Source organism: Fulvivirga lutea (genome assembly GCF_017068455.1).
Classification (GTDB): Bacteria; Bacteroidota; Bacteroidia; order Cytophagales; family Cyclobacteriaceae; genus Fulvivirga; species Fulvivirga lutea.
Genome location: NZ_CP070608.1, coordinates 713,185 through 770,855, shown reverse-complemented (window position 1 = coordinate 770,855; position 57,671 = coordinate 713,185). Strand labels below are relative to the sequence as shown.

The 57,671-nt window shown below is 37.5% G+C and carries 53 protein-coding genes (1 of these 53 running past the window's edge); 29 read left to right on the top strand and 24 right to left on the bottom strand.

The features are described 5' to 3' along the window. A protein-coding gene (locus tag JR347_RS03665; protein ID WP_205723833.1) for a toxin-antitoxin system YwqK family antitoxin crosses the window boundary here: on the bottom strand, window positions 1-441 show its 5' portion. Its footprint begins 138 nt before the window's first position; the window shows 441 of its 579 coding nt (coding positions 1-441); the start codon lies at window positions 439-441; its stop codon lies off the left edge, out of view. Between the two features lie 140 nt (window positions 442-581). Between JR347_RS03665 and JR347_RS03660 the strand changes: the two genes are divergently transcribed. The 3 genes from JR347_RS03660 to JR347_RS03650 are packed head-to-tail and all read left to right on the top strand — an operon-like array spanning window position 582 to window position 3,244. Next, window positions 582-1,958, top strand: coding sequence for a TIGR00341 family protein (locus tag JR347_RS03660; protein WP_205722696.1), 1,377 nt, complete (start codon window positions 582-584; stop codon window positions 1,956-1,958). A gap of 4 nt (window positions 1,959-1,962) precedes the next feature. Continuing rightward, entirely contained in the window at window positions 1,963-2,766 is an 804-nt protein-coding gene (locus JR347_RS03655) for a helix-turn-helix domain-containing protein (protein WP_205722695.1), read from the top strand. A 55-nt stretch (window positions 2,767-2,821) separates the two neighbouring features. After that, window positions 2,822-3,244, top strand: coding sequence for a DUF6265 family protein (locus JR347_RS03650; protein WP_205722694.1), 423 nt, complete (start codon window positions 2,822-2,824; stop codon window positions 3,242-3,244). A gap of 27 nt (window positions 3,245-3,271) precedes the next feature. Here JR347_RS03650 and JR347_RS03645 read toward each other — a convergent pair whose 3' ends face one another. The 3 genes from JR347_RS03645 to JR347_RS03635 are packed head-to-tail and all read right to left on the bottom strand — an operon-like array spanning window position 3,272 to window position 4,834. After that, window positions 3,272-3,955: an energy transducer TonB gene (locus tag JR347_RS03645; protein WP_205722693.1), complete on the bottom strand. Its 684-nt coding sequence runs from the start codon at window positions 3,953-3,955 to the stop codon at window positions 3,272-3,274. After that, window positions 3,942-4,232 carry a hypothetical protein gene (locus JR347_RS03640; RefSeq protein ID WP_205722692.1) on the bottom strand — a complete coding sequence of 97 codons (291 nt, stop codon included), beginning with the start codon at window positions 4,230-4,232 and terminating at the stop codon, window positions 3,942-3,944. The genes JR347_RS03645 and JR347_RS03640 overlap by 14 nt, the downstream gene beginning before the upstream one ends. Then, window positions 4,232-4,834 (bottom strand): RNA polymerase sigma factor, encoded by a 603-nt coding sequence (locus tag JR347_RS03635; RefSeq protein WP_205722691.1) that lies wholly within the window; start codon window positions 4,832-4,834, stop codon window positions 4,232-4,234. Before JR347_RS03635 ends, JR347_RS03640 begins: the two co-directional genes overlap by 1 nt. Before the next feature lie 129 nt (window positions 4,835-4,963). On the opposite strand from JR347_RS03635, the gene JR347_RS03630 reads away from it, so the two are divergent. Next, the gene (locus tag JR347_RS03630) at window positions 4,964-7,411 is read left to right on the top strand and encodes a zinc-dependent metalloprotease (protein WP_205722690.1); all 2,448 of its coding nucleotides are present in this window, start codon (window positions 4,964-4,966) and stop codon (window positions 7,409-7,411) included. A gap of 71 nt (window positions 7,412-7,482) precedes the next feature. Continuing rightward, window positions 7,483-9,837 carry an ABC transporter permease gene (locus JR347_RS03625; RefSeq protein ID WP_205722689.1) on the top strand — a complete coding sequence of 785 codons (2,355 nt, stop codon included), beginning with the start codon at window positions 7,483-7,485 and terminating at the stop codon, window positions 9,835-9,837. A 7-nt stretch (window positions 9,838-9,844) separates the two neighbouring features. On the opposite strand, the gene JR347_RS03620 is transcribed toward JR347_RS03625, so the two are convergent. Beyond that, complete coding sequence (locus JR347_RS03620; protein WP_205722688.1) at window positions 9,845-10,414, bottom strand: hypothetical protein; 570 nt, start codon at window positions 10,412-10,414, stop codon at window positions 9,845-9,847. Window positions 10,415-10,505: 91 nt separating this feature from the next. On the opposite strand from JR347_RS03620, the gene JR347_RS03615 reads away from it, so the two are divergent. Continuing rightward, entirely contained in the window at window positions 10,506-11,531 is a 1,026-nt protein-coding gene (locus tag JR347_RS03615; protein WP_205722687.1) for an RluA family pseudouridine synthase, read from the top strand. On the opposite strand, the gene JR347_RS03610 is transcribed toward JR347_RS03615, so the two are convergent. The 4 genes from JR347_RS03610 to JR347_RS03595 all read right to left on the bottom strand — a co-directional run bounded on the left by JR347_RS03610 (window position 11,528) and on the right by JR347_RS03595 (window position 13,494). Continuing rightward, complete coding sequence (locus JR347_RS03610) at window positions 11,528-11,737, bottom strand: hypothetical protein (protein WP_205722686.1); 210 nt, start codon at window positions 11,735-11,737, stop codon at window positions 11,528-11,530. The genes JR347_RS03615 and JR347_RS03610 overlap by 4 nt on opposite strands. A gap of 105 nt (window positions 11,738-11,842) precedes the next feature. Next, window positions 11,843-12,037 carry a hypothetical protein gene (locus JR347_RS03605; protein ID WP_205722685.1) on the bottom strand — a complete coding sequence of 65 codons (195 nt, stop codon included), beginning with the start codon at window positions 12,035-12,037 and terminating at the stop codon, window positions 11,843-11,845. 171 nt (window positions 12,038-12,208) lie between these two features. Then, a complete protein-coding gene (locus tag JR347_RS03600; protein WP_205722684.1) occupies window positions 12,209-12,655 on the bottom strand; it encodes a response regulator in 447 nt (148 codons plus the stop codon). Window positions 12,656-12,837: 182 nt separating this feature from the next. After that, on the bottom strand, window positions 12,838-13,494 hold the full coding sequence (locus JR347_RS03595; protein ID WP_205722683.1) for a response regulator transcription factor: 657 nt from the start codon (window positions 13,492-13,494) through the stop codon (window positions 12,838-12,840). 172 nt (window positions 13,495-13,666) lie between these two features. On the opposite strand from JR347_RS03595, the gene JR347_RS03590 reads away from it, so the two are divergent. Together JR347_RS03590 and JR347_RS03585 are read left to right on the top strand one after the other, a co-directional pair. Then, entirely contained in the window at window positions 13,667-14,599 is a 933-nt protein-coding gene (locus tag JR347_RS03590; RefSeq protein WP_205722682.1) for a hydrogen peroxide-inducible genes activator, read from the top strand. A 1-nt stretch (window position 14,600) separates the two neighbouring features. Then, the gene (locus JR347_RS03585; protein WP_205722681.1) at window positions 14,601-15,725 is read left to right on the top strand and encodes a trans-sulfuration enzyme family protein; all 1,125 of its coding nucleotides are present in this window, start codon (window positions 14,601-14,603) and stop codon (window positions 15,723-15,725) included. 94 nt (window positions 15,726-15,819) lie between these two features. On the opposite strand, the gene JR347_RS03580 is transcribed toward JR347_RS03585, so the two are convergent. Then, window positions 15,820-16,260 (bottom strand): hypothetical protein, encoded by a 441-nt coding sequence (locus JR347_RS03580; protein ID WP_205722680.1) that lies wholly within the window; start codon window positions 16,258-16,260, stop codon window positions 15,820-15,822. 101 nt (window positions 16,261-16,361) lie between these two features. Here JR347_RS03580 and JR347_RS03575 point away from each other — a divergent pair, with 101 nt between their 5' ends. Further along, window positions 16,362-16,916, top strand: coding sequence for a 2'-5' RNA ligase family protein (locus tag JR347_RS03575; protein WP_205722679.1), 555 nt, complete (start codon window positions 16,362-16,364; stop codon window positions 16,914-16,916). On the opposite strand, the gene JR347_RS03570 is transcribed toward JR347_RS03575, so the two are convergent. Then, on the bottom strand, window positions 16,910-17,401 hold the full coding sequence (locus JR347_RS03570; protein WP_205722678.1) for a DUF6702 family protein: 492 nt from the start codon (window positions 17,399-17,401) through the stop codon (window positions 16,910-16,912). The two genes, JR347_RS03575 and JR347_RS03570, sit on opposite strands and share 7 nt — an antisense overlap. 64 nt (window positions 17,402-17,465) lie before the next feature. Between JR347_RS03570 and JR347_RS03565 the strand changes: the two genes are divergently transcribed. From JR347_RS03565 to JR347_RS03540, 6 genes are all read left to right on the top strand, one after another. After that, window positions 17,466-18,047, top strand: coding sequence for a HupE/UreJ family protein (locus JR347_RS03565; protein ID WP_205722677.1), 582 nt, complete (start codon window positions 17,466-17,468; stop codon window positions 18,045-18,047). After that, complete coding sequence (locus tag JR347_RS03560; protein ID WP_235689749.1) at window positions 18,044-20,281, top strand: M1 family metallopeptidase; 2,238 nt, start codon at window positions 18,044-18,046, stop codon at window positions 20,279-20,281. The genes JR347_RS03565 and JR347_RS03560 overlap by 4 nt, the downstream gene beginning before the upstream one ends. After that, a complete protein-coding gene (locus JR347_RS03555) occupies window positions 20,271-22,421 on the top strand; it encodes a M1 family metallopeptidase (RefSeq protein WP_235689748.1) in 2,151 nt (716 codons plus the stop codon). The genes JR347_RS03560 and JR347_RS03555 overlap by 11 nt, the downstream gene beginning before the upstream one ends. Before the next feature lie 80 nt (window positions 22,422-22,501). After that, window positions 22,502-22,765 carry a helix-turn-helix transcriptional regulator gene (locus JR347_RS03550; protein WP_235689747.1) on the top strand — a complete coding sequence of 88 codons (264 nt, stop codon included), beginning with the start codon at window positions 22,502-22,504 and terminating at the stop codon, window positions 22,763-22,765. Further along, window positions 22,762-23,091, top strand: coding sequence for a HipA N-terminal domain-containing protein (locus tag JR347_RS03545; protein WP_205722676.1), 330 nt, complete (start codon window positions 22,762-22,764; stop codon window positions 23,089-23,091). The genes JR347_RS03550 and JR347_RS03545 overlap by 4 nt, the downstream gene beginning before the upstream one ends. Next, the gene (locus JR347_RS03540) at window positions 23,088-24,065 is read left to right on the top strand and encodes a HipA domain-containing protein (protein WP_205722675.1); all 978 of its coding nucleotides are present in this window, start codon (window positions 23,088-23,090) and stop codon (window positions 24,063-24,065) included. The genes JR347_RS03545 and JR347_RS03540 overlap by 4 nt, the downstream gene beginning before the upstream one ends. Before the next feature lie 122 nt (window positions 24,066-24,187). On the opposite strand, the gene JR347_RS03535 is transcribed toward JR347_RS03540, so the two are convergent. Beyond that, on the bottom strand, window positions 24,188-25,147 hold the full coding sequence (locus tag JR347_RS03535) for a threonine ammonia-lyase (RefSeq protein ID WP_205722674.1): 960 nt from the start codon (window positions 25,145-25,147) through the stop codon (window positions 24,188-24,190). A gap of 92 nt (window positions 25,148-25,239) precedes the next feature. Here JR347_RS03535 and JR347_RS03530 point away from each other — a divergent pair, with 92 nt between their 5' ends. Next, on the top strand, window positions 25,240-26,580 hold the full coding sequence (locus tag JR347_RS03530; RefSeq protein WP_205722673.1) for a M28 family metallopeptidase: 1,341 nt from the start codon (window positions 25,240-25,242) through the stop codon (window positions 26,578-26,580). On the opposite strand, the gene JR347_RS03525 is transcribed toward JR347_RS03530, so the two are convergent. The 5 genes from JR347_RS03525 to JR347_RS03505 are packed head-to-tail and all read right to left on the bottom strand — an operon-like array spanning window position 26,581 to window position 34,984. Continuing rightward, window positions 26,581-28,323: a tetratricopeptide repeat protein gene (locus JR347_RS03525; protein WP_205722672.1), complete on the bottom strand. Its 1,743-nt coding sequence runs from the start codon at window positions 28,321-28,323 to the stop codon at window positions 26,581-26,583. It lies immediately after the preceding gene. 51 nt (window positions 28,324-28,374) lie between these two features. Further along, window positions 28,375-31,164 carry a DNA polymerase I gene (polA, locus tag JR347_RS03520; RefSeq protein WP_205722671.1) on the bottom strand — a complete coding sequence of 930 codons (2,790 nt, stop codon included), beginning with the start codon at window positions 31,162-31,164 and terminating at the stop codon, window positions 28,375-28,377. A gap of 47 nt (window positions 31,165-31,211) precedes the next feature. After that, complete coding sequence (locus JR347_RS03515; RefSeq protein ID WP_205722670.1) at window positions 31,212-31,670, bottom strand: DinB family protein; 459 nt, start codon at window positions 31,668-31,670, stop codon at window positions 31,212-31,214. Between the two features lie 48 nt (window positions 31,671-31,718). After that, the gene (locus JR347_RS03510; RefSeq protein WP_205722669.1) at window positions 31,719-33,221 is read right to left on the bottom strand and encodes a cryptochrome/photolyase family protein; all 1,503 of its coding nucleotides are present in this window, start codon (window positions 33,219-33,221) and stop codon (window positions 31,719-31,721) included. Between the two features lie 29 nt (window positions 33,222-33,250). Then, window positions 33,251-34,984, bottom strand: coding sequence for a M14 family metallopeptidase (locus JR347_RS03505; RefSeq protein ID WP_205722668.1), 1,734 nt, complete (start codon window positions 34,982-34,984; stop codon window positions 33,251-33,253). Between the two features lie 36 nt (window positions 34,985-35,020). Between JR347_RS03505 and JR347_RS03500 the strand changes: the two genes are divergently transcribed. Further along, the gene (locus tag JR347_RS03500; RefSeq protein WP_205722667.1) at window positions 35,021-35,602 is read left to right on the top strand and encodes a nitroreductase family protein; all 582 of its coding nucleotides are present in this window, start codon (window positions 35,021-35,023) and stop codon (window positions 35,600-35,602) included. A 45-nt stretch (window positions 35,603-35,647) separates the two neighbouring features. Here the strand turns inward: JR347_RS03500 and JR347_RS03495 are convergent, their stop codons facing one another. The 3 genes from JR347_RS03495 to JR347_RS03485 all read right to left on the bottom strand — a co-directional run bounded on the left by JR347_RS03495 (window position 35,648) and on the right by JR347_RS03485 (window position 41,088). Further along, window positions 35,648-38,902, bottom strand: a complete 3,255-nt coding sequence (locus JR347_RS03495) for a WD40/YVTN/BNR-like repeat-containing protein (protein WP_205722666.1) — start codon at window positions 38,900-38,902, stop codon at window positions 35,648-35,650. Between the two features lie 412 nt (window positions 38,903-39,314). Continuing rightward, complete coding sequence (locus JR347_RS03490) at window positions 39,315-40,016, bottom strand: methyltransferase domain-containing protein (RefSeq protein ID WP_235689746.1); 702 nt, start codon at window positions 40,014-40,016, stop codon at window positions 39,315-39,317. Next, window positions 40,009-41,088: a type III polyketide synthase gene (locus tag JR347_RS03485; RefSeq protein ID WP_205722665.1), complete on the bottom strand. Its 1,080-nt coding sequence runs from the start codon at window positions 41,086-41,088 to the stop codon at window positions 40,009-40,011. Before JR347_RS03485 ends, JR347_RS03490 begins: the two co-directional genes overlap by 8 nt. Window positions 41,089-41,124: 36 nt before the next feature. On the opposite strand from JR347_RS03485, the gene JR347_RS03480 reads away from it, so the two are divergent. Continuing rightward, window positions 41,125-41,994, top strand: a complete 870-nt coding sequence (locus JR347_RS03480) for a UbiA family prenyltransferase (protein WP_317192611.1) — start codon at window positions 41,125-41,127, stop codon at window positions 41,992-41,994. Here JR347_RS03480 and JR347_RS03475 read toward each other — a convergent pair. Next, a complete protein-coding gene (locus JR347_RS03475; RefSeq protein ID WP_205722664.1) occupies window positions 41,991-43,112 on the bottom strand; it encodes an NAD(P)/FAD-dependent oxidoreductase in 1,122 nt (373 codons plus the stop codon). The two genes, JR347_RS03480 and JR347_RS03475, sit on opposite strands and share 4 nt — an antisense overlap. Before the next feature lie 76 nt (window positions 43,113-43,188). Here JR347_RS03475 and JR347_RS03470 point away from each other — a divergent pair, with 76 nt between their 5' ends. Continuing rightward, a complete protein-coding gene (locus JR347_RS03470) occupies window positions 43,189-43,656 on the top strand; it encodes a hypothetical protein (protein WP_205722663.1) in 468 nt (155 codons plus the stop codon). Here JR347_RS03470 and JR347_RS03465 read toward each other — a convergent pair. Together JR347_RS03465 and JR347_RS03460 are read right to left on the bottom strand one after the other, a co-directional pair. Beyond that, window positions 43,653-44,930: an aspartyl protease family protein gene (locus JR347_RS03465; protein ID WP_205722662.1), complete on the bottom strand. Its 1,278-nt coding sequence runs from the start codon at window positions 44,928-44,930 to the stop codon at window positions 43,653-43,655. The two genes, JR347_RS03470 and JR347_RS03465, sit on opposite strands and share 4 nt — an antisense overlap. A gap of 63 nt (window positions 44,931-44,993) precedes the next feature. Then, entirely contained in the window at window positions 44,994-45,569 is a 576-nt protein-coding gene (locus JR347_RS03460; protein WP_205722661.1) for an LOG family protein, read from the bottom strand. Between the two features lie 41 nt (window positions 45,570-45,610). Here JR347_RS03460 and JR347_RS03455 point away from each other — a divergent pair, with 41 nt between their 5' ends. Continuing rightward, window positions 45,611-45,997: a RidA family protein gene (locus JR347_RS03455; protein ID WP_205722660.1), complete on the top strand. Its 387-nt coding sequence runs from the start codon at window positions 45,611-45,613 to the stop codon at window positions 45,995-45,997. 159 nt (window positions 45,998-46,156) lie between these two features. Then, on the top strand, window positions 46,157-47,434 hold the full coding sequence (locus tag JR347_RS03450; protein ID WP_205722659.1) for a toxin-antitoxin system YwqK family antitoxin: 1,278 nt from the start codon (window positions 46,157-46,159) through the stop codon (window positions 47,432-47,434). 4 nt (window positions 47,435-47,438) lie between these two features. Here JR347_RS03450 and JR347_RS03445 read toward each other — a convergent pair whose 3' ends face one another. Beyond that, window positions 47,439-48,116: a ComF family protein gene (locus JR347_RS03445; protein ID WP_205722658.1), complete on the bottom strand. Its 678-nt coding sequence runs from the start codon at window positions 48,114-48,116 to the stop codon at window positions 47,439-47,441. Window positions 48,117-48,157: 41 nt separating this feature from the next. Here JR347_RS03445 and JR347_RS03440 point away from each other — a divergent pair, with 41 nt between their 5' ends. The 8 genes from JR347_RS03440 to JR347_RS03405 all read left to right on the top strand — a co-directional run bounded on the left by JR347_RS03440 (window position 48,158) and on the right by JR347_RS03405 (window position 57,594). Beyond that, entirely contained in the window at window positions 48,158-48,499 is a 342-nt protein-coding gene (locus JR347_RS03440) for a carboxymuconolactone decarboxylase family protein (RefSeq protein WP_205722657.1), read from the top strand. Then, the gene (locus JR347_RS03435) at window positions 48,496-48,852 is read left to right on the top strand and encodes a hypothetical protein (RefSeq protein ID WP_205722656.1); all 357 of its coding nucleotides are present in this window, start codon (window positions 48,496-48,498) and stop codon (window positions 48,850-48,852) included. Before JR347_RS03440 ends, JR347_RS03435 begins: the two co-directional genes overlap by 4 nt. Window positions 48,853-48,916: 64 nt before the next feature. After that, entirely contained in the window at window positions 48,917-52,285 is a 3,369-nt protein-coding gene (locus JR347_RS03430) for a DUF4175 family protein (RefSeq protein ID WP_235689745.1), read from the top strand. Then, a complete protein-coding gene (locus JR347_RS03425; RefSeq protein WP_205722655.1) occupies window positions 52,282-52,683 on the top strand; it encodes an ATP-binding protein in 402 nt (133 codons plus the stop codon). Before JR347_RS03430 ends, JR347_RS03425 begins: the two co-directional genes overlap by 4 nt. Beyond that, window positions 52,684-53,112, top strand: coding sequence for an rRNA maturation RNase YbeY (gene ybeY / locus JR347_RS03420; RefSeq protein ID WP_205722654.1), 429 nt, complete (start codon window positions 52,684-52,686; stop codon window positions 53,110-53,112). Window positions 53,113-53,178: 66 nt separating this feature from the next. Continuing rightward, entirely contained in the window at window positions 53,179-55,041 is a 1,863-nt protein-coding gene (gene mnmG / locus JR347_RS03415; protein ID WP_205722653.1) for a tRNA uridine-5-carboxymethylaminomethyl(34) synthesis enzyme MnmG, read from the top strand. 1 nt (window position 55,042) lies between these two features. Beyond that, complete coding sequence (locus JR347_RS03410) at window positions 55,043-55,918, top strand: class I SAM-dependent methyltransferase (RefSeq protein WP_205722652.1); 876 nt, start codon at window positions 55,043-55,045, stop codon at window positions 55,916-55,918. Further along, a complete protein-coding gene (locus JR347_RS03405; RefSeq protein WP_205722651.1) occupies window positions 55,915-57,594 on the top strand; it encodes an Ig-like domain-containing protein in 1,680 nt (559 codons plus the stop codon). Before JR347_RS03410 ends, JR347_RS03405 begins: the two co-directional genes overlap by 4 nt. The last annotated feature ends 77 nt before the right edge of the window (window positions 57,595-57,671 follow it).

Genomic DNA, 57,671 nt, shown 5'->3' with positions numbered 1-57,671 from the left:
CATTTTAGAAATTCCTTCCAATTTTCCATTTACATAGTTTTTTTCCTCTTTCACTCGCGCTCTATTATATTTTATCCATTCACCATGAAGCTGGCCACTATGATAGTTTGCTGCAATAGTTAACTGACCGCGATCATCAATTTCTGTGTAGCTACCTTGTTTTATGCCAGCAACATAACCTGTAACAGATTTGACCAGCCCGTTCGGGTGAAATTCCGTCCATGTACCAGTACGTTCACCAAGAAGATAATCACCTGTATTTACAATTCCATCAGGATCAGTATAAGTAACTTTTACCAAGTCTGGGTTGCTTTCATACGGTTCTTTGGTAGCATTTGCAGGTAATTCAGCAAGACCCATGGCAGAGACATCGCTCATTTCTTGGGGTTGATTACAAGCAATAAAATAAAAAGCAAATACAACTAAACTTAATCTCTTCATAACTCTAGCAATTAATTTTGTCTAAAATTTTGTTCGCCTGCAAAACTAATGATTTTGTATTATTCCATTTTTTAGGAATTCGTGACTTTTCTACATTCTAACGTCTGAATTATATATTTTTAATCGTCAAACTATAGAGCATGTCAAATTCAGGCGTACGTTTATTAGTATCTCTTAAAAATTATTTAAAAGAGTTATTTAATCTCAGTGAAGGGAAGGAACGTGATGAAATTACCATTCAGGAGATAAAGAAGGGAGTTGAATTTAAAGGCACCAACCTCTGGATTTTAATCTTCGCTATATTCATTGCATCGATTGGCCTCAACGTGAACTCAGCAGCCGTTGTTATAGGCGCCATGCTTATTTCCCCCTTAATGGGCCCAATCATGGGTGTTGGCATGGGCGCAGCAATTAACGATTTTGAGTTGATTAAAAAGGCTTTTAAAAACCTTGGGGTTGCGGTACTAATAAGTGTGCTTACATCAGCACTTTACTTTTTCATTACGCCATTGCATGAGGCACAGTCAGAATTACTGGCTAGAACTCAACCGACTTTGTGGGATGTGTTAATTGCTCTGTTCGGTGGACTTTCAGGTATTGTGGCCGGCTCAAGGAGAGAAAAATCGAATGCCATACCGGGTGTGGCTATAGCAACGGCACTTATGCCGCCATTGTGTACCGCAGGTTACGGACTAGCCAATGGCAACTGGTACTACTTTGCCGGAGCATTTTATCTTTTCTTTATTAATAGTGTATTCATAAGCGTTTCAACATTTGTGATAGTGCGTTTCTTAAAGTACCCTAGAAAACACTATGAAAGCGAGGTAACTGAAAGACGTGTTAAAACGCTCATCTGGATATTCGTTTTTATTACTGCGGTACCGAGTATTTATTTGGCTTACAACTTGGTGAGAAAAACCATCTTTGAGCAGAATGCCAGAAATTTTGTGAATACTGAATTTCATTTTGATGATACTCAGGTAATTAGCGAAAACTTCTCTTTTGATAATAATAAGGCAACTATAGATGTTACGCTTTATGGAAGGCCACTTTCTGAAGAAGAGATTGCCGATATAGAAAAAGATTTAGCTCATTTTAACCTGGCTGGTGCAGAGCTCAAAATAAGGCAGGGCTACAAAGAAGAAACCGATGCTGTGGAAAAAGCAGAATTTGAAAAAATGAGCGAAGCCCTTAAAGTTGATTTATTGAAGGATATCTATGAAAAGAATGAAGAGATCATTAAATCAAAGGATGACAAAATTATTATTCTTGAAAATCAAATTCGTAAGTTTCAATCGAAAGTCTACCCAGTGGCTGATATTAAAGCAGAACTAGAAATTCAATACCCCACATTAGAGAATATTTCTATGGGTGACATGATTAACAACGACCAGGATACTCTTTGTTATGCCGTTCTGGATTTTAAAAAAATACCGTATCGAAGTGACCAGAAAAAAATAAGGGACTGGCTAAATGTTAGAACAAAGGCCGATAGCCTTATTGTAGTGATTCAATAGCTCAATGATATTTAAGGAGTACACACCCCATTCTTCCCTAAAAAAATATGTAGCAAATTTTTGGGTAGTTATTGGTGATGGCCAAGATTCATTCGAGCAGAAAGTTGTGCCTGATGGCTACCCTGAGTTGATCTTTCATTTTGGTGATAACTATGAAATAAAACTGTTTGAAAAGTGGGAATTGCAAGATAAATGGCTTTTTTCAGGGCAGATAAGTAATCATTTCTATTTACGAAATCAGGGTGTAATTAATATGCTGGGCATTAAGCTTCAGCCATGGACACCCAAGCTACTCTTCGGATTAAATATGAGTGATTTTACCGACCGTGTTGTACCTGCTTCTGAAGTTAACTCCATCCAATTAAATGCTTTAAAAGATGTAATACAGGCTCTTTCAACAAGCCATTTTGATCATAAAAAGCTGGAACAATTCTTCATGCAGCTAACTACTAATTTCAAAGAAGATGGGCTATTTATTAACTCCGTTCAGAAAATTATAGATTCAAGAGGTCAGATTAAAATTGAAGAGCTCATTGAACAATCGGCTATGAGTAGAAGAAGCTTAGAGCGAAAATTCATCGATGTGATTGGTCTTCCTCCTAAGTACTTTGCTCGAATTATTCGTTTTAATAATATTTTTAAGCTGATGCAAGAAGGTGACTCTTCTTGGTGTCAGGTAGCCGTTAATTCAGGGTATTATGATCAAGCCCATTTTATTAAAGAATTTAGAAAATTTACAGGAGAGAAGCCTTCCTCTTATGGATTTGATGATAATACCTTAGCGAATTTCTTTTTGAAACGAAATTGACGCATTTATACAATCTTAGGTGATAGCTGCAATTCATATTTGTAATAAAAAGATTATGAAACTAATACTTGTTATTGCGCTGATATTTATGGCGTTTGGCTGTCAGGCTCAAAAAGAATTTAGCTGGCTCGAAGGCCAGTGGGTGAATCAAAAAAACGGTTCAATCGAAGAGTGGGTGCTAGAACCAGCTGAATTAAGAGGGAAGGTTTATAGTGTTCAAAACGGTGATACCACTGTATTGGAAAAGTTGGCCATCAAAAAAATAAAGGATGATTGGTTTTATGTGGCAGATGTATCTCACAACTCCGAACCAACCCATTTTAAAATGACCCTCATTGAACCCGGCCATTTTATTTGCCAAAACCCAGAGCATGATTTTCCAAAGCAAATTGAATACATACTAAAGAATGAATCATTGTCCGTGATCATCTCTGATGGTGAGAAAAAGATTCCTTTTGAGTTTAAAAGAAAAAAATAGGGCTTGAAATCAAGCCCTATTTTTTAGTCAATCTAGCCTAAACTCTATTGGCAAAATAGTTTTTACCTTAACTGGTACTCCCCGTTGTTTTCCCGGGTTCCACTTTGGAGCTTTTTCCAACAACCTCAATACCTCTTCATCACAGCCAGCTCCAATCCCTTTTAGAATTTGTATATCTATCAAATTACCCTTTTCATCTACTACAAACTGAGCGCTTATTTTACCGGAAATTCCCATTCTTCTTGCCAAAGCAGGGTATTTTAAATGTTTGCTTATAAACTGATAAAATGCTTCATACCCTCCTTTGGGTTTAGGCATTTCTTCCACCCAATCAAAAGGAACCTCAGGCAAATCATCTTCAGGTATATCTTCTAAATACCGAGGTTCACCTAACAAATCAGTAGGACTTTCATCCTTTTTTGGCTCTAATAAAGGCTCAAAATCTTTAGGATCTGGAGGTGCAGCCTTAACCCTAGTGGGATCTGGCATCTTCAATTTAGGTTTTGGAGGTTCTGGTATTTTATGTTCTGTAATAGGAGGTAAATAAATGTCAACTTTATCTACCTCCAATTCAGGTACGTGCACAATTTTCTCTTCCACCTCATATTCAAAGGCGGCAACACAGAGCGTCAGGGCTATTAACAAGCCCATGTTGAAGAAAAGGCCTTGCTTGTTACGCAGTTCCTTTTCAGGGTTTTTACGTTTTTCCATAGTTATAGGTGTTTAATAATTCATCATTAAAAACACCCGGCCGGGACAATGCCTGAGCTTGTTTCTCAGGCTCTTTATTTTGTTCTTCGATTTTGCTTAACGCGTAATAAGCAAAAACACTCAATGCGGTGAAGAACAGTAACAAGAAAATAAATTTTATCAATCTCTTTAATCTGCTGGATTTATGACGCTCCATCAGACTCGCATAGTCTTTATACCCTTCAATTCTTCTTGAAGTCATGCGTTGTCGTCTCAATCTGATATCATGTCTGCCCATCAGTCGTTATACTTAATTTTAAAACGCTCTTTTAGCTTATCAATGGCTCGGTATAGCCTCATCTTAGCTCCACTTTCACCAATATTCAAGATATAACTTATTTCTTTAAAGTTCTTTTCTTCAAAAAACCGTAATTCCAATACCTCCACAGCCTCAGTTGGCAACTCCTTTAACACTTCCATCAATTCAGCCAATTTTTCTTCATCAAAAGCTGCTTCCTCCTCTGGCTGAATAAACTCAAATAGTTGTTCTTGCTCCAGACTAAATACTTTTTTGCGCTTTTGTTTATTATAATATTTATTCACTTCATTATGAGCTATACGGTATAGCCAGGCAGAAAATGGCACGCCTCTATACTCATACCTTTTCAAACTTTGCATGGCTTTCAAAAATGTCTGAGATGTTAAATCATCAGAAATTGCCTCATCATCGGTTCTTCGTAGAATGAAGTTAAATATCCGTTCAAAGTATCGATTATAAACCTCGCCAAAGGCCTCAGCATCTCTTTTAGCTCGGGCAATCAAATCTTGCTCATTCGCTAATTCCTGCTCAGACATGTAATTGGCATCGCTCACAGTTCCTAAGGTGATGGTCTTATCCATATAATCCTCCACATTCAAAAGGTCACAATTAATTTACATTTTTATATTCCCATTTCCGATCATCAAATATGTTATTGGCAGCTAAATGATTTGTAGTATTTTTAAATCCATCAATTCAATAATCAAAAAATGAAGAAAATTTATCTCTTACTATTCCTATTCCTAGGATGCGCAGCTTACTCAAATTCCATAAACAAGGCCAATAAAAACTCGGATGGTATCTCTTCCAAAACGGAGGGAATGAAGAAGTATGAAGGCTTTTTTAACTACTATTATGATTCAAGAACGGATAAAGTATTTCTTGAAATTGATAAGCTGGATCAGGAGTTTTTATATGTGCAATCTTTGGCAGCCGGCATTGGTTCGAATGATATTGGGTTAGATCGTAACCAGATGGGTAGAGAGCGAGTGGTAAAATTCATTCGTAGGGGGCCTAAAATTTTAATGCTACAACCCAACTATAGCTACTTAGCCAAAAGTGAAAATGAAGACGAACGTAAGTCTGTGGAAGATGCATTTGCCCAATCTGTGTTGTGGGGCTTTAAGGTAGAAGCTGAAGATAAAAACAAAGTGTTAATTGACCTATCCGATTTTCTACTGGATGACGCGCACAATGTTTCTGGGAGATTGAAATCTAATGGCGAGGGCAGTTATTCAGTAAACAGCTCTATGTCCGCCATGTATTTAGAGCGCACTAAAAATTTCCCAAAAAACTCTGAATTTGAGGTTACGCTAACTTTTACAGGTAAAGCAACAGGTAAACATTTGCCTACCGTTGCCCCCACTAATTCTAATATTACTGTAAGGCAGCATCATTCTTTTGTTGAACTACCAGATGATGGTTTTGAAACAAGGAAATTTGACCCTAGATCTGGTTTCTGGGAGCTCTCCTATTTTGATTATGCTACTCCAATAAGTGAAGATATTCACCAGAGATTGATTACTCGTCACCGTTTGAAAAAGAAAAACCCTGAGGCTGAAGTAAGCGAGGCAGTTGAACCTATTATATATTATATGGATAGAGGTACACCAGAACCTGTTAGATCTGCATTAATGGAAGGAGCAGCATGGTGGAATCAGGCTTTTGAAGCAGCCGGTTACAAAGACGCCTTTCAGGTAAAGTTGCTACCGAAAGATGCAGACCCAATGGATGTGCGTTACAACATGATCAACTGGGTGCATCGTTCAACAAGAGGTTGGTCGTATGGTGGCGGAGTTACAGATCCAAGGACTGGAGAAATTATTAAGGGCCATGTTTTACTTGGTTCATTACGCGTTAGGCAAGATTATTTAATTGCTGAAGGCTTACTTGCACCTTATTTGGAAGGCCAGCCTGTTTCTGATGAAATGGAGAAAATGGCTTTGGCACGATTAAGACAGCTTGCGGCTCATGAAGTAGGTCATACATTAGGCATTTCACATAGCTATACTTCAAGTACGGAAGGCCGAGCATCCGTGATGGATTATCCACATCCATTAATCAAAATAAAGGATGGAAAGATCGACTTATCCGAGGCTTATGATGATGGAATAGGGGCATGGGATAAAGTTTCTATCGCCTATGGTTATCAGGATTTTCCGAAAGGTGCTGATGTAGATGCCGAATTAGAAAAAATTATTCAGCAGTCATTTAAAGATGGATTGACATTTCTCACTGATCAGGATGCGCGACCACACGGAAGTGCTCACCCTTTTGCTCACCTTTGGGACAATGGGAAATCACTAGAAGAAGAGCTTTTACACCTATTAAATGTTAGAAAAATCGCTATTTCAAACTTTGGAGAAAACAACATTAAAATGGGTGAGCCCTTTGCTAGCCTGGAAGAAGTGTTGGTTCCGATTTATTACTTACATAGATACCAGGTTGAGGCTGCGGTTAAACTTATTGGCGGCTTAAACTATCGATATGCCATGAGAGGCGATGGTCAATTCACTACTGAATTCGTTCCCGCTGAAAAGCAAAAAGCAGCATTGGATGCATTGTTGAAATCAACAAGCTCGGAAGTACTCACACTGCCTGAATCAATAATTAAAATGATACCTCCACGACCAAATGGTTATTACAGAAGCAGAGAGTTGGTGGACTTAAGAACTGAATTGACTTTCGACCCTATAGCTGCCGCAGAAACTTCAGCTTCTATGACATTTAACTTGATTTTTAATACAGCAAGGGCGCAAAGGTTAGTGGAATATCATTCACGAGATAAATCACAACCATCATTAGAATTCGTGCTTAATGAAGTAATTTCTAAAACCTGGAAAACAAAAAATACCAATGCGCTTGATGGCGAGGTAAGCCGTGCGGTTGAGCAGGTATTATTAACTAAGTTATTTGAATTGCATGCGCATAAAAGCGCAAGTGAACAGGTTAAGGCAATCGTTGGACAAGCATTGTTCGAACTTAATAAGTATTTGACGGCTAATGCAGATACTCAATCATTTGAGCAAAAGGCACATTTTTACAGAGGGTCTACACGAATTAAGCAATTCTGGGAAGACCCTAAAAAGTATGAAACTGAAGGTGAATTAACTCCTCCGGATGGTTCTCCAATAGGTATGGATATGATGTGCAGATAAAATTAATTCGTAACACATACAACCTTTAGTTGTGTTTGACGGTCTTTAGAACCTAACCAGTTAAAAAGGTCATGTTCAAACACAACTTACTTCTCACATTACGTTCGTTTAAACGCTTCAAAAGCTCATTTTTAATTAACCTGATAGGCCTAACCGCAGGGTTAGTTTGTACACTCCTCATCTACCTTTGGGTGATCGATGAGCTGCAAATGGATCAGTTTCATGCCAAGAATGAACGTTTATTTCGCGTTATGGAGCATCAGCAATATGCTGATCATGTGATGACAACCTGGTCCACCCCGGGGTTACTGGCAGAAACGCTAAAGGAGGAAATACCTGAAATTGAGCATGCTGCAACTACAACCTGGATAACCAGCAATACTCTTTCTATTGGCGAACATAGTGTGAAGGCTGATGGCTTTTATGTTGGCCCAGAGTTTTTTAACCTTTTTTCCTATGGCCTAAAACATGGTGATGCCGATCAGGTACTTATGGACAAAAAGAACATCGTAATTTCTGAGTCGTTGGCTGAACAATTATTTGAGACTGCTGAGAATGTTGTTGGTAGAGTAGTAGAATTCGAACATGAAGAAGAGTTTGTAGTTTCAGGTGTTTATGAGGGAACTCCAAGGCATAGCTCCTATCAGTTCGATTTTGTACTATCCTTTGAAAAGTTTAAAGATGATAATAATTGGGTAACGCAATGGGGCAATAATGGGCCAAGTACTTTTGTTACACTAGTGGAGGGTGCTAATGCTGAGGATGTTTCACAAAAAATTGCCGGTTTTGTAAAGGAAAGAAATGAAAGCTCAAATGTTACTCTCTTCTTGCACCAATACTCAGACCTCTATTTAAATGGGCGTTATAAAAATGCACAGCCCGATGGCGGGAGAATAGAATATGTAAGGCTATTCTCACTTGTTGCCGTTTTCATTTTGGTTATCGCCTGCATCAATTTTATGAATTTATCAACAGCCCGGGCTTCGCGCAGAATGAAGGAAGTAGGTATAAAAAAAGCAGTTGGGGCAAAAAAAGGTGGACTTGTAATGCAATATTTATCAGAGTCTATTTTAATTACCTTTTTCTCTCTGGCCTTATCTATCTTTCTAATATGGCTATTACTTCCTCAATTCAATGAAATTACAGGCAAGCAGATTGTATTAGAATTTGATGCGAAACTGTTAGCATCACTATTTGCAGTTTTATTTTTTACTGGGGTTTTGGCAGGCAGCTATCCTGCACTTTATCTGAGTGGATTTAATACAGTTCGTATTCTAAAAGGTGAACTGAAAGGTTCCTTGGGTGAGTTGTGGGCACGTAAAGGACTGGTTGTCTTTCAATTTACATTATCTGTGATCTTAATTGTTTCTGTAATAGTTATCTACAAGCAAATTCAATTTGTTCAGAATAAAAGCCTTGGTTACAATAACGACAACATCATTTACTTTGGAATTGAAGGAAAAGTGGCCGACAATAAAGAAACCTTTATTAGTGAATTGAAAAAAGTACCCGGTGTGGTGAATGCATCGCCCATAGGCCATAGTATGATCGGCAGACAGAATAATACAAGTGGCCTTGATTGGGAAGGAAAAAATCCTGACGACTTGATTCTATTTGAGAATATGAGAGTTGGCTATGATTTTATTGAAACTATGCAGATGGAAATGTTAGAAGGAAGGTCTTTTTCTAAAGATTTTGGAGCAGATAGTACGAAAATCATTTTTAACGAGAAGGCAATTGAAATTATGGGTTTTGAGAATCCGATAGGTCAAACAATAAAATTATGGGGAGATAACACCATGGAGATTATTGGAGTGGTTAAAGATTTTCATTACCAATCGTTACATAGCGAAGTAGAACCTGCCTTTTTTATGTTAAATCCTGAAAACACATGGAACATTATGGCCAGAATTGAGTCTGGAAAAGAAAGTGAAACACTTGAAGCTATTAATGACTTTTATGCGGCATATAATCCTGGTTTTACATTTGATTACCAGTTTTTGGATGAACGATTTCAAAGGCAATATGCCGCAGAACAAAGAGTGGCAACCTTATCACAGTATTTTGCTGTGTTGGCCATTTTGATCTCTTGCTTGGGGTTGTTTGGTTTAGCTGCCTTTACTGCCGAACGCAGAATCAAAGAAATTGGAATTCGAAAGGCATTGGGTTCCAGTGCTACAAACATTATTCTGTTACTCTCAGGCGATTTTACAAAGCTCGTTTTACTAGCGATTGCTATAGCATTACCAATCAGTTATTACCTAATAGGAATGTGGCTAGAGCGTTTTGCTTTTAGAATAGAACTAAGCTACTGGCTATTTATACTTGCCGCGTTCGTTTCTATCATTATCGCATGGATTGCTGTGGGTTCTCAAGCTGTTAAAGCGGCTAATGTTAATCCAGCCAAATGTTTAAGGAGTGAGTAGCCTTTTGCTATTTATCAATTATGTATGAAAGCTCATAAATCGAACGAAGTTTAACTATTGTTGTATCTGACCCAGGTCTTTCTTGAAACCCTGCCTCAGCATTTAGATCATATGTAACAGTTCTGTTTATGGTATCCATTAGAATATCAAGATAACCCATTTTACCCAATGAGGCACTTATAAAGTATGGTGTTTGAACAATTCCTCCAAGACCAAAGCGACACTTCGGTTCAAAGTAGCTAGGGTCATCTATACAATTCCCATTTAGCTCAGAATTTTCTAAAGTAAAATAGTATCGTCCGTTTAAGATTGCATTTTCAGTAGCTCCGTTATGCAGCCAATTATGAATTTGAAGCTCGAATGCTTCACCATTTTCGTTGTTTGCATTTATAAATAATACATTGCCATCAGTAATTGTACTGTTTCTAAGTCCTGCAATTACATTGTCTACATATATAATTTCCTTATCGTCAACTGAAACAGTCAATCCTGATTCTTCTTGAATTATTACTTCTTCATCGTCACTAGAGCAATTTGTTAAAGACAATGCTAATGTTATTAATAAAATTTGTTTCATGATCAATTATTAAATGAGCTCAATTAACACAGTTACGGTTTTCAAAATTTGTCGACAATAATACGTTAATTTTTAATCGTACTTTTGCTTCATGGAAAATCAGGCATTTGAAGAGGAAAATGACGACCTCTTTGAACATCATCGTATTGTAGCAGATCCCGGACAAGCACCATTGAGAATAGATAAATTCTTAATGGATCGCATCGCCAATTCAACGCGCAGCAAAATACAATCAGGTATTGCAGATGGTTTTGTAGAGGTGAATGGAGAAAAAGTAAAATCTAATTACAAGGTAAAGCCTGCCGATGTAATTACGGTTTCAATGCCTGAGCCGCCACGCGATACGGATGTTGTGCCGGAAAATATACCACTTAATATTGTTTACGAAGATGAGCACTTACTAGTAGTGAATAAGGAAGCGGGAATGGTTGTACATCCAGCTTATCAAAACTGGTCGGGCACATTGGTAAATGCTTTAACGTATCATTTTCAAAACCTTCCTGAAATGCAAGGCAATGAAGGTCGCCCCGGCTTGGTACATCGAATAGACAAAGATACTTCTGGGCTTTTGGTAATAGCTAAAACCGAAACAGCTATGAACGGTCTTGCCAAACAGTTTTTTGATCACAGTATTGAAAGAACTTATTATGCTTTAGTGTGGGGGGTTCCTAAAGAAGAAAAAGGCACCATTGATATAAATCTGGGCAGAAGTTTAAAAGACAGGCGAGTAACAGTTGCTTATGAAGATCCGGAAATTGGTAGGCATGCCATTACACATTATGAAATACTCAAAGATTTGAGATATGTATCTCTCATAAAATGCAATTTAGAAACGGGTAGAACTCACCAGATAAGAGCTCACATGAAGCATTTAGGGCATCCTTTATTTAATGATGCCACTTACGGTGGTGATAAATTGTTGAAGGGAACACAGTTTTCAAAATATAAAAGCTTTGTGGATAACTGTTTTAAAATTATTCCCAGACAAGCACTGCACGCTAAATCATTAGGTTTTATTCACCCTGTTACTAAAAAAACCATGCAATTCGATAGTGAATTACCTCAGGATTTTACCGAAGTAATCGAAAAGTGGGAGCATTATGTGCAATACAACTAAGCTCTTCGTAAGGATGCCTCAGCAGCATGCTTTTGTAATGCTTTTTGTATTTGACGCATCGCCTTTTCTTTGAGCTTCTGCCGTGTTGCATTTTTGAAGCTATCAAAGAACAGGTTATTAATGAATCGAATAACCTTATCGGCATTTTTATCATCCATTTCTTGGAGCGAATGAATGATTGCTTGTTTTTTTGTCTGGTCTTTCATTGAGGTAGTGGTTAATTCCTAATGTAAGTTAGAAACATCAACTTCACATATCAACCCCTGAAAATCAGTAGTTTAACTACGTAAAAATACGTGATAAACAAACTGCTAAACTGCCCTTGGGGCAGAACCGAGCGCGTCTTGAATTTCCTTGAGACCTTTTCTTTTGAATTCCAAATAATCCCGGTCTTGATCAGGTGAGTAAATCAAATCCCGAATAAAACCAATGACTTTTTCCATTTCAGCCTCGTTCATCGAATTAATCGACTGAACAATAGCCTGTTTTTTTGTAGTGGTTTCCATATTATTAGGTTGTAGTGGTTACACTAATAAAACGAAATTGACGCATTAAAGTTCGAATGTTAAGTAAGGGTAACGATTTGTTGATTTTGAAGTTACCTTAGGTATCGGCTCCTGGTTTAATTTAAACACAGGATAACACTACAACTTTTACTAAGATTTTGTATGGATCAATTAACCTCTTGCCAAAACGGGTTTATTAGTTTTTATCGCAAGATGGTAAGGCAGCCGATTATCGGCTTTAGGAATATTATTGCCCAACGCCCTATTAACAGCATAGACCAACGAATTATCTAAATAAGGGCGCATCAAAAATGCTTTGGCATTCAAACTACGAGCCTGGCAAGCAAATTGATAATTCAAGTTGTCGTTAAGAATAATGATTGGAATATTTTTTGTGCAGCAGTCATTTCTGAGCATTTGACTTAACGAAACGCCATCGAGAATTGGTAAATTAATGTCTGTTATGATTAAATCTGGGCAATCGTACTTTGATGCAGCCAAACCTTCCAAACCATCAGCAGCATAAAGTAATTCAAAATTGTAGTTCGATAGGATTTTATGAATTCCTTGTCTTGTTTTCTCGTTCTGATGAATGACTAATACTCGCTGCTTTTCCATAATTAATTTCAGTTAGGAAAAGCAAGATATTTAACTAAGCAATTGTCTTGAGGTAAATTGGAAAAGGGATGTAATTCAAATAAAAGCGTTAGTGCCTGATTGTCAATTGGTTAAATGAAATCAGCCAAAAAATGATTAGGTGTTTTTACCTAACATTTTGAAGAAAAACCCCTAATGATAAATTATTTAATTAGACCTATTTGAAAAGCATATTTGACCATGCCTACGGTATTTCGGGCACCTATTTTTTCCATTATTCGGGCCCGGTGGTTTTGAATGGTTTTCTCACTTAATGATAGTTTATCACCGATCTCTTTCATAGTGAGTTCCTTACAAATCATATGTAGCACTTCTTTTTCTCTGTCAGTTAGTGATGAGTTTCCTTCAAATGCCGGTCTGCTCATTTTTTTACCATGCTCCATTACACCTTTTCTAAGGGCTTCCACTACCAACTCGTTTTGATAGAAGTCTTTTGCAATAACAGATTCCAGAGCTAATTTTACTTCTTCAGGCTCAGCATTCTTTTGAAGAAACGCATGGGCACCTGACTCCATCAAATAAAGAATATGCTGATAATCATTATGCATAGAAAGGATGACAATTTTAACAGTTGGATATTTAGCAATGATTTTCTCCGTTGCCTCCACACCATCCATCACAGGCATATCCAAGTCCATTAGTATGGCATCAGGCGGTTGTTGTTTTACTAGTTCCAACATCTCTTTACCGTTGGATGCCTCCTTAACTTCTTTAACCGATCGGAATGATTTAACAAGCCTTGCCATACCCTTCCTGAATAAGGTTTGATCATCGGCAATATATATGGTCCACTTAGACATAAATTATTAACGAATATACACCGCTAAGCCTCTTGAACACAATAAAAACGGCTAAAACAACCTAAGTTGTTGTCAACTAAGTCCCGTGCCCTCCTAATTGCCTCATTGTGTTTTGATTATGGATATTATTAATTAATAGAAACTATTTATAGGTGTTTCATAAATTAGAGGTATGACGCTCATACAATTTGAATACATTATTGCGGTGGATAATCATAGGCATTTCGGCAAAGCAGCCGAAGCATGTTTTGTGACGCAGCCAACACTTAGTATGCAAATACAAAAGTTAGAAGATCAGCTGGGGGTGTTAATTTTTGATAGAAGCAAACAACCCGTGATGCCCACAGATATTGGCAAACGAATTATTGCACAGGCCAGAACTGTCATTAGTGACGCTAAAAGGGTTTCTGAAATAGTTTCTGATGAAAAAGGAGATGTTGCCGGTGAATTAACTATCGGTATCATACCCACTTTGGGACCGTACCTCTTGCCTTTGTTCATCAATAACTTTATTAAAAAATACTCAAATGTAAAATTGAAGGTGTATGAGTTAGTGACTGAAGAAGTAATTAAGCGACTGAAGAACGAAACTCTTGATTTGGGTATTATCGTAACCCCTTATAACGATCCGGGATTAGTGGAAAAGCCACTTTTTTATGAAGAATTTTATGGCTATGTTTCTCACAGAAGTGCCCTATATGATAAAAAGGAGCTACACGTTGATGATATTTCAGATGACGATATTTGGCTTTTAAATGAAGGTCATTGTTTTAGGGAGCAAGTATTGAATCTTTGCCATACTTATAAAGATCGTGATAGCCAATTTAAATACGAAAGTGGTTCTCTGGAGGCGTTAAAAAAGATTGTAGATAAACATGGCGGTATGACTTTGCTACCTCAATTGGCTACATTGGATTTAACATCTAATGAAAAAAATTCTCTACGACCTTTTATTGACCCTAAACCAGTAAGGGAAGTAAGCATTGTAATGCATCGTAGTTATCTGAAAAGAAAGCTTGTAGAAACATTGCATAAAGAAATTCTGGACTCTATACCAGATTATGTTAACGTGAAAAAGAATGGCAACGTAATTAAGTGGAAATAAAATGAATATACTTACAAAGTGCGTACATGGAGAAGAGGTTAATATTGAAAAAAACGGTGGGGTTTTAACTCCTATTTATACCTCAACCGCCTATGACTATCTTGATTCTGGTCCGTTAAATTATCCGCGATATTTCAATACAATTAACCAGAAAGAAGTAGCCGACAAGATAAAGATTCTTGAAAAAGGTGAGTTTGGCCTCGTATTCTCCTCCGGAATGGCCGCCATCACTACCACTCTAATGGCACTTTTAAAACATGGAGACCACGCAATTTTTCAGGGAGATATTTATGGTGGAACTCATTATGCGGTTTCCCAAGAATTAAAAAAGTTTGGCATTGAAGTTAGCTTTACTGATGATATTACAGACGACTCATTTAGAAAGCTTTTAAAGGAAAATACTAAGGCCGTATATATCGAAACGCCTTCCAACCCGTTGTTGAAGATCGTTAATCTCAAAGAAATTGTGGCTATGTGTAAAAGCCGTGATCTCATCTCCATTATAGATAACACGTTTGCATCTCCCATTAATCAAACACCAATATTTTGGGGGATAGATGTTGTTACGCATAGTGGCACTAAATACCTTGGTGGACACAGTGATATAACGTGTGGAGCAGTTGTGACAAGTAATGAATTAGGAGATAAGATCTACAAAACGGCTGTTAATTTAGGGGGCAGTCTAGATCCTCAAACTTGTTATTTGTTGGATAGAAGTTTAAAAACACTGGCTTTGAGAGTAAGACAACAAAATAGCACCGCTCAAGAAATTGCTGAATTTTTAAAAGACTCGGGTAAAGTGAATGGGGTATACTACCCTGGATTAAAGGATCATCCGGGTCATGAAGTAGCAAATGAACAAATGAATGGTTTCGGAGGCATGCTGTCTTTTGAAGTTAAAGGAGATGCTGACGAGTTCGTTAAAAAACTGCAGCTAATTAAGCCCGCCATTAGTTTGGGAGGGGTAGAAACTACTATTTCATCTCCAGTAAAAACCTCACATTCTAAACTTACTGATGAAGAAAGAAAAAAGGCGGGAATAAAGGATTCACTTCTACGCCTCTCTGTGGGTATTGAAGATAGTACCGATCTTATTGCTGATCTTAAAAAGGCCCTTAAGAGTTGATTAAATATTGAGATAAACAAAAAAGGCATAGTAATCTTGGTTAACTAAAAATTACCATGCCCTCTTGTTTTAACTTATCCTGTTGTTTGATGAATTAACCGGCTCTGTATGTTGTAACTGACGTGCAACTTCCACCAAATGCGCGCTCATCAACGGTGATTGTTAATATATTTCCGCTTATGGCATATGGAACTGCAAGTGTCGTTGTTACACCATCTTCTACAATAGTGACTGTAATAATATTGCCATTAATTGTATATGTTCCTGTTGATGTTTCAGTTACACCGCCTTCAATGTCTGTAAATGTTATTGTACCGTTTGCCAATCTAATTGTGTAACATTCTGTGGCTGTACATGTAAGTACATCAGTGTCATTATCAGCGGGGTCTTCGCATGTTTCAACTGAACCTGTTTCGGTCCATAGCGTGCCTTCTAATGGGGTAGATCCTCCATCATCGTCATCATCACTACAGCCAGTAAAAGCTAGTAATGAAACGAGAAGTGTTGCATTCAAGAAATAATAAAGTGTTTTCATAGTACTATAGTTTAGAGTGAATTAGAATATATAAGTTAATCACATTTATTTCTTAATGCACTGTATTTTTTACTTATTTTGAGTGCGTAGAACTACCTATTTTGACTGAAAAACAACTTTACTTTATTGCCCTAGTACCTCCTGAACCGATATACTCGGAAGTGAGTGAATTAAAAAACCTACTGGCAAGGGAATATGGGAGCAAAGCTGGTTTAAGGTCGCCACCACACATTACTCTGCACATGCCATTTAAAAATAAGGTAGAGAAAGAGCTTGATTTAAAACGATGTATTTCAGACCTCGCTAAAAATGCAGCTCCATTTACTTTAAGCCTAAATGGTTTTGGTCATTTTAGTGAAAGAGTTATTTACATTAATGTTGATGGCCAAGATGAGTTGACTTCATTATTTTACTCTATAGCCGATGTAATGAAAAAACAATTTAATGTATTTAACTCCGATTATAAGAACAGAGGATTTAACCCCCACATGACCATTGCATTTAGAGATTTAAAAAAACACGCATTTCAAAAAGCCTGGCCGGAGTTCGAGCATAAACCATTCAACGAGCAGTTTATGGTGAGTTCTTTGTGTTTATTAAAACATAATGGCAAAAGCTGGGATGAGTTTTATACCGCTAAATTTAATAGTTATTGAAGTTCAATTTTGCCTTGAGGTTTATCAGCATTCATACGAATGGCTTTAGTATCGTTACCTATTGTGAAGTGTAGCATATTACTTTGATCAGTAAACGAATCCAATAAAATGGTATTTTTCATTTCCATTGTTATGATTTGCTTAACATTCAACAGCTGATAATACAGATTCATCGTTTCCAGATTGTGTTCAAAGCCTATGTATTCCATCTTTATATGCTCACCGTTAATATAAATAGATACGAACTGACTTAAATAATTAGCCAACAGGCTATCAACATTATATTTCTGATTTGTCAAAGTAATATCGAAATAAGGGTCATTCAATGTATTAACGAAATGACTATTCAAGTCATCGAGAAATATTTTGGTAACACATTCTATAGCGTTTCTCTCTCTGTCCCATTCAGCATTGGTAATACTTAAATGAATCGGATGAGCGTAGCTCATCGAATAAATAACCACAGAAAGTAAAAAAGCGGACATTTATATAAATAGACTTCTTCTGTTTGTAAATAACTCCTATAATCGCAAGTTAATAAAATTTAATATGGAGGAGTTTTTATTGTATATGACCCTTGGGCGAGAACACATATTAGATTGGAACGGGATCGATCATGTCCTGTTTATTATTGCCATTTCAGGGTTATTTAGTTTTATAGAATGGAAGAAAGTAGTTTTTCTGGTGACCGCCTTTACCCTTGGCCACTCAGTAAGCCTTGCGTTAGCTTCATTTGAAATTATATCATTCCCTACTGAAATAATAGAGTTTCTGATTCCCTTAACTATTCTAATAACGGCACTATTGAACTTGTTCAAAAAAGATGTGTTAAATCAGCAGGTGAAATGGAGCAGTTATGCTCTTACCTTATTTTTCGGATTAATACATGGAATGGGTTTTTCAAACTATTTAAAACAGTTATTAGGATCAGGCAATAACATTGTGGTTCAGCTATTTGGTTTCAATCTTGGCTTGGAGCTTGGTCAGCTTTTAATTGTTTTATGTGTATTAGGAGGAAGCTTTATTTTTACTGAAATTTTCTCTGTAAATAGACGTGATTGGAGGCTGGTGCTCTCTTCTGCCATAGCTGGAATTTCCCTTTTACTAACTGTTGAAGCTATTTATTGGTGATTCATTTTAACAAAACTATATTAACCTGCTTTCTTGTTACTACATACTTTTGCACCGTTGGTCAAAGTTCCAATTGGCAGGGTAAGTTTGAGCAATTAGGCAAAGAATTACCTACACCAAATGAATACCGCCTCGGCTCTGGAGCGCCTGGCCCAAAATATTGGCAGCAAAAAGCCAACTATGATATTCATGTAACTCTGGACGATATAAATCAAACCATTACCGGTGAAGAAACAATTACTTATTTCAATAATTCACCAAATGCACTTAGCTACTTATGGTTGCAGCTAGACCAGAATATTTTAGATGAAGATTCTGCTACCCCTAAAGTTGCTTTAGATGGGCTGCATAATAGTCAAGATACCAAGTCTGCAGCCAAAAACTTTAATCTGCATAATTTCAAAGGGGGTTTAAATATCGAACACGTTTTAGACGAAGACAACTCTGCATTAAAATACGTTATCAATCAAACGATGATGCGAATTGACCTCCCAACGCCATTGACATCTGGTGAGTCTGTTAAAGTTAAAATAAAGTGGAACTATCACATGGCTGATAGAATGAAGCTGGCCGGTAGAAATGGTTATGAGTATTTTCCTGAAGATGATAACTACATTTATGCCGTTGCACAGTTCTACCCTAGAATGGCAGTATATGATGATGTAAATGGGTGGCAAAACAAGCAATACTTGGGTGCCGGTGAGTTTGCACTAACTTTTGGGGATTTTAATGTGAATATAACGGTACCGTCCGATCACATTATTGCTGCCACCGGTGAACTCCAAAACCCGGAAAAAGTATTGAGTGCCGAGCAATTAGAGCGTTATGTGGCCTCCAAGAAAAGCTTTGATAAGCCCGTTTTTATAGTCACTAAAGATGAGGCAGTTAAAAACGAAAAAAGTAAGTCCAACAGGCAAGTTACCTGGACCTTCTCCGCTAAAAATGTTCGCGATTTTGCCTTTGCCTCATCAAGAAAGTTCATTTGGGATGCACAAGCAGTAAAGTTGGACTCCAATACCCCATTAGCGATGTCTTTTTATCCAAAAGAATCGTATACCCTTTGGAGCAAGGTATCCACAGCAACGATAAGAACCACTTTAGAAACCTATTCAAAATATACCTTCGACTATCCTTATCCAGTTGCTAACTCAGTAAATAGTGCTGATATTGGCATGGAGTATCCAATGATTTGCTTCAACTATGGGCGTACTCAGCCTGATGGCAGTTATTCCGACTGGGTAAAATTCAAAACCATTAATGTTATCATCCATGAAATTGGGCACAACTATTTTCCCATGATCGTGAATTCGGATGAAAGACAATGGGCATGGATGGACGAAGGGATTAACACCTTTCTTCAAAACCGAACCCGATTAGAAAACTATGACTATTTCCCTAATATGGGTGGTACCGCAATCGAGATTGTGGATTACATGAAGAGAGATCCCAATTTGTTGCGCCCAATTATGACCAACCCCGAGCAAATGGTGAGTCGTGGATATAATGCCTACTATCTACCTTCAGCAGCACTAAACGTGCTAAGAGAAACCGTTATGGGGCCAGAGCTTTTTGATGAAGCCTTTAAAGAATACGCTAAAAGGTGGGCGTTTAAACATCCAAAACCAGCAGATTTTTTCAGAACGATGGAAGATGCCTCAGCGGTAGATTTAGATTGGTTTTGGAGGGGCTGGTTTTTCAGTACCGAACATGTAGATATTTCGATAGATGATGTGAAGTGGTACCGAACACCTTCATCAACAGTTGATGTTGAGAACAAAACGAAGAAGTCAAAAAAAGGCGATTTACAACGCTCAGAAAACAATAAATTATTAGCAATAAATGACGAGCCTCTGCCATTTAATATCAAGCCTACACCTCGTTTTCATTACAATGAGTTTCAAAGCAGAATAGACGATGCCGCCATAATTGAGAATTTAGAAAGCAAAAACTTCTATGAAATTACATTCACCAACCAAGGTGGACTGATATCGCCCATCGTTATTGAATTTATTTTTGATGACGATACAAAAGAGCAACAAACTATTCCTGCTGAAATATGGCGATTAGATGAAAACACTGTGAAGAAGGTATTCGTCTTTGATAAAAAAGTGGTGAATGTAGTTCTGGATCCCTATTTCGAAACAGCAGATACAGATATGACCAACAATCTGTACCCTAGAAAAAAAGCAGAAAGTGAGTTTGATAAGTTTTTGGAGAAGCAAAGTGAGCAATAATATATCTGCCATAAAAACAACCCTCAGCTGGACTACGATACTACTCATGCTTCCATGCATGTATGCACATGCCCAATGGCAAGGCAAATTTGAGCAAATGGATGACCTGCTACCCACTCCCAATTCCTATCGTTCAGCCGATGGGTCGCCAGGTCCGGAATACTGGCAACAAAAAGCTGATTATACTATTAGAGTAACTCTTGACGATAAAAATCAAAAAATTATTGGTGAGGAAACCATCACGTATTTTAACAATTCACCCACATCCCTCAACTATCTCTGGTTACAACTTGATCAAAATGTTAGAGCCGAGAATAACATCAACCAACTAACTCGTCAGGCTACCTTAGAAAGGGGAATGACAACCTTTGAAGCGGTAACAGAACTTGGCGGCTTTGAATACGAAGGCGGGTATAACATTAAATCTGTGACCGATGCAAGTGGCAACCCAATGAAGTATCTTATCAATAGAACAATGATGAAGCTGCCATTGGATCACCCACTAAAAAGTGGCGATTCCATCAGCTTTAACATCAGTTGGGAATATAATATTTATGATCGATTGATGATACGAGGGCGTGGTGGTTACGAGTATTTTCCTGATGATGATAATTACATCTATACCATCGCCCAGTGGTATCCCAGAATGTGTGCCTATGATGATGCGGTGGGGTGGCAAAATAAACAGTTTATAGAAAATGGTGAGTTTGCCCTTGAGTTTGGTGATTTTGATGTACAAATAACGGTGCCATCAGATCATATTGTGGCTGCCACTGGCCTTCTACAAAATAGTAATGCCGTATTAAGTACAACACAACAAGAGCGACTGCAAAAGGCGTTGTCATCGTATGATAAAGCTCAACTAATTGTGACAGAAAAGGAGGCTAACGAAAATGAAAAGTCGAAAGCCACCACCACAAAAACCTGGCATTTTCAAGCAGAAGATGTGCGTGATTTTGCCTTTGCAAGCAGTAGAAAATTTATTTGGGATGCTCAAATGGTAGACTTGGGAGATAATCAGGTTATGGCCATGTCATACTATCCCAAAGAAGCTAACCCGTTGTGGGAAGATCATTCAACAAAAGCCATTAAAAACACACTCCAATTGTTTTCGGAAAAACTATTCACTTATCCATACCCCGTAGCGATAAGTGTAAGCTCGGCCGATCATGGAATGGAATACCCAATGATCTCCTTTAACGGAGGTAGGCCTTCTAAAAAAGGTAGATATTCTAATGAAGAGAAAAATACACTGGTAGATGTGGTGATCCATGAAATAGGACATAATTACTTTCCTATGATTGTGAATTCGGATGAAAAACTTTATGAGTGGATGGATGAAGGTATTACTACATTCTTCGAATTGTTAACCAAGCAAAAATATTATCCTAAAGACCCGCATTGGGGTGATGCCAAATCTATGTCTTTTTACATGGCCGTGAATGAATTTAGAGAAAGGCCGCCCATGACTAACCCAGAAAACTTAACCCTATCAAGTGTGTCGAGTTATGGTCAACCAAGTGCGGCATTGGAGGTATTACGAAATGTGGTCATGGACCCTGACCTTTTCGATTTTGCAATTAAAGAATACGCCAACCGATGGAAGTTTAAGCGACCAAAGCCCGCTGATTTTTTTAGGACCATGGAAGATGCTTCGGCAGTGGACCTGGATTGGTTTTGGAGAGGCTGGTTTTACAGCAGTGATGCAGTGGACATCAGTATAGAAGATGTGGAGTGGTATCGTTTAGAGAGTTCAGAGTTCGCAAAGTCCAGTAATTTGAATAAGCATCAGCTCCCACAATTACCGCAGCAATGGGTGATAAAAGACACCCCTAAATCTGCCTATAAAGAATTTGAAAATAGGGTAGACGACAAAGCGATCAGAAATACTTTGGCTCAAAAACATCTGTATGAAATTACTTTTATTAATGTTGGTGGTTTGGTTTCTCCGATAGTTTTAGAAATCACCTATACTGATAATGAAAAAGAGCTAATTACCATCCCTGCAGAAATTTGGCGATTCAATGAGTATGCAGTGCGAAAAGCTTTTATTCTGGATAAGGAGATTAAAAAACTGCAACTGGACCCCAAGCAACAGACAGGTGATTCTTTTAAAGAGAATAATGTTTATCCGCGTTAACCAGCATAATATTGCCGTTTTTTAGTAAATCAATTAGCCCATGCCTAATAGATAGTTAATTCGGCAAAGTGTTGCCGAATATGTTTGATTCCTTAATTATTATCGCTTACTTTGTTAAAATCGGCAAAATATTGCTGGGTATGGATATTAAGAAAATAGGAGAAACAGTTAAAGAACGAAGAAAATTTCTAAAGATCACACAAGAAGATCTAGCGGAAATCTCCGGGATTTCAGAGCGGACCTTACGAGATATTGAAAAGGGATCAGCTAACCCCGAGTTAGCTAGCCTAATGAAGCTGTGTGAAGTACTAGGATTGGAGCTTTCGATTGACGTAATCAAATGAACAAAAGAGCGGAGGTATATAACAACAACTTACTGGCAGGCTTGCTTGAAAAGACCGAACAAGGAGAGTATACCTTCACATATGATCAGCATTATCTAAACAATCCTGAAACATCAGCCATAAGTCTGACAATGCCTAAAACAGAACAGACTTATCAGTCATCCGTACTATTTCCTTTCTTCTATGGACTGCTTTCAGAAGGAGTGAATAGGCAAACACAATGCAGGTTGCTAAAAATTGACGAAAAAGACCACTTCAGCCTGTTATTAAAAACGGCCAAAACTGATACTATTGGGTCTATCACAATAAATGAAATAACAAAATGATTTGTCAGGGCTGCTTAAAGGAAAGTGAAAAAGGATACTGTCCAAAATGCCGGAAGGAGCTATTTGAAGGGAAGAAAGTAAGCACAGAACTATCCTTTAATTCTCCTTATGACGAAGATTCCGATGCATTTCTTGATCATACCAAAAAAATATCGATATCCGGTGTACAAGTGAAGTATTCGCTTAGACTTGAAAATAATGACTTGAAGCTTACAGAGAGAGGAGGCCAGTATATTCTCAAGCCCATACCTACTGGAACATTTAAATATTTGGATCAGGCTCCTGCTAATGAGCACTTGACCATGCAAATCGCTAAACAAGTATTCAAACTTTCAGTACCTCCAAACGCATTAATCTTCTTCAAAGACGGAAGTCCGGCCTATCTGGTACGAAGGTTCGATCAAACTGAGAGTGGAAAAATACAACAGGAAGATTTTGCTCAAATAGCTCAAATGACCTCTGAAACACATGGAGAGAACTATAAGTACGACTTATCCTATGAAGAAATCGCGGAACTGATAAAAAAATATATTCCCACACAGCGAATTGAAAATGAAAAATTCTTTCGGCTGATTCTATTCAACTATGTGTTCTCTAATGGAGATGCGCATTTGAAGAACTTTTCTGCTATACAATCAGCGCAAGGTGATTATGTACTCACACCTGCCTACGATCTGCTTTGTACCCGAATCCATTCTCCAAGTGAATCCGACATGGCGCTTACATTGTTTAAGGATGGCTTTTCAAAAGCCTATGAATCCTACGGCTTTTACACCTACCAAGACTTTTATGAGTTCGGTCAACTGATAGGCATCCAAAAGTCTCGCATTAAAAAAATCATTGCTGAGTTCACCGAACCTCATGAGTTAGTATATTTTCTTATCGGCCGATCATTTTTGAAGGATCAGTTAAAAACCACTTACACTACTTGTTATGAGGATAAAGTGGCAAGGTTAGGAATGATGCGATCATAAGCACTATTTCTTGTCGTCTTAGATATTATCATTCTGATTGCCAACTCGTGTGACTTGTCTATTCCCCAAATTGTCTTAGCACAAACGGGCTATTCTTTTAGAGAGAATAATGTTTATCCGCGTTAATCGAACTTAATCTTTCCAAGGTCTACATTGCCTCCGCTCAGCACAATTCCAACATTCTTGTTTTCGAAAACAGATTTGTTTTTTAATACTACTGCAAGCGGAACGGCACATGAAGGCTCAATGATTATTTTCATCCTTTCCCAAACTAATCTTAATGCAACCATAATTTCTGCATCATTAACCAGGTAAATATCGTGAACATACTTTTTAATCACTTCGAAGTTTTTATCTCCTAAGTTGGTTAGAAGGCCGTCTGCAATGGTTTTTGGCGGGCCATCATTTTTAACCAATTGGCCCGATTTAAAAGATCGGTATGCATCATCTGCTGCCTCAGGTTCGCCACCTATCACCTTAGTATTCGGACTTAGGTAATGACTCACCAAGGCCGCACCACTAATTAAACCACCTCCGCCAATAGGTGTGAGAATGTAATCAAAATCTTTTTCTGCGTCTTCTATGAGCTCCTTCGTGGCAGTACCTTGTCCAATAATAATTCTCTCATCGTTATACGGATGGATTAATAAGGCACCATTTTCCTGAATCACAGCGTTCAGCGTGTCCTCTCTCGCGTCAATGGTGGGTTCGCATTCTATCACTTCTGCTCCATACCCTTTTACCGCATCCTTTTTAACTTTTGGAGCGTTGGAAGGCATTACAATCCATGCTTTTATTCCTGCTACTTTTGCCGCTAAAGCCACTGCTTGTGCATGGTTCCCTGAACTATGAGTAGCTACTCCTTTTTGTTTGTCAGCATCACTCAAACCAAGAATTGCGTTCATTCCACCCCGAGCTTTAAAAGCACCTACTTTTTGAAAGTTTTCGCATTTAAAAGATATGGAGCAACCCGCCATCTCATTTATGGTGGCATTCGTAAGTATTGGTGTTCGATGAATGTGATTTCTTATTCTATCGTGAGCTTCCTCGAAGTCCTTAAGGGTTGATGTATTAAAATCCATGTTTCTAATCTTATCTTATTACATTTAAAAGTAAGGTTAGAATGGCAACTTTTAATAGCTGTTGGTGTTAAAACTTCACAAAAGTAAAACCGATGAAAAAAATACTTGTTCTCCTGTTTCTAAGTTCTTCACTTTTTGCTCAGCAAACCGACTCCCGGATCTATGATATCATAGAAGCTGTTTCTGTTGAACGAATCGAGCACGACATACGAAAATTAGTGTCTTTTGGTACTCGCCACTCCTTATCAGATACCGTTTCTGATATTCGGGGAATAGGTGCAGCCAGGAGGTGGATAAAAAGTGAGTTTGCTAAAATTTCTAAGGATTGTAATAAGTGCCTTGAAGTAAGCTATTTGAGAAATATTGTAAAGGGTGATCCTGATACAAGAATTCCAAAAGACACAGAAATTGTTAGTGTAATGACCGTGCAGCGGGGCACCAAATATCCGAACAGGTATATTATCATGTCTGGTGATATAGATAGCAGAGTAAGTGATCCGTTGGACGGCACATCAGATTCTCCGGGTGCTAACGATAATGCCAGTGGTATGGCTGGTACGATTGAAGCTGCCAGAGTGCTATCAAAGTACAAATTTGAATCAAGCATCATCTATGTAGGCTTATCAGGAGAAGAGCAAGGGCTGCTTGGTGGGAAATACATGGCAGAAGTGGCAAAAGAAAAAGGTTGGGAAATCATTGGGGTGCTCAATAATGATATGATCAGCAATATCGAGGGTGTGAATGGTGTGATAGACAATAGAAGTTTTAGAATATTTTCAGAGCCAACTCCTGTAACAGAAACTGAAGAGCAGCGAAAAAGACGTAGGTTCTATGGGGGAGAAGTAGATGGAATATCAAGACAGCTCGCGAGGTACATTCACAAAACCACGCAAATGTATATGCCTGAAATGAATCCAACCATGATTTATAGATTAGACCGTTTTGGCAGGGGAGGACATCACAGACCTTTTAATGATGCCGGATTTGCCGGAGTAAGAATTATGGAAACCAATGAAAACTACACTCGCCAGCATCAGGATTTAAGAACAGAGGATGGAATTAAGTATGGCGATGTTATTGAAGGTGTGAATTTTGACTATGCAAAAAAGCTCACTGCCGTAAACGCCATTAATCTGGCATCATTAGCCTGGGCACCACCACAGCCAGAAAATGTAGAAATAGCCGGTGCTGTTGAGCCAAGTACGTCTTTGAGATGGAAAAAGTTGAATGATGATGGCATAGCAGGTTATAAAATTTATTGGCGTGAGACTACCGCACCACAATGGCAGTACTCAAAGTTTGTTGGTAATGTTTCAGAGTATCTTTTGGAAAGTATAGTCATTGACAATTACCTTTTTGGGGTAGCTGCCGTTGGCAAGAATGGTCATGAAAGTGTAGTGGTATTTCCTCAAGGGGTGTACAAAAGGGAATAGCTATTTCTTCTCCTCCTCCAGCTTTCTATTCATTTCTCGCACCATTTGATCTAATGCTGCTGCTTCAATTTTAAGATTTTCGATAATCGAGCTCACATTTTCGTTGTCCTTATTAAAAAGATCAACCAGCCCAAGAATTCTAGCCAAAGGCCCGCGCACTTGGTGAGAGTTGTAAGTAATGTAATCGACAATCTTATGCTTTTGATTCTCTATTTTTTGTGTCCTGCGTGCTACCTTCTCTTCCAATGATTCATTTATTTGGCTGATCTCTTCATTGGCCGCTTCCAGTCTTCTAGTTTTTTCATCTAACTCTTGGGCTTGCCTTTGTATTTCTGAATGCAGCTTTTTCAAGAGCTCCAGAGATTTTTGCTGTTTGCGGTAGTTATAAAACAGTATTCCCAAAATAATAATCAGAGATATTACACCAATAATTGCTGAAAAGAGAAGCAGTCTCGACCTATCTAATTCATTCTGTTGGTTAAGACTTTCAACTTTCCTTTCTAATTCCGCTTGTTTTTGTAATGCTCTGTACTCATATTCAGCCTCTACACGAGCCAGCTCCTGTAATCTACGTGTATCAAATATTGAATCGCTCAGTTCCTGATATTTTAACAAATAGCTATTTGCGGTTGCATAGTCTTTCAGTTGTGTATAAGCATCTGCCAGTGACTTTGATATTTTTCTTATTTCGTTGTTAAGGCCAACTTCCTCGGCCAACTGCAATGCCATTAAATAATGGTTAATAGCTGTTTGGGTATGGTTCAAAGCCCATTCCAAATTACCCATATCCTGATAGGAGAGCGCTTGAATATATTTATCATTACAATTAACAGCTCCTTTGAGCGCCCTATTTAAATAAATTTCAGCAGAATCCAATTTACCGATCTGCGTGAAAACACTACCAATATTATAAATCGGATAGATATAAGAGCATGGTAGTTCATCTTTCTGTATTCTTTCAGCCTTTCTGAGAAAAATAAGTGCAGAATCATATTTTTCTTCAAGTTTATACGAATAGCCTATGTTATTATAGCCTGTAGCAACATCTGCTCTTCTTCCTAATTCCTTATTCAACTCAATGGCTAAACCTGTGTATTTCCTCGACCTTCTTTGCTCATTCTTGAACTGATAAATTCTACCAATGTTATTATATCGGTCTGACATCCCCATTAAGTCATTCAACTGCTTATCTATTTCCAGAGCCATTTGATAGTGATCTAAGGCTTTAGAGTAGTTGGCTTTATCTACTTCCAAATGACCCAGGACGTTATAAGCTTCAGCCATTTTATCCTCAAAGTTAATCTGTTCCGAAATGTTCAGGCACATGTTTAGTATGAGGGCGGCACTGTCTTTTTTCCCAAGTCGGTACAAATTTACCCCCTTAACATAATACCACTGTGCCACCAGACTATCAGGCTCTTCAACATACTTCATGTTGGTTTTGGAAAGTAACTTATGGCTTAAATAATCTCTACCGGAATTGCGATACTTAGCACATATTCTAGTGATAGCAGTTAATTGGCAAGACTTCGTATCGCATTGGTTAACCGCCTTTAACGCATAGTTATACGATTTAATAGTATCTACCGGGATGAGTTCTATGGCCAATTCTGTATAAACAGATGACTTAACACTTGCCTCCGCTTTGCTGTCAATTATACTTTCAAGACTATCAATTGTATTGTCCTGAGCAAGAACGTTGATACTAAAGCATACAAGCAGTATATAGAAAGGCTGTTTCAACAAGCTGTTAACTTTAATCTTAAACCAATAACAGTTCAATAAGTTAACAAATTAATGTGCTTTTAACCAGTTTTCGCCTGATCCTGCCTCCACTTCTAACGGAACTTTTATTTGAACGGCATTCATCATGAGTTCAATAATCTTAGGTTTCACCTTATCCAGCTCGTTTTTAGGAACATCAAAAACCAATTCATCATGTACCTGCATTACCATTTTGGTAGATAGACCTTCAGCTTTTAACCAATTTTGAATATCCACCATCGCTTTTTTGATAATATCAGCGGCACTTCCCTGAATTGGGGCATTGATGGCGTTGCGTTCAGCATAACCACGCATGGTAGCATTTTTGGAATTTATATCTCGTAAATATCTTCTTCTGTGCATGATTGTTTCTACATATTCCTGCTCTTTGGCCTTTTCTATGCAGGCATCCATATATTCTTTGATGGAGGAAAATTCTTTAAAATAGGCTTGTATTATTTCTTGTGCTTCGGACCTTGAAATATTAAGGTTTTGTGCCAGCCCAAATGCCGAGATACCATAGATAATTCCAAAATTAACTTCTTTAGCCTTTCGCCTCATTGTAGAATCCACATCCTCCAACGAAACGCCAAATACTTTGGCCGCAGTGGTCGAGTGAATATCCCGGCCATTTTTAAAGGCTTCAATCATGTGCTTATCATCAGCAAATGATGCAGCAATGCGCAATTCGATTTGTGAGTAATCAGCAGACAACACCACATGATTATTATCTCTGGCCACGAAAGCCTTTCTAATTTCTCTTCCTTTCTCTGTTCTGATTGGTATATTCTGCAGGTTAGGGTTGTTTGAGCTTAACCTTCCTGTTGCCGCAATCGCCTGAGCATAATCTGTATGCACCCTGCCATCTCTTTTAGAAATCATTTTAGGCAGTGCATCTACATAGGTAGATTTTAATTTTTGATACTCACGGAATTCTAGAATTTTATTAGCGATTTCGTGTTCGTTTGCCAGCTTGCTTAGTATTTCTTCACCAGTGGCATATTGACCCGTTTTCGTTTTCTTAGGTTTGTCATCTAGCTTCAGCTTATCAAACAGTATTTCACCTAACTGCTTTGGAGAAGCAATGTTAAATTCTTGCCCAGCTATTTCGTAAATCTTGTTTTGAGCTTCTAAGCTTGCTTCCTGCAGCTCTTTCGACATGACAGAAAGTGCTTTTTCGTCAATCTTTACCCCCTCATATTCCATATCTGCCAGCACCAATGCCAGCGGCTGCTCCACTTCGTACAAGAGCTTATCCAGCTTTAGTTGCTTAATTTCTTCATCGAGTTTGTGTTTTAGTTGCAATGTTATGTCGGCATCCTCACAGGCATAGTCTGAAATTTCTTCCGGTTGTAAGTCGGCCATGTTTTTCTGGTTCTTGCCTTTAGGGCCGATGAGTTTAGTTATAGAAACAGGAGAATAATTCAGGTACTTTTCAGCAAGCGCATCCATGCCATGTTTGGTTTCAGGATCAATCAGGTAATGGGCAAGCATGGTATCGAAAATGGGCGCCTTAACGTGTACGTCATACTTCTTCAATACCAGCACATCGTATTTTACATTCTGCCCTATTTTTAAAATTTTATCGCTTTCCAGTATCTCTCTGAATAGCTCAATTAACTTTTTGGCCTTTTCAAAATCCAGCGGTACAGCTACATAAAAGGCTTCGCGCTCTTTATAGCTGAATGACATGCCTACCACTTCTGCTTCAAAAGCATCTACCCCTGTAGTCTCGGTATCAAAGCAAATTTCCTTTTGTTTCTTGAGTTCCTCAATGAGAGCCTTTATATCCTTTTCATCCGTCACTAATTTGTACTTGTGCGGTACGGATTCTATCGTGTCATAAGGTTTCAGCCCTCCATCATCAGCCACCTCAAGTACGTCCTTGCTGGCTTCGCTGAACATTGAAAGTTGGCCCGAAGAGCTTCCCGAGGTTAATTCCTGATTAAATACTCGCTTATGCAAAGTTTTAAACTCCAACTCTTCAAAAATTGGCTTTAGTTTCTCCTCATCAGGTTCAGTGTATTCGAGCTCTTTTTCATTAAATTCTATGGGTACTTCAATATTTATTCTTGCCAGTTCCTTAGAAAGTATTCCCTGATCGGCAAACTCTTCCACCTTCTCCTTCATCTTGCCTTTCAGCTTATCGGTGTTGGCAATTAAACCCTCCACAGAACCATATTCCTTCAAAAATTTGGCGGCTGTTTTAGGCCCAACACCTGGAATTCCAGGAATATTATCCACCGAGTCTCCCTGCAAACCAAGCATATCAACCACCTGATCTACATTTTCAATATCCCATTTGGCACATACTTCCTGCACGCCCATTATGTCCACAGCATTGCCCATAAAGGCTGGTTTGTAAAGAAAAATGTGCTCCTCCACCAATTGTCCAAAATCTTTGTCGGGAGTCATCATATACACCTCAAAGCCCTTCTTTGCAGCTTTTTTTGCCAAGGTGCCAATGATGTCATCTGCCTCAAACCCATCTAGTTCAATGACAGGAATGTTAAACCCTCTGATGATATCCTTGGTAATGGGTACGCCAATTTTGATGTCTTCGGGGGTTTCTTCCCTATTGGCTTTATACTCTGGGTAACGCTCATGCCGAAAAGTTGGTGCCGATGTATCAAATACCACGGCAATATGTGAAGGTTTTTGCTTTTGAATTACTTCCAAAAGGGTGTTTGTAAAACCAAACATTACCCCTGTGTTTATCCCTTTCGTTGAGATTCTCGGGTTTTGACTAAAAGCAAAATGCGCACGGTAAATTAACGCGTACGCATCTAATAGGAATAGTTTCTTTTTGGACTCGCTCATACCTATAAAGGTAGGCAAGCTCTCAAAAAGGATAAGTTAATTTTATATTATTTTGACCTCGCGTAATGAATAAAATCAGTAACTGGAGGTTCGATGCCTTTTTCTCTCAGTTTCATCGCTATTTGCCCTCTGTGGTACGAGCTGTGATTCACTACGTGGCTCACAATTTCTCTAATAGTACTTTCGAACTTCTTGCCTTCAGAGTTTGTGTAAAAAATCATCTCTTCGAAGGTTTCAAACTTGTGTTCGTATATGTAGTTGTTCCAATTATCGGAAGACTCTTCTGTCATGCTTGACAATTCGTTGATCTTATAAACCTCCCAAACTGGAAAAGGAGAGGTAGGAAGATCTTTTATTCTGTTGAGCCAGATAATTTGGGCAGATAAAATATGGCTATACAACTTGAGTAGTTCCTGATCTTCCGGGGCATGTTCTTCCAGGGTTTTTAGAACTCTGTAATTTGCCCATTCATTAAACTTAAGTATGTCTTTAAAGTGTTTTTTCATTGATTGGATGTAGTACGCTTTCTATCGTGAAGTTACCAAATTATAGCATTACGAAAACAACTTTAATTCCTCCGGTTTCTTTTTACCATCCAATACCTTGAAAAAATGATCGGCTTCTTTGAGATGGTTTTCAAGTTTATTTTTGTCCATCTTATTGAGCATGGCCACCATAAAGCTCATGCGTTGATTTTCAGAAAATTGCTCTTGATGTTTATGAATAAAATGCCAGTACAATCCGTCCCACACTTTACACCAAGCGCCTTTTGTATAATCACTCATTTTAAGAATATAGTTTGAACTGGAAACATACGGCTTGGTAGTTATCAGTCCACCATCTGCATACTGAGTCATACCATACACATTAGGCACCATTACCCAGTCATAGGCATCAATGAATAACTCCATAAACCATTGATAAACTTCATCGGGGTCAAACTCACAAAGCAGCATGAAGTTTCCAAGAATCATCAACCGCTCAATGTGATGACAATATCCTGTTTTAATTATTTTTTTTATGGTCTGATCAATCGGGCTAATTCCTGTGGTGCCATCATAAAATGAAGGCGGTATTTTTCGGGTATGATTGAAATGATTGTTAGTGCGTTCAAAAACGCCTTCAAACTCATATATGCCTCGCATAAATTCTCGCCAGCCAATAACCTGCCGCACAAAACCTTCCAGACTATTGATGGGTATTTCAGTTCGTTGATGAAATTCCAGTGTTTGTCGAACCACCTCATCAGGATTGATCAAGCCAATATTTAAAGCGGGCGTGAGTACAGAATGAAATAACACAGACTCGTTTTTGGCAATGGCATCTTCATAATCTCCAAATAACTTCATCCTATTTTTTAGAAAGTTCTGTAATGAGTCATTCGCTTCTTCATGTGTTGTTGGGTAGTTAAAATCATCTACCCTCCCCGGATTTTCAGAAAAGTGTTTATTCACATAGCTCTTAGCCTCAGCCACAAATTGGTTTTCTTGAAAGTAATGTGTTTCCGGTAGTTCAATATCTTTTGGTAGTTTCTTTCGATTCTCTTCATCAAACGACCATTGGCCTCCAACGGGCTCATTATCCTCCATCAAAATATCAAGCTGTTTACGCTGTTCTTTGTAAAAGTTGGCCATAAAGTAGCCTGACTTGCCTTTTTTAAGCCTTTCTTTCAGTTGATCATTGCTCGTTAGAAAATTCGGATTCGACTTCCAGTTAAATTTTATAGCGTTATTATCTGCAAATCGAACCAGCCTTTTTCTGAGTAGAAAGTCTGTTGGTTCAACTACTAACAACTCACTTACGCCATCCTTTTTCAGAGTATTAAATAAGGCCTTTAAGTCAGAGTTCTCACACTCAATATAACTGACCTTGTAATTGCTTTTAGCCAACAACTCCTCATAGTATTTCATTGAAGCCCGATGCAAAACCAGCTTAGCTTTATGAAATTTGTATTGATTGAAATAGAGGTGATCTTCAATTAAAAAGACCTTCTCTACTCCTTGCCAGAGTGAGGTGTCCTTAAAAAGTTGATGTGGGAAAATCAGGGCTGCTTTCATGTTTTTTAAACAGCCCATGAATGCCTTTGTTATTTCACCAATCTATAAACAGGATATCGCATATGCGCTTCCTCGTAGTAAGGCGAGTTTTTATAGATGTAATCGAGCTGGGCGAACCAGTTTAATGCAAAGTCGGGCTCGTCTCTTTTCTTTTGCTTAAAGTCTTTTTTCAACTGCGGCTCCGATTCAATAAGTTGTAAAGCCAAGTCTTCAAACACATAAGGAGAAAAACCTTCCTTTTGCTGAAGAATGGTGTCAAAGAAATTCCAACTGAAGAATGAATCAATAGCTTTTGGCTCTAGTGTTTCTACCAAATATCTACCCGAAGTATGGTCCGTAAAAAAGATATAATCGCCTTTTCTAAACTTCACCTCTTCTTCACTTACTGACACTTGAACATTATTATTCATGTAGTGTCCCTCATACACTGTCTTTGAGGTAGTAAACTTTTCGATGGTATACACCTCTACATTTATGCTGCTATCCTGCTTCAACTGGCGGTATTTTGCTTTGTTCAATTTTAACAGCTCAATAACATCATGCCATCCTTGAGGAATAACATAGGCTTTAGGGATCACCACTTCTTCCGATGCCACATAGGTATTGTAGTAGGGGATGGATTTAGTGAATGGCTTTTCATGGTTATAATACAACCGATCTAAATCCGTTACCTCACTCTTTCTTGTCTCCCCCTCATAGCCCTTAAAATTAAGTTTTGCAGATTCGCCTCTCGTTAGCCTCCAGTCGATTGCAAGTTTTGACCCAGGCTTAATATCATTTTGTCGTTTTTCTTTCAGCTCCCTGATTCTCTTGCCATCGACATAAGCCATTTCCAACACCGTTTCCAAGAATGTATAACTACTCTCAACCCTTGTTTTAAAAGGTTTTAGCATGTGAGTCTCGATCATCAGCCCAACTGTATTAAACAATGTTGTATAGCCAGTAGAATATCTGGGGTTATCTAAAAATTGAGGAAATCCATTGTCTGGTGTTGTATTAAAAACATTAACATAAGGCGTAATTTCAGCACCTTTATCTTTCATTTTCTGCTCCAGCTTAACACGCAGGTTTTCTTCTAAATACTGGCCTAGCGTTCCGCCCATTTTATTATGCTGTGTAATCAGGTGGGTGATTGTATATTGATAATCTGCCCCATTACTCACATGAGTGTCAATAAATATATCCGGATTAACGTAATGAAAAATCTCATAAAATGCTTTCGTATTTCGTGTATCGGCTTTAATAAAATCTCTATTTAGGTCATAATTTCTGGCATTGCCTCTAAAGCCGTACTCCAACGGCCCGTCCTGGTTTACCCTTGAAAAAGAATTCCTATCTAAAGCTCCTCCAATATTATAAACAGGTATCACCCCGATAATCACATCATTCAACAAACTCTTTTTTTCAGAATCCTGAATATAGTTTCTCAATAACATCTGACAGGCTTCAATGCCGTCAGGCTCACCCGGATGTATTCCATTGTTTATTAATACAATTGCGCGCCCATCGGCATAGGCCTTCTTATAATCAAATTCCTTTCTGGTATCCAGCGTAACCAAATGAAGCGGCAACCCACTATCTGTTAAGCCCATTTCCTTTATTTCTATCTCAGGATACTGATTGGCTAGTGCCTTATAGTAGTTAATTACGCCATCGTAAGTGGCAGTGGATGTTCCTCCCGATGACTCAAAAACTGTGGCCGGACTTTGACCAATCCCATAGTACGAAATTAGAACGAACAGGAAAGCTAAGATTCTATTCATTGGTATTATCTTTAGGTGACTAAAGTTAGCGATAATATGAATAGAGTAGAAGCAGTAAATGAGGCAATTAAAAACCGTAGGGCAATTTATACGTCCATGTTTTCGGGCAAAAGAGTAGATGATCAAATTATCAATCAAATGTTAGAGAATGCCAATTGGGCTCCAACTCACAAGCTCACTGAACCATGGAGGTTTGTTGTCTTTAAAGGTGCTGGATTACAGAAATTAGCTGATTTCCAGTCAGAGTTATATCAATCCAAATCAGAGAAAGAGGGCACATTTAATCCTACGCAGTATGAAAAACTGCAATCAAAACCTTTAGAGTGCTCTCATATTATCGCGATTGGTATGAAGCGCCATCAGGTTGTGCCTGAGGTGGAAGAAGTTTGTGCGGTAGCTGCTGCGGTACAGAATATGTGGATCACTGCATCTTCATATGGCGTTGGATGCTATTGGAGCACTGGGGGAGTTACTTTTTACGAAGAAGCCAAACCATTCTTCGGGTTAGATAATGAGGATAAGCTACTGGGCTTCTTGTTTATTGGAATGCCAAAATCTGATAAATGGCCAGAGGGTAGGAGAAAGAGTATTCAAGATAAAGTCACGATAGTCGAATAAAAAAGCCCCGATTTCTCGGGGCTTCTTATTTTACTTTAACTGGCTTTACGGCACCATCACTCGGTTAGGAGTGTAAGGCGCATTGGCATCTTCTAATTGTGCCTGAAGTTTTACTAAATCTTCTCTGATTAAACTTCTTAAAGAAGTTAACAACGGCTGAAAATTCTCCTTGGCTATTTTTAAGCTGTTTTTATGAGTCTCCGTTGGCTTAGAAGTAGAGTAATACATTTCATATTGTATGTTTCCAATTCTTGCTGCTACAGACATTGGCGAATCAATATCAAGCTGCGCTGCGATTGGATCGCCATTTAAGTCTCGAGAAATATCGTTGAGTTTATCATCAAATGCGCTGTATGCATCAATTAACATTTTCTGATCCACAAGGCTTAAGTTGATGGCTTCTCTGATATGTCTCAACTCATTTCTTAATTCTGAAATGCTGTTTTGTGCACCGCTTACCACTCTTGAAAGCTCGTTAACTTCTTTCTGGAATGCCGCCAAAGCTTCCTTATCTTCCGCAGGCAGTGTATAGTTAGAAAGAGACTTCACTTTAAACTTCACAGGTTCATCCAACTGGGTAAATGTACCATCAACAAATTTTGAAAGTGTCACCGAATATTCCCCCGGAGGAACTAATGAACCTGGAACACCACCAGCCCATGGATTGTAGAAAGAAGGTGCTCTTAAATTAATAGGATCGGTAGAAGCCGTTCTCAAGTTCCAGTTAATTCTGTTTACTCCCGTAGATGGTGAAGTAGTTATTTTCCTTACAATATCACCTTTGCTGTTTTTGATAGTAAATAATAAGTAAGGATCCATTTCCTCGCGTTCAGCTTTTAGCTGCTCGTAAGTAGGGTATGTATCATTGGTTGTTTCTTTCTCTTTTTCAAGTCTTTGATCCCTCTTTGACTTGATTTCATCTTTTAAATAGTAGGTGAAAATGGCTTCTGAACCTAAATTCTCACCTAAGTAATAATCGTCTCCCTGGAAGGATCTTCCTGGTAGCCCTAAAGGATAGCTGTACTCAAAGGCATACGAATCTCTAATTGACATTAAGTCTGCTGACTTACCCTCTAGCGACTTCACATTTCTTAATGCTGAGTAATCATCCAATACATAAAACCCTCTTCCGAAAGTTCCTAGCACTAAATCGTTCTCCCTTTCCTGAATAGCAATATCTCTAATGGCAACGGTTGGTACGCCTGATTTAAGCTGTGTCCAGCTGCTACCTCCATTATCAGAATAGAAAACTCCGAATTCCGTACCAACAAAAAGTAAGTTTGGATCAACATGATCTTCCTCAATGGCATACACTGAACCTCTTACAGGTAAGTTGCCTGTTATCGATGTCCAGCTTCTTCCTTTATCAGAACTCTTGTAAATATACGGTCTGAAGTCTCCATACTTATGGTGGTTAAAGGCTGCATATACTACATTTTCATTATGTTTAGAAGCGTATACTTCATTTACGTATGTTCTTGAAGGCACCCCTGAAATACCTTGTACTTTTCGCCAGGCTTTTCCGCCATCTTCAGTTATTTGAATCAAACCATCATCGGTACCTACATACAATAAGTTCTCATTTTTTGGCGACTCACTGAAAGAAACAATCGTTCCATACGGTGAAGTAGATCCATTTTTCGCTACGGCATCAGTACTCCAGATTTTTCCCATCACCTCCAGCTCATTTCTATTGATTTGTGCTGTTAAATCATCGCTAATTACCTCCCAACTATTTCCTCTGTCGTCACTTCTAAATACTTTATTGGCTGCGAAGTAAAGCCTGCTCGCTTTGTGGTTACTCACTTGAAGAGGCGCGTCCCAATTCCATCTGTAATCATCCTCGCCTTTTCTTGGCTGTGGCTTGATTCCTAAAACCTCTCCACTCAACTTATCATATCTTGATAAATAGCCGTATTGAGATTGTGAGTATACAATGTTCGGATTCTCTGGATCGATGGCTGATTCAAAACCATCACCGCCAGTAGTTATATACCAATCTGAGTTAGCAATTCCATTTCCGCTTATCGTTCTTGACGGTCCACCCATTGAGAAGTTGTCCTGAGTTCCTCCATAGATATAGTAGAATGGCTCGGCATTATCTACTGCCACTTTATAAAATTGAGTAACTGGCAGGTTGGCCTTAAACTGCCAAGTTGCTGCTAAATCGAAAGTTTCATAAATACCTCCGTCACAGCCAACCAATAGGTGATCTGTATCCTTAGGGTCGATCCAAATACAGTGGTTATCAACATGCTTGGTATCTTCGCCAACATTAGAAAAACTCTTTCCGCCATCTCGAGAAACCTGCATCCAGGTGTCCATTCCATAGATCACGTTAGCATCCAATGGGTCTACCACTATTTCCTGATAGTAATTTCCTGAAGAGCTGTAACTACCTTGCTTGCTCCAAGAAGCACCACCATTGGTAGATTTGTAGAAACCTCCTTTTCCTTGTGCTGCCTCAACGATAGCATAAATAATGTCCGGGTTTGAAGGTGCAATGGCCAAGCCAATTCTTCCCAAGTCTACAGAAGGAAGGCCTTTTTTGATTTCAGTCCAGGTTGCACCACCATCAGTAGATTTATGGATGGAAGATTTGGGTCCTCCACCAATATAAGTAAATACATGCCTTCTTCTTTGAAATGTAGAAGCATACAAAATTTCTGGATTTCTAGGGTCCATCACTACTTCATTTACACCCGTATGCTCATCAATAGTTAAAACTGCTTTCCACGTTTTTCCACCATCAGTAGTTTTGTACAATCCTCTATCACCTCCACTGCTCCAAACAGGTCCGATAGCTGAAACATAAACTACATCGGAATTATCTGGGTGAACAACAATATTGCCAATGTGCTCACTGTTTTTGAGACCCACATTCTCCCATGATGCACCGCCATCAATTGATTTATAAACGCCATCGCCATAAGATACGCTTCGTTGGTTGTTATTCTCACCGGTACCCACCCAGATAACTGCTGAGTTATTCGGATCCATGGTAACACAGCCAATTGAATAGCTTCCCTGAGAATCAAAAAGAGGTGTATAGGTAGTTCCTGCATTAGTAGTTTTCCATACTCCACCAGCTGAAGTAGCCACATAATATTCTTTTGGGTTATCGGGATTTACCGCAAAATCCGAGATACGTCCGGAGGTTAATGCCGGTCCGATAGACCTGAATTTAAGGCCTGAAAGGCTGATGTCATTCTTTTTTTCCGGGGCAGATGATTTCTTGCGTTGTGCTTGAATCGAAAAACACATCAAAATTGCTAATGATGCTATAAGTAGTTTTTTCATATTATTAGGTTTAATCATTTGTTCTTGAGACATTGTTCTAGTTGCTGAGTGTACTCTTTTGTTTTATGATGTTGATAGATACCAAAAATCAAAAATCCAATCACTACCATTGAATTCAAAACTGTAATTAGTTTAATGATTTTTGTCTTATTTCTATGAGTCGGCTTAATCATCAATTCTTACTATTCTGATTATGACACTGTTTTAATTGAAAGCTGACTGCATCTGCTTTTTGCTGTTGTTTAAAAGCAAAGAATAAGACCGCTAATGATATTACTGTTTGAAGCATAAGAAAGACAGCAACTTTTGCTGATCTGTTTAACTCCTTTGCCTGCTTGTTAGAATTCATAAGAAATGGAAAGTAAGAAATTTCTATACCATTTGAAAAGAGCTATTACATAATCGGTTATTATCAGTTAGAAATGACAATTTGCCACCGAAAAGCCCACATCCATTTTAATGAATAGGTATTAACTTCTGCCGCGTGAAATAGCGCCTTTAACTCTTTTCTTTTAAATGATCTTAATACGGAAACCGGGCCATCATTTTTTACCATCTCTGATTTAGAGAATAGTTGCGTGAGCAATTTAATTGAATAATAGGCCAACCAGTGCCTGTGTAGATCATTGATGACAACACCTAAACGAGCTTGTTTAAGCCATCCGCTATACATCAATTTCAGTTTTGCATCATCAAAATGATGAGTAAACAGTGTAGAAGTAATGATATCGAATTGTGTTGATTGAAATTCTTCTGAGAAAATATCAAGGCACAGAAATTCTATTTCCGGATAGGATGAACAATTATTTTGAGCAAATTCAATGATATTGGGATTGGCATCTACACCAAAAAGCTTCAGTTTAATATTCATTCGCCTCGCCCATTTGGCGATTAGTTTTAGCATATCCCCGCCACCACAACCGAGATCTGCTATGGTAATTTCCTCTTTCCTTTTTCCAATAAGCTGCCTTAATCCATCAATGGTTACATAATTACCACCCAGCCATTTATTTATGGTTTCCAACTCTTTTAGGGTTTGAGCAACAACTTCTCCTGAACAATTTAAGTCGTCCATTATTTCCTGCTCATCTGATCGGAAGCTGAAATCAGGCATTGTGGTTGATTTTAAATGTCATGCTCTCCAGAGTAAGCCCTGGACCAAAAGCCATTGATAAAATTTCTTTTTCATTATCTGAGCGAGTTAGTCCATCCCAAATTTCCTTGAGTACAAACAGAACGGTAGGTGAAGACATATTTCCATAATTTTTTAGAACATGATGCGCTTGTGCATTCTTGTCTTTATTAATACCTAAAGCCTGTTCAACTACCTTTAATATTTTTTTTCCTCCTGGGTGAATGGCATAAAATTCGAACTTGGAATTATAATTTTCTAACAGTCTAGAAATGCCTCCGTTAATAATGTCAGGTACGTAGCTTGAAAGCTTCATTTCGAAACCAAATGGCCCAATACCCCACGCCATTTCGTCTTTACCATCCGGTAATAAATCACAATTTTTTCCTTTTATCTCAAGTGACTTTTTTGAAAGATTTGACTCTACAATTACAGCTGCTGAACCATCACCAAAAAGGGCATTGGCTAAAAGGTTATCTTCATCTTTTCCTTTTTGAAAATGGATACTGCATAACTCTGTACATACAACAAGAACTTTTGAGTCTGCTGCCTGACTAATAGAGTCAGCTAGTTTTAAAGCATTAAAGGCTGCATAACAACCCATGAAATTAATGGCTGTTCTTTCAACATTCCCTTTCAAACCCAAGCGATTGATTAATTCAATATCCTGGCCAGGAGCGTGAAGCCCAGTACAGCTTACGGTTATTAAATGGGTAATTGATTCTGGTTTTACGTTGGCCGATTGAAAACATTTTTTGGCTGCTGCTGCACCAAGCTCAACCGCTTCTTCTGCATAAATTGCCATCCTGTTTTTAGTATCAGGCAGGCTGGTACTTTTATTATTTGGGTAAAAAGTAAATTCCGTTGTTTTGTTATAATCAGAAAGAACAGAGTATCTATTTGCAATTCCGCTAGCACGGTAAAGCGCCTTAAGCCTATGTGATTCTTCTGCATTTAAGTCGTTCATGGAAACCATAAACTGCAACGCCTGCTTTTGAGACACTTTGTTTTTCGGAACATTCGTTTCTATTGCTGTTATATAGCTTACGCCCATACTCAATAATACCTAAAAATTAATATCTTGGTCGTCATGACTTCCATATTTAATAAATCTGCCTGGCTACACTTAAGAATCCCTTTTTCATTTTTCCTGATGCCAGTATTTTTATTTGCACTTGCTGTTTCTTCTAATGTAAGCATTCAAAATGCACTAATTGTTTTTATCTGCTTACATATTTTTCTATATCCTGCCAGCAATGGCTATAATAGCTATTTTGATAAAGATGAAGGGAGCATTGGAAGTCTTAAAAACCCTCCAAAAGTTAATAAAGGCTTGTATTATTTGTCTCTAATTTTTGACTTCATTGCTTTGCTCTTAGCTGCATACAATATCGCCTTTCTTTTAATGATTTTAGTTTATGGACTTGTTTCAAAAGCATATAGCCATCCTCTTATTCGACTAAAGAAATACCCATTTGGAAGCTGGTTAATAGCAGGATTTTTTCAGGGAGCTTTTACTTTTATGATGTCGTACATCGGTATAAACGATATTCACTTTTTTGCAGCATTAGATAAAGAATTATTACTGGCAGCAATACTCACCTCTGTTATGCTTTGGGGTTCTTACCCAATGACTCAAATTTATCAGCACGAAGAGGATTATGAACGAGGAGACATAACTCTTAGCTATAAATTAGGAATACTTGGAACCTTTCATTTTGTTGGGTTGGTTTTCAGCTTGTCGTCATTAGGGTTCGTTTGGTACTTCAATAGCTATTTTAACTTGACTGTAGTTTCTATTTATCTGATAATGATGGCTCCGGTCATTGGCTATTTTTCTTACTGGTATTTTAAAGTAAGAAAGGATAAACAAGCTGCCGATTTCGATCATACCATGAAACTCAATTTTATTTCCGCCTCTTGCCTAAATATATTTTTTATATACCTTTTCCTCTGCTAAAACGGCTGGCCATGAGTGTTTTTCACTATAAAATTGGCCAATGGCTTAAAGTTTAATAAGCTCAAAGCAAAGTTTGATTGAAACGTAGCTCCGAACAACTTTTGAATGGTTCTGCCAACAGCCAACCTGGTTCTAAAGTGGTGGTTCCAACGTTTGGAATAGTTCATTTCTAATGTACCTCTATCCTTATGGTTTGTGAAATAATTAATTACCTCCTCAGATACAATTTTTGCAGAATGAATGGCCATTGCCATTCCATTGCCACACAGTGGTGTAATCATTCCCGCAGCATCTCCACACATTAAAATATGGTTTTCAACGGGCTGTTTTGTTTCAAATGATATTTCATTGATTACCTGAGGAGCATCAAATAAAAAATCCGCATTGTCAAATACATCTTTAAGCTTTGGATTTTGGCACAGAATATCCTGCTCCATTTTCTCAATATTTCGATACTCTTTAAGGTTTGATCGATGAGACAGATAACATAAATTATACTTTCCTCCTTCTATTGCACTTAATCCACAATATCCGCCAGCAAAATTGTGCAGTGAAACTTTGTTTGTTGGGTAATCATACTTGATATGATATTTAACTCCAACATAAGGGGAAGGGCGGAGCATAAATGACCGAGTTAGTTTTTTATCTAACACTGAACGCTTACCAAAAGCACCTATTACCAACTCCGACCTGATACTCATTTCTTTTGTTTTTACACAAAATTCCTTTCCGGAAAAGAAGATATCTTCTACCTGGTCGTGAATGACATTCACTCCTTTATCCAAGGCTATTTGATAAAGGTATTGGTCAAAGGCATATCTGCTAATACCAAAACCCCCCAGATCGAGTTGAATGGTTTTAGACTTACCAGCAATTGATGTTAATTCAAATTCTGATATGCTACTTGGGTTAAGCTCTTCCGGCATAATTCCTAAACTCAAAAGAAAAGGCTTAACCTCATTCGAGATGTATTCGCCACATACCCTGTGAAAAGGAAATTGCTTCTTTTCGATTAGTATAACATCTAACCCAGATTTTTTTAGCATGATGGCGGTTACCAAACCGGCTAAACCGGCACCAATGATTACAATTTGATTTTTTGTTGAATCTCTAGTCAAAACTTACATAAAAATTACACGTTTAATACAATAGTAGTCCTCAATAGTAGTTAAATTACATAGAAATAAATTGTCCATGGAAGCGCTTAGTCAAAATCAACCTTCGTCACCAATTAATGTATTTTTAATAGGTAACAACCCAATAGAGTTAAGTTCTGTTTATACACAACTTAAACAAATAAAATCGAGCGTAGTTAACGCGGAAATAGGTTTTGAGTTAAGTGGTTTATTTAGGAAAATTCGAAAGTTCAAGCCTTCTTGTATCTTAATTGATGATAATGTAGAAAAAATTAAGATTAAAAAAATTCTAAAAAAGCTTACTCAAAATAGCGATACGCGTGATATTCCGATTACTGTATTAAAAAACTCAAACTATAGTGAGGGTTATAGTGAGGCCCAAGATTACTTGCTTAAAGAAAACCTTACTTCGGAAAAACTGTCTCGATCCATTTTAAACTCCATTCGGTTTAAAAAGATGCACCTATACATGATTAAGAAGTATAGAAAGAATAAATCGAGGTTACTTGATTTGGTTAAATTTTAAATCTGACTTTTCAACCGGAACCTGGCAGAGTAGTGAACCTGGCCTCTTGCTACTTCTATTCTCACTTTCTTGTTTTCGCGAGAGTTCAACATTCCATTGATCAGCTCCAGATTCAATCTTGACTTATCAATATTATCTACAGAAATGATTTGATCCCCGACTTGAAAGCCCGCTTTTTCCCCAGCAGAGCCCGGTCTAATTTCAACTATTTCAAATGTATTTAATCGGCTGCCTTTTGCTTTTACAATAATGCCACTCAAATTATAAGTGAAGTCCGACTTAAACTTTCTCCCTTTTTTTAAATAAATCTTCTCTTCAGGAAAATCGAAAATTACTTTAAAGCGCGTAAGAATGCCTCCACCGATAGATCCATGTCTAAAAACATTTGATCCTTTTAAACTATCGAGCAAATCATTGCCATCAGGAAAAGTGGCAAGAGGGTTCTTCCAGGACCTATTCCCAATTTCTAACTTTTCAATTCTTGCTATTTTACCATACATGTCACCTGCTAACCCTCTTCCTAAATTGGTTCTAAGGTTTTTCTCCGGGACGAATAATTTTTCATCAGAGTCTGTATCTAACAATAAACCATGGCTGGCTCCAGAATCAACCATTAATTTCAAATTTATAGGCTCCTGATTTTCGTACTGGATCGTTCCGGTTAAGTATGGTTTGGTATCTTCCACTGAAAGGTCCAATTCATCATATTTTCTACTCGGATGAAAATACTCCGGAGTAGTTAACATCAACATTTTGTTGTCGTAATCTACCTTTACAACAAATCGGCTAAATATCTCATAACCTAAAACACCATGTACATCTGTGCCGAGGTAGTTACGTAATTCCAGATAATCTTCTTCCAACACAAGCATGGCGTGGCCTGTTCCCTTCACACCCGGTAAAGTCAATGAAACGCCATTCGTAATGTATGCCTCTATTCCTTCATCGACATCATCTCCAATTCCTGCAATGGTATATTTTTTGGAATAAGATAAATTAAGTATATCGGTATAGGCTTTTTCGGTTAGAATGGTAGTACGAACCCCTGTATCCAGAATAAATTTTAAAGGAAGTTGATTGTTCAGGATAACCGGTACTACGATTAGGTTATTGTAAAGTTCAAAAGGTATACGTACACGCTTCTGGTCATTGATAAACCTAAACCCAAGAGTTTGTGCGTTTAATTGAACGAATCCAATAAACAGAGTTATAAGTAATAAAAAAGCCTTTCTATCCACAAAAGAAGTATACGTAAGTTTTTCCTTTTTAAACACCTACAACATTATTTCTTTTAATGATGATAACAATAACCCATTCTGGGTGATATGTGATTGATGTTATATTTTACTTCTTAACAGGCTGTTATTCTGACCGTTAGAACTTTCTAATTGCGCCAGCAGCTCTTTTGGTTGATTATCGAATTGTATCAAATTACTGTTCTCAACAGAAATAAATTTCTCCTTATTCATTTTTCCTATAAATTCCTGTAAATGATTATAATAGCCATTCACGTTTAATACACCAATGGGCTTGTTCATTAAATTAAGCTGTACCCAAGTTGTAATCTCTGCCAATTCTTCGAGTGTTCCAAAACCTCCGGGCATTGCAATGAATGCATCCGCCAGTTCTGCCATTTTCATCTTTCTTTGATGCATTGAATCCACTACTATTAGTTCTGTCAACCCAGTATGGCCCACTTCCCTTTGCTGCAAGAATTCCGGAATTACTCCTATTACTTCTCCTCCGCACTTAATAACCGTATCAGCAATTACCCCCATTAATCCAACATTTCCGCCTCCATATACAAGTCGATATTTTTTCTGTGCTAATAATTCTCCTAATTCAATGGCTGAATTTTTATAGGCTGGCGAATTGCCAAAACTCGAACCGCAAAAAACACAGATATTCTTCATAAGTTTAACTAAGTTATGGTTCGTAATTTAATATAAATCCAATGAAATCAAGACAAAACTTTTCCTCTGGAGCCAAATGGGAAGATATTGTTGGTTATTCACGTGCTGTGAGAGTTGGCAATGTTATTGAGACATCCGGTACGGTGTCCATCGTAAATGGGGAACTATATGGCAAAGGAGACCCTTATTTACAAACGAAGAGATGTCTGGAAATAATTGAAGAATATATTCTTAAAGCCGGAGGGCGATTGGAAGATATAATTCGAACCAGAATTTATGTTACTGATATTAGCCTATGGAGCGAAATAGGCAAAGCACATGGAGAATACTTTAAATCAATTAAGCCCGTTACTTCTATGGTAGAAGTTAGTAAACTAATTGACCCAGATTATCTGGTTGAAATTGAAGCTAGTGCTATTGTTCAGTAGAGTTATTTACATCGTGCTTATTATTGCTAAACATTTTGTTAGGAAAAATCTTTGGCGATAATATTGCTAACACGAATAAAACTAATACAACTAATAATGCTGACATCTGTTTAAAGTTTAATTGGAATACAAATATATACGCAAGTTCATCATTATAAAATGATTCATTATAAAATCACCATTTCTGTTTTAATTCTCGGCTGCCTAATGTTGTCGCACAGCGGCATTAGTCAAGATCAAAGTGTAAAAGTTTATAATTCTGATAGTACCATTGTGGGCCAAGGTAAATTGGTTAATGGAAGCAAAGAGGGCCTATGGAGATATTATAATGAAAAGGGAATTGTCATTGAAGAAGGTGAATACGTGGCGAATAAAAAAGATGGAAAATGGAGGTTTTATTATGATGATGGTAACCTAAAGGCCAAAGTTGAATACCGCTCAGGAACCCCATTAGATTATCTGGAATACTACAAAAATGGCTACCATAAAAAGAAGGGTTCGTTCGAAAATGGAAGAAAAAACGGTGTTTGGACAACCTATTATGAAAATGGTATTAGAGAGCGTGTTGAGCAATATGTGAATGGTGCCAAACAAGGTATAGTTCAGGTATACACACCAAATCGGGAGCTGATAATAGAGGCGGAATATAAAGATGACACCACCCATGGCGTTTGGAAAGAATATAATTTGTTCAGGGAATTAATTGTTGAAGGTTATTATTCCAATGGCCTGAAAGATAAAGTCTGGCGGTTTTATTATGATAATGGTAACCTGGAAGAGCAGTTAGTGTACAACAATGGTTTAAAAGAAAACAGCTATCGCAGTTATTTCATTAACGGTAAAGTTCGAATCACCGGTTTTTATGAAAATGACCTTAGAACCGGAAACTGGCGCTTTTTTTATGAAAATGGTCAATTAATGGAGGAAGGTAGCTACAAATTGGGTGATCAACACGGCCAATGGTTTAGCTATCACCCGAATGGAAAAGTAGAATCAATCGGAACTTTTGTAAATGGTTTGGAAGATGGACTTTGGGGCATTTTTCATGAAAATGGATCATTAAAAGTAGAAGAAACATGGCGCTTAGGAGCCATATGGAACATTAGTCCTTACATAACAGAATCTGGAGATACCCTCACTTCTGGCACCTTAAAAGATGGTAACGGAATAAAAATTGATTATTATCCGAATAATAAAATAGAGATTAGTTGCTCATTTAAAGACGGCATTCCGCATGGTGAATGGAAATACTATTTAAGTGACGGTACTCTTGCAGAGTTAGGTCAATTTAATAATGGTGTAAAAACAGGCAAATGGCAGTTTTTTCATAGCAATGGAAATATTGAGTCTGAAGGGGAGTTTAAGGATGGTGAAAAGTCGGGGTTATGGAAATACTATTACCGTGGTGGTAAACTAAAAGAACAAATCAAGCATTAGCACGTCACCTAACACTGGCTAAAGTAGCAATTGTAACCTTGCAGCCAGCATCAATTAAAATTTGAGCACACGCTTCAATGGTTGCGCCAGTGGTAATCACATCATCTACTAACAAAATATGCTTCTTAACTACCGAATCATCAATGACACCAAAAATGGTATTTACATTCTCCCAACGTTGCATTCTTGATTTTGCTGTCTGAGTTTCGGTTGCAATTTTTCTTTCCAAACCATTTAAGTACGGAATTTCTAATACTTGGCTTAGCCCTTTTGCGAATTCAGCACTTTGATTGTAGCCTCTTTTTTTCAATTTCTTAAAGTGCAACGGAACAGGTACGATATAGTCTGGTTTATTAAGGTTAATCACCTCCTTTAATACCGAGGCATATCGCTTGCCTAATTCAACACCCAATTCTGGCCTGTTTTCATATTTTAAGTGGTGAATAAGGTTTTGGGCAATACCATCTTTTTGAAAATAAAAGTAAGACCAGGCATTCTCAACCTGAATTTTACCATCGAACTTTCTTTTAATAAAATTATCATGTTCTAAATGTGTATTGGTTTTTGCTGCCTCTGAAATACAATGAGCACAAACGAGTCGCTCTTGTTTATATAATGAACGATTACAGCCAAGGCAAAAGTTGGGGAAAAACAACGAAATAAAATCTTCCAGTATTCTCAATGCTTTGGAATATCTTTGTTTGCTTATATAATCGCTAAAATATGGAACTAGTAAATGATTTTAATGAATACAGGGCTAAAATGAATGAGCGCATTTTAGGTGCTGACAATAAAGTAATCAAACGAATATTTAATTTAGATACCAATGCTTTTGCAGATGGAGCGTTAGACAGTAAAACAAAAGAACTTTTGGGTTTAACTTGTTCAATGGTATTACGGTGTGACGATTGCGTAAAATATCATCTGGGTAAATGTTATGAAATGAAGTTCACAGACGAGCAAATTTTTGAAGCGTTTGCCATTGCAAACCTTATTGGTGGAACAATTGTTATTCCCCACCTAAGAAGAGCAACAGAATATTGGGATAGTCTAAAGTTATCATGATTAAAAAAGATCTCGAGCTTGAAAGAAAATGGCATGAGCTAAGGTTAAACCTTCAAAAAGTACTCGGTAAACGACCGAAAGATTTGAATGCCATACTTTTTGTAATTGGTGTTCAGGAACTGGGGAAAGGAGTAAAGAATTTTAACAAGGAAGAAAAACAGGATTTAATGCACATTGCCATTTGCAAAGTGTTAAGCTTATCAGGGTTTTATGAACTAGAGGGGTTAGATGAAGATGGTTGGCCACATTGGCGGCCAACTAAAAAGCTTCCCCACTTTGATTTATTGGAACAGGAAAAATTACTCAAAATGCATGTAATCGAGTATTTTGAAAGTGAAGTTCAGTTATTTTAAATGTTAAACCTGAACTTGACGGATACCTAATTCGTATCAACTAATCAGTAAAGAAATTATACTATTGAGTGAGAAAGAGAAAATAATACGGTCGGAGATAGAATCCTTCAAAAGAAAAAAGATCATCAGCCTGGTCTTTAAGGGTACTATAATTTCTTTTTCTATTTTGATTTCACTTTTTATTCTTTTTAATACCCTTGAATTCTCTTTTCAATTTGGAGTAAGTGTAAGAAGCCTTCTCTTTTTCACATTTATACTGTCATGTGTTTTATTGGTGTTTGTTTACATTGTTAAGCCTGCTATCAAGCTATTCAATTTAAATAAGGCTATTAAAGACGATGATGCAGCTAAATCAATAGGAAACACTTTTCCCGAAATAAGAGATAAGTTATTGAATATCATACAGTTACAATCTAATTCGAGTAACTCTCTTGCTGTAGCAGGTGTCAATCAAAAAATAAATCAACTTCCTGATGTCAGGTTCTCAGAAGCAGTCTCCAATACAGAAAACGTCAAATCCCTTCCTTGGCTCCTTTTTCCTTTGGGTATTCTACTTCTGATCATTTTATCTAAACCTGAAATTATTACACAAAGCTCAAAGCGTATCAGTCAATTCAATACTGAATTTATACCCCAAGCTCCTTTCAACTTTGTTTTAGACGGTAGCAACCTACAAGCCTTTAAAAATGATGATTATCTATTATCAGTGAAGTTAGAAGGGAGTAGTATTCCTACATCTGTGTATGTAAATGATGGAGAAAGAAAATTGAAAATGGCTTCCGTAGGAAACGGCTTGTTTCAATACACCTTCAATAAAATACAACATTCCAAGTCTATACAGTTTGAAGCGGCCGGCTACTACTCAAAAACGTACGAGCTCAACGTTTTAAGCAGGCCTGACTTAAAAGCATTCAATATATATTTAAACTACCCCAAATATTTAAGTAAGAAGTCCGAACTTTTATCAAATGTAGGAAGTGTTCAGGTGCCTGAAGGTACTAACCTGAAATGGCAATTAAGTACTTCATCTGCAGATTCCGTTACCATTAATTTTAACAGCAGTGATAAGTCACTTGCATTACAACAGGTTGATGATCAGATATTTGAGGCTGCTAAAACAGCTAAAGAGTCGGAAGAATATACCATTAGCTTAAAAAATGCGAATAGCAATAACAGAGATGTTATTAACTATAGAATCGATGTTATTAAGGATCAATATCCGAAAATAGAAACCAATATTTATCAGGATACTCTCTTATTTTCAGTAATAGGTCTAGGTGGTAATATTTCTGACGACTATGGCCTAAGGAGACTCAATCTTTACTACTCAATTGATGAATCTAATTTCATGGCTGTACCCATTCCAATTGACATCAAACAAAATAGTCAACGCTTTTACTATACCTGGAATGTAGACTCTCTACTTTCTGAGGGCCAGGAGGTTAGCTACTATTTACAAGTGTGGGATAATGATGGCTTCAATGGAAGCAAGTCCACCAAAACAGGTGTATTCAAGTTTAATGTTCCATCGAAGTCTGAAATAAAAAGTGAAGTAGATAAGGTGGCCGAACAAACAAAAAGTGATATCGATAAGACCTTAAAGGATGCGAAAGAATTAAAAGAGCAATTAGATGAAGCCGAAAGAAGAGTAAAAGGAAAAAAGGAGCTTAACTGGCAAGACAATAAATTAATTAAAGATTTGATTGAAAAAAGGGAACAGCTTGATAAAGCTATTAATGAATTAAAAGAACAAAATAGAAATAATGAGTTAAAACGTGAGCGCTTTACACCGCAAGACAAACGGGTTCAAGAAAAAGTAGAGCAACTTCAAAACTTAATGGATGATCTTCTCGATGAAGAAACCAAAAAATTATATGATGAGTTAAAGAGACTTTTGGAAGAGCAAGAAGATCTCGAAGGTATTCAGGAGATGATCGAAAAGATTAATAACAAGGAAACAAACCTTGAACAAGAGCTCGAACGTACTTTGGAACTTTTCAAGAAGATGAAATTAGAGCACGACCTAAACGAGACCATCAATGAATTGAAGGAACAAATTGACGATCAGGAAAGCCTTATACGTGAAACACAGCGGCCGGAAGATCAGGAAGAGAAAAAATCCGGCAAGCAGCAGCGTTTGGAAGAAAAAAATCAATATGATAATAATAAGTTAGAAAATAATTCATCTCAGGAATTAAAAGAAAAACAAGAGCAATTACAAGAAGAGTTTTCACAATTAGAGGAGAAATTAGAAGATATAAAAAAGCAGAATCAATCGCTAAAAAATCCGGAATCTTTACCTGAAACAGGTGATGAACAAAATTTGATTAAGGAAAACCAACAAAAAAGCAAGGAGTTTCTAGAGAACAATCAGCAAGATCAGTCAAGGCAAAAACAACAAAAAGCAAAAGAAGCGATGGAGGAAATGGCAGCAAAGCTGGAACAAATGCAAGCAAGTATGGAGATGCAGGCCATGCAGGAAAACCTTGAAGACCTAAGAGCCATTGTTCATAATCTTATTAAACTTTCTTTCGATCAGGAAGAATTGATGGCAGAATTTCAGGAAGTACGACAAAGTGATCCAAAGTTTGTTGAGCTATCTCAAAAACAGTTAAAGTTGAAAGACGATTCTCAAATTGTACAAGATAGTTTATTGGCTTTAGCAAATCGTGTATTTCAAATTGCCTCATTTGTTACCAGAGAAGTTACAGAAATGAATGAGCGTATGGATAAGTCGGTAGAATATATAAGAGAGAGAAAGAAACCACAAGCGGTGGCTGAACAGCAATTTGCCATGACTTCCATGAACAATCTGGCATTGTTACTTGATGATGTGCTTCAACAAATGCAAAACGCTATGGCTGATGCCATGGGTAAACCTCAGAAAAAACCTGGTCAGCCCAAGACTCCTTCTTTAAGTGAATTACAACAACAGCTGAATAACAAGATTGAAGAACTTAAAGGGAGTGGCAAAAAAGGACGTCAGCTTTCCGAAGAACTGGCAGAAATGGCCGCGCAGCAAGAAAGAATACGAAAAGCATTAGAAGAAGCACAGCAAAAAGCTGGGCAAATGGAAGGAGTCAATAAGCCCGGTGACGGAATTGCTGAAAAAATGGAAGAAACTGAAAAAGATTTGGTAAACAAGCAATTAACAGAAGAAACCATACGCAGACAGAAAGAAATACTTACAAGACTCCTCGAATCTGAAGAAGCACTAAGAGAGCAAGAGCTCGATCAAAAGCGTAAGGGAGAAACAGCTAATGATTATGAAAAGGTCATCCCAGATGCCTTTGAAAATTATTTCAAATTAAAAGAGCAAGAAATTGAGCTTTTAAAAACAATTCCTCCTAAATTATACCCCTATTATAAGGATGAGGTAAATGAGTATTTCAAACGAATTGGAAACACTACAGATAACATCAAATCAGAATGAACTCAATTAAAATACAGGTACCATCACTCACTGAGAACATCAGAATGATTGAAAGCTTTATCGATAATGCAAAAGATAAGTTTCAATTAAACGATGACATTTATGGTAACATTATGATTGCCGTTACAGAAGCCGTAAATAATGCCATCAAACACGGTAACAAAAACGACAAACAAAAGAATGTGACGCTCACATTACTTCTTGAGGACGGTAGAATCAATTTCAATGTTGAGGATGAGGGTAGTGGATTTGACTTTCAAAACCTTCCAGACCCTACCGCTCCTGAAAATCTCGAAAAGCCTGGTGGGCGTGGCATCTTTCTTATGAAGCATCTGGCAGATGAAGTAACCTTCGAAGAAGAAGGAAAAGTAGTAAGGTTGGGTTTTTACATCAGCTAAATGGCCATTCACTTTTTTAATGAAGATGTTCCTCAACCCATTGAGAATTCAAAAATCGTTACTTCCTGGCTTAAAAAAATCATAAGTGAAAATGAATTTGAACTCGAAGAATTGAACTACATCTTTTGTTCAGACGAGTACTTGCACTCCATAAATGTTTCCTATTTAGAACATGATGATTACACCGATATCATTACGTTCGATAATTCGGAGATTAAAAATACCATTGAAGGCGACATTTTTATCAGTACAGAAAGAGTAACTGAAAATGCCAATTCATTTAAAGTCTCCTTTCAGGAAGAACTTCATCGCGTAATGGCTCATGGCCTGCTGCACCTTTTAGGCTATGCAGATAAAACAGAATCTCAAAAGACCGAGATGCGAAAAAAAGAAGATGCTTGCCTATCTTTGTTCTCCGAAATAAAATAGATGTTCCACGTGGAACATCTAGTGAATACAAAATGTTAATGTTCCACGTGGAACACTTATAATAATATGTTTGATAAATACGATGTTATAGTAGTAGGGGCAGGACATGCCGGTTGCGAAGCTGCACATGCGGCAGCAACCATGGGTTCTAAAGTTTTGGTAGTAACTATGAACATGAACACCATTGCGCAAATGTCTTGTAATCCTGCAATGGGTGGAATAGCTAAAGGACAAATAGTTAGAGAAATAGATGCACTAGGCGGAATGTCAGGAATTATTTCTGACAAATCTATGATTCAATTTCGCATGCTCAACAAATCAAAAGGTCCTGCCATGTGGAGTCCACGTACACAAAATGATAGAATGCGTTTTGCTGAAGAATGGAGATTAGCTTTGGAACACAATCCCAACGTAGACTTCTGGCAGGAAATGGCCACAGGTATCATCGTAGAAAACGGAAAAGTAACAGGAGTCACCACTTCTTTAGGTCTAGAAATAAAGGCAAAAGCTGTTGTACTAACTAATGGAACATTCCTGAATGGTCTCATTCATATTGGTGAAAAACAGTTTGGCGGTGGCAGAACTGGCGAGAGAGCAGCTACTGGAATAACCGAACAGCTAGTTCAATTAGGTTTTGAGTCAGGAAGAATGAAAACAGGTACGCCACCTCGAGTAGATGCACGTAGCTTAGACTTCTCCAAAATGGAAGAACAGAAAGGTGACGAAGTGCCAGGTAAGTTTTCATATTCAGATACCAAACCTTTATCCGAACAAAGAAGTTGTCACATCACGTATACGAACAATACTGTTCACGAGATTCTACAAACAGGCTTTGACAAGTCTCCTATGTTCAATGGTAGAATCCAGGGTGTTGGCCCTAGATATTGCCCTTCTATAGAAGATAAGATAAACAGATTCGCTGAACGCGATAGACATCAAATTTTCGTTGAGCCAGAAGGTTGGAACACCGTTGAAATATATGTGAATGGATTTTCAACTTCTCTACCTGAAGATGTCCAACATAAAGCACTCATTCAAATACCTGGGTTTGAGAAAGCCAAAATGTTTAGGCCCGGTTACGCTATAGAGTATGATTATTTTCCACCTACACAACTAAGCCTTACACTAGAAACCAAGCTGGTGCAAAACCTTTATTTTGCTGGACAGATAAATGGAACTACTGGATATGAAGAGGCAGCATGCCAGGGACTGGTAGCCGGTATTAACGCACACAATAAAATTAATGATAAAGATGAGTTTGTCTTAAAAAGATCAGAAGCTTATATCGGTGTATTGATAGATGATCTAATTAATAAAGGTACTGAAGAGCCTTACCGAATGTTTACATCTCGTGCAGAATTCAGAATTTTATTAAGACAAGACAATGCTGACATTCGCTTAACTGAAAAAGGGCATAGTATCGGATTGGCATCTGATGATCGACTGGAAAAACTATTTGACAAGAAAAATGATTTGAACAGGCTAATCAATGACCTTAACCAAAAACGAATCGAACCCGATGAATCAAATGGAGCTCTTTCCGAATTAAATACTGCTACACTCAAACAGAGGGTTCCGGTAATAAACCTATTAAGACGACCAGAAGTAGGCATCAATGATTTAGCCAAATTAAATCAAGAATTGAATGCTTATATCTCTGAATATCAAGAAGATACACTTTTTCAAGCAGAAGTTTCTGTTAAGTATGAGACCTACATCGAAAAAGAAAGGCAACTTGCGGAAAAAATGGAATCTTTAGAAAATAAAAAGATACGCGACAACTTTGACTACACAGAAATTAAAGCTCTATCCGCAGAAGCTATGCAAAAGCTTATTAAAATAAAGCCCAAAACAATTGGCCAGGCCAGTAGAATAAGCGGTGTTTCTCCATCAGACATTTCTATATTAATGGTATATCTTTCAAGATAGTATGTTTGAGAAATTAGAGTGCTGTCCCGTTTGTCAGTCAGCCAAGTTTACTAACCACATCATATGTAAAGACTACACTGTTAGTGATGAGTCGTTCGTGATAGTTCAATGCGATGCCTGCTCATTTCTTTTTACCAATCCCAGACCTACAGTAGAAAGTATATCTACTTATTATGAAAGCGAAGAATATATTTCTCATTCTAATAGAAGTAAAAGTATTATTGATTTCCTCTATAAAATCATTCGCAAATTCTCATTAAAGAAAAAGGTTCAACTCATTGAAAACTATTCAACTGAGAAAACACTATTGGATTATGGTTGTGGTACGGGTCATTTTTTAGAGGCTGCGCTAACCAAAGGATGGAACGTAACCGGTGTTGAGCCTAGTGCCTCTGCACAAACAATAGAATCTGTTAAATCGAATATTCACTCATCAATTGATCAAGTTGATGAGAATCAAAAATTTAATATTATTACTTTATGGCATGTGCTAGAACATGTACATGATCTCAATAGTATAATCGATAAACTAAAACATCATCTAACAGATAGGGGAAAACTAATTATAGCCGTACCTAATCCTGAGAGCTATGATGCCCAATACTTCAAAGAATATTGGGCTGCATACGATGTTCCGAGGCATCTCTATCATTTTACAAAAGATACTTTCCGAACACTGCTCAAAAAACACCAACTAAAACTTGAAGAAACAAAACCTATGCTCTTCGACTCGTTTTATGTTTCTTTGCTCAGCAATAGCTACAAATACAACTCAAAAAAATTCATTAATTCTTTCATAACAGGCTATAAATCAAACCGTTATGGAAAAATAACAAACGAATATTCCAGTCATATTTATATAGTATCCAAAAAATGAGGAGGTACCTGCCGTTAGTAATATTATTTCTTGCCAGCTGTGCAAATCAAACCGCCCCAACAGGAGGCCCAAAAGATCAGGATCCACCAAACCTTGTTAGCTCGAACCCGAAGAATAAAAGCATCAATGTTAAAACCAAAGAAATTGAATTAGTATTTGATGAGTATGTTAAACTCAACAAAGCTGATGATCAGATTATTATATCACCGCAGACGGAAATAGAAAAAAAATATAAGATTAGAAAAGATAAGGTCTATATCGAATTTGATGAATACCTACCCGACAGTACAACCTACACTATCAACTTTAGAGAGGGCATTCAAGATCTTACTGAAGGAAATAGTCCTGAAGATTTAAAGCTGGCATTTAGTACTGGTAGTTATCTTGACTCACTATTTATTAAAGGATCGGTTAAGGATATTCTTACGGATAAACCCGGTAGTAATTATTCTCTATTTCTCTACAACGCTCAAGACACTCTAAACATCTTTGAAGACAAACCCCTATACTTTACCAAAGCAAGCGACAAAGGAATCTACAAATTTGAAAATATAAAAAACGGTAACTATAATATTTATGCCGTATCTGATAAAAACAAAAACCTGAAATTAGAATTGGATGAAGAATCGCATGGATTTATAGAGAGTACCATTAAACTCGATAGTTCTATTTCTAAAATTGACATAATTACCACTTCAACAAATGCCAAACCTCTGGCATTGATTAGTGCAAGACAAAACGGTACTATATTCGAAATCAAGTACAATAAAAACATTATTGATTATTCACTCATCAACACGGATACCATAGAATTATATTCAAACTTCACTGATGAAAATCAAACCAACATCCAGATATTTAATAATAACATTACTCTGGACAGCACAGAAACATATGTCATTGCCACCGATAGTCTAGGCACCCAGTCCTTAGACACAATCATGGTAAAGTTTGAAGAAACCGTAAGACAACCCAAAGAATTCAATTCAAAAATCAACTTAGAAAAAGTATACCAATCAGATGGATTATTGAAAGGATCTATATCATTTAACAAACCCATTATCAGCTATAACTTCGATAGCATTTATCTTTTTCTAGACTCACTAAATCTCATCAAACTAGATACTTCTAATTATTTGAAAGCGAATAAGTACCTAGACCGATTTGATCTTGAATATACCATCAATAAAAGTCTCTTTGAGTCAAAAGAAACAGAACAAGAACAAGTTTCAACCAACCGTTCAGATTCTGTTAAAAGAACCCCACCACCTAAACCCCACTTATATGTAGGTCATGGCGCCTTTGTTTCGGTAGATTCAGATTCAACAAATCAACAACAAAGTAATTTAGCCTTTGCACAACTATCCAATACAGGAACACTACTAGTTGAAATTAATACTGAAGAGACGGATTTCATTGTGCAACTACTTACGCCTCAATTTAAAATTGTCCAGGAAAAACAGAACGTTCATATATTTTCATTTGATAAGGTTAACCCTGGCGATTATCTAGTAAGAGTCCTAGTTGACAAGAACAAAAATGGCAGATGGGATCCAGGTAATATAAATCTCAACATTCTACCAGAACCAGTTGTATTCTACACTAACGATGAAGACAATAAGCAACTTACTATAAGAGCTAACTGGGAATTAGGTCCAAATATCATCACTTTTTAGTGTGGATAAATACGGGATAACCTGTTTACAGGTATGACCTATATACATACTTTACATCAGATCAATATTCAACAAAC

Coding starts and splice junctions, on each gene's coding strand:
- JR347_RS03440 (WP_205722657.1), top strand. CDS start 48,158: ATGGAACTAGTAAATGATTTTAATGAATACAGGGCTAAAATGAATGAG.
- JR347_RS03425 (WP_205722655.1), top strand. CDS start 52,282: ATGAACTCAATTAAAATACAGGTACCATCACTCACTGAGAACATCAGA.
- JR347_RS03535 (WP_205722674.1), bottom strand. CDS start 25,147: ATGGATTTTAATACATCAACCCTTAAGGACTTCGAGGAAGCTCACGAT.
- JR347_RS03435 (WP_205722656.1), top strand. CDS start 48,496: ATGATTAAAAAAGATCTCGAGCTTGAAAGAAAATGGCATGAGCTAAGG.
- JR347_RS03530 (WP_205722673.1), top strand. CDS start 25,240: ATGAAAAAAATACTTGTTCTCCTGTTTCTAAGTTCTTCACTTTTTGCT.
- JR347_RS03480 (WP_317192611.1), top strand. CDS start 41,125: ATGACTTCCATATTTAATAAATCTGCCTGGCTACACTTAAGAATCCCT.
- JR347_RS03595 (WP_205722683.1), bottom strand. CDS start 13,494: ATGTCTAAGTGGACCATATATATTGCCGATGATCAAACCTTATTCAGG.
- JR347_RS03570 (WP_205722678.1), bottom strand. CDS start 17,401: ATGTCCGCTTTTTTACTTTCTGTGGTTATTTATTCGATGAGCTACGCT.
- JR347_RS03635 (WP_205722691.1), bottom strand. CDS start 4,834: ATGGATAAGACCATCACCTTAGGAACTGTGAGCGATGCCAATTACATG.
- JR347_RS03590 (WP_205722682.1), top strand. CDS start 13,667: ATGACGCTCATACAATTTGAATACATTATTGCGGTGGATAATCATAGG.
- JR347_RS03580 (WP_205722680.1), bottom strand. CDS start 16,260: ATGAAAACACTTTATTATTTCTTGAATGCAACACTTCTCGTTTCATTA.
- JR347_RS03470 (WP_205722663.1), top strand. CDS start 43,189: ATGGAAGCGCTTAGTCAAAATCAACCTTCGTCACCAATTAATGTATTT.
- JR347_RS03620 (WP_205722688.1), bottom strand. CDS start 10,414: ATGAAACAAATTTTATTAATAACATTAGCATTGTCTTTAACAAATTGC.
- JR347_RS03650 (WP_205722694.1), top strand. CDS start 2,822: ATGAAACTAATACTTGTTATTGCGCTGATATTTATGGCGTTTGGCTGT.
- JR347_RS03615 (WP_205722687.1), top strand. CDS start 10,506: ATGGAAAATCAGGCATTTGAAGAGGAAAATGACGACCTCTTTGAACAT.
- polA (WP_205722671.1), bottom strand. CDS start 31,164: ATGAGCGAGTCCAAAAAGAAACTATTCCTATTAGATGCGTACGCGTTA.
- JR347_RS03545 (WP_205722676.1), top strand. CDS start 22,762: ATGAACAAAAGAGCGGAGGTATATAACAACAACTTACTGGCAGGCTTG.
- mnmG (WP_205722653.1), top strand. CDS start 53,179: ATGTTTGATAAATACGATGTTATAGTAGTAGGGGCAGGACATGCCGGT.
- JR347_RS03540 (WP_205722675.1), top strand. CDS start 23,088: ATGATTTGTCAGGGCTGCTTAAAGGAAAGTGAAAAAGGATACTGTCCA.
- JR347_RS03505 (WP_205722668.1), bottom strand. CDS start 34,984: ATGAATAGAATCTTAGCTTTCCTGTTCGTTCTAATTTCGTACTATGGG.
- JR347_RS03510 (WP_205722669.1), bottom strand. CDS start 33,221: ATGAAAGCAGCCCTGATTTTCCCACATCAACTTTTTAAGGACACCTCA.
- JR347_RS03500 (WP_205722667.1), top strand. CDS start 35,021: ATGAATAGAGTAGAAGCAGTAAATGAGGCAATTAAAAACCGTAGGGCA.
- JR347_RS03410 (WP_205722652.1), top strand. CDS start 55,043: ATGTTTGAGAAATTAGAGTGCTGTCCCGTTTGTCAGTCAGCCAAGTTT.
- JR347_RS03585 (WP_205722681.1), top strand. CDS start 14,601: ATGAATATACTTACAAAGTGCGTACATGGAGAAGAGGTTAATATTGAA.
- JR347_RS03655 (WP_205722695.1), top strand. CDS start 1,963: ATGATATTTAAGGAGTACACACCCCATTCTTCCCTAAAAAAATATGTA.
- JR347_RS03565 (WP_205722677.1), top strand. CDS start 17,466: ATGGAGGAGTTTTTATTGTATATGACCCTTGGGCGAGAACACATATTA.
- JR347_RS03450 (WP_205722659.1), top strand. CDS start 46,157: ATGATTCATTATAAAATCACCATTTCTGTTTTAATTCTCGGCTGCCTA.
- JR347_RS03455 (WP_205722660.1), top strand. CDS start 45,611: ATGAAATCAAGACAAAACTTTTCCTCTGGAGCCAAATGGGAAGATATT.
- ybeY (WP_205722654.1), top strand. CDS start 52,684: ATGGCCATTCACTTTTTTAATGAAGATGTTCCTCAACCCATTGAGAAT.
- JR347_RS03660 (WP_205722696.1), top strand. CDS start 582: ATGTCAAATTCAGGCGTACGTTTATTAGTATCTCTTAAAAATTATTTA.
- JR347_RS03625 (WP_205722689.1), top strand. CDS start 7,483: ATGTTCAAACACAACTTACTTCTCACATTACGTTCGTTTAAACGCTTC.
- JR347_RS03495 (WP_205722666.1), bottom strand. CDS start 38,902: ATGAAAAAACTACTTATAGCATCATTAGCAATTTTGATGTGTTTTTCG.
- JR347_RS03550 (WP_235689747.1), top strand. CDS start 22,502: ATGTTTGATTCCTTAATTATTATCGCTTACTTTGTTAAAATCGGCAAA.
- JR347_RS03490 (WP_235689746.1), bottom strand. CDS start 40,016: ATGCCTGATTTCAGCTTCCGATCAGATGAGCAGGAAATAATGGACGAC.
- JR347_RS03460 (WP_205722661.1), bottom strand. CDS start 45,569: ATGAAGAATATCTGTGTTTTTTGCGGTTCGAGTTTTGGCAATTCGCCA.
- JR347_RS03630 (WP_205722690.1), top strand. CDS start 4,964: ATGAAGAAAATTTATCTCTTACTATTCCTATTCCTAGGATGCGCAGCT.
- JR347_RS03405 (WP_205722651.1), top strand. CDS start 55,915: ATGAGGAGGTACCTGCCGTTAGTAATATTATTTCTTGCCAGCTGTGCA.
- JR347_RS03645 (WP_205722693.1), bottom strand. CDS start 3,955: ATGGAAAAACGTAAAAACCCTGAAAAGGAACTGCGTAACAAGCAAGGC.
- JR347_RS03605 (WP_205722685.1), bottom strand. CDS start 12,037: ATGGAAACCACTACAAAAAAACAGGCTATTGTTCAGTCGATTAATTCG.
- JR347_RS03485 (WP_205722665.1), bottom strand. CDS start 41,088: ATGGGCGTAAGCTATATAACAGCAATAGAAACGAATGTTCCGAAAAAC.
- JR347_RS03610 (WP_205722686.1), bottom strand. CDS start 11,737: ATGAAAGACCAGACAAAAAAACAAGCAATCATTCATTCGCTCCAAGAA.
- JR347_RS03600 (WP_205722684.1), bottom strand. CDS start 12,655: ATGGAAAAGCAGCGAGTATTAGTCATTCATCAGAACGAGAAAACAAGA.
- JR347_RS03640 (WP_205722692.1), bottom strand. CDS start 4,232: ATGGGCAGACATGATATCAGATTGAGACGACAACGCATGACTTCAAGA.
- JR347_RS03515 (WP_205722670.1), bottom strand. CDS start 31,670: ATGAAAAAACACTTTAAAGACATACTTAAGTTTAATGAATGGGCAAAT.